The 54,283-nt window shown below is 61.9% G+C and carries 68 protein-coding genes (1 of these 68 running past the window's edge); 55 read left to right on the top strand and 13 right to left on the bottom strand.

What is annotated here, in order from left to right:
- Nucleotides 1–399, bottom strand: the 5' portion of a protein-coding gene (locus tag E2N92_RS04515; RefSeq protein ID WP_220682494.1) for an A24 family peptidase C-terminal domain-containing protein. The gene continues 396 nt to the left of window position 1, outside the view; the window shows 399 of its 795 coding nt (coding positions 1–399); its start codon is at nt 397–399; the stop codon falls past the left edge of the window.
- Nucleotides 400–502: 103 nt separating this feature from the next.
- On the opposite strand from E2N92_RS04515, the gene E2N92_RS04510 reads away from it, so the two are divergent.
- The 12 genes from E2N92_RS04510 (at nt 503) to E2N92_RS04455 (ending at nt 11,226) form a co-directional block, all read left to right on the top strand.
- On the top strand, nt 503–757 hold the full coding sequence (locus tag E2N92_RS04510; protein ID WP_343222875.1) for a 4Fe-4S dicluster domain-containing protein: 255 nt from the start codon (nt 503–505) through the stop codon (nt 755–757).
- Nucleotides 757–1,317: a hydrocarbon binding protein (contains V4R domain) gene (locus tag E2N92_RS04505; protein WP_246589316.1), complete on the top strand. Its 561-nt coding sequence runs from the start codon at nt 757–759 to the stop codon at nt 1,315–1,317. The genes E2N92_RS04510 and E2N92_RS04505 overlap by 1 nt, the downstream gene beginning before the upstream one ends.
- Before the next feature lie 4 nt (nt 1,318–1,321).
- Nucleotides 1,322–2,245 (top strand): NADH-quinone oxidoreductase subunit B family protein, encoded by a 924-nt coding sequence (locus E2N92_RS04500; protein WP_220682493.1) that lies wholly within the window; start codon nt 1,322–1,324, stop codon nt 2,243–2,245.
- Nucleotides 2,242–3,645: a Ni/Fe hydrogenase subunit alpha gene (locus E2N92_RS04495; RefSeq protein ID WP_220682492.1), complete on the top strand. Its 1,404-nt coding sequence runs from the start codon at nt 2,242–2,244 to the stop codon at nt 3,643–3,645. The genes E2N92_RS04500 and E2N92_RS04495 overlap by 4 nt, the downstream gene beginning before the upstream one ends.
- A gap of 8 nt (nt 3,646–3,653) precedes the next feature.
- The gene (locus tag E2N92_RS04490; protein ID WP_220682943.1) at nt 3,654–4,001 is read left to right on the top strand and encodes a roadblock/LC7 domain-containing protein; all 348 of its coding nucleotides are present in this window, start codon (nt 3,654–3,656) and stop codon (nt 3,999–4,001) included.
- 2 nt (nt 4,002–4,003) lie between these two features.
- Complete coding sequence (locus E2N92_RS04485) at nt 4,004–4,714, top strand: roadblock/LC7 domain-containing protein (protein WP_220682491.1); 711 nt, start codon at nt 4,004–4,006, stop codon at nt 4,712–4,714.
- A 131-nt stretch (nt 4,715–4,845) separates the two neighbouring features.
- Nucleotides 4,846–5,313 carry a hypothetical protein gene (locus E2N92_RS04480; RefSeq protein ID WP_220682490.1) on the top strand — a complete coding sequence of 156 codons (468 nt, stop codon included), beginning with the start codon at nt 4,846–4,848 and terminating at the stop codon, nt 5,311–5,313.
- 125 nt (nt 5,314–5,438) lie between these two features.
- Nucleotides 5,439–6,224, top strand: a complete 786-nt coding sequence (gene minD, locus E2N92_RS04475; RefSeq protein ID WP_220682489.1) for a cell division ATPase MinD — start codon at nt 5,439–5,441, stop codon at nt 6,222–6,224.
- A 105-nt stretch (nt 6,225–6,329) separates the two neighbouring features.
- Nucleotides 6,330–6,956 carry a hypothetical protein gene (locus E2N92_RS04470; RefSeq protein ID WP_220682488.1) on the top strand — a complete coding sequence of 209 codons (627 nt, stop codon included), beginning with the start codon at nt 6,330–6,332 and terminating at the stop codon, nt 6,954–6,956.
- 43 nt (nt 6,957–6,999) lie between these two features.
- Nucleotides 7,000–9,267: a type II/IV secretion system ATPase subunit gene (locus E2N92_RS04465; protein ID WP_220682486.1), complete on the top strand. Its 2,268-nt coding sequence runs from the start codon at nt 7,000–7,002 to the stop codon at nt 9,265–9,267.
- Nucleotides 9,264–10,187: a type II secretion system F family protein gene (locus E2N92_RS04460; protein ID WP_220682485.1), complete on the top strand. Its 924-nt coding sequence runs from the start codon at nt 9,264–9,266 to the stop codon at nt 10,185–10,187. The genes E2N92_RS04465 and E2N92_RS04460 overlap by 4 nt, the downstream gene beginning before the upstream one ends.
- Before the next feature lies 1 nt (nt 10,188).
- Nucleotides 10,189–11,226 carry a type II secretion system F family protein gene (locus E2N92_RS04455; protein WP_220682484.1) on the top strand — a complete coding sequence of 346 codons (1,038 nt, stop codon included), beginning with the start codon at nt 10,189–10,191 and terminating at the stop codon, nt 11,224–11,226.
- Between the two features lie 923 nt (nt 11,227–12,149).
- Here E2N92_RS04455 and E2N92_RS04450 read toward each other — a convergent pair.
- On the bottom strand, nt 12,150–13,328 hold the full coding sequence (locus tag E2N92_RS04450; RefSeq protein ID WP_220682483.1) for a nucleotidyltransferase family protein: 1,179 nt from the start codon (nt 13,326–13,328) through the stop codon (nt 12,150–12,152).
- A gap of 81 nt (nt 13,329–13,409) precedes the next feature.
- On the opposite strand from E2N92_RS04450, the gene E2N92_RS04445 reads away from it, so the two are divergent.
- The gene (locus E2N92_RS04445) at nt 13,410–13,907 is read left to right on the top strand and encodes a YkgJ family cysteine cluster protein (protein ID WP_220682482.1); all 498 of its coding nucleotides are present in this window, start codon (nt 13,410–13,412) and stop codon (nt 13,905–13,907) included.
- A gap of 38 nt (nt 13,908–13,945) precedes the next feature.
- Complete coding sequence (locus tag E2N92_RS04440; protein ID WP_246589314.1) at nt 13,946–14,167, top strand: hypothetical protein; 222 nt, start codon at nt 13,946–13,948, stop codon at nt 14,165–14,167.
- On the opposite strand, the gene E2N92_RS04435 is transcribed toward E2N92_RS04440, so the two are convergent.
- Both E2N92_RS04435 and E2N92_RS04430 read right to left on the bottom strand, forming a co-directional pair.
- A complete protein-coding gene (locus tag E2N92_RS04435; protein WP_220682481.1) occupies nt 14,164–14,508 on the bottom strand; it encodes a type II secretion system protein E in 345 nt (114 codons plus the stop codon). The genes E2N92_RS04440 and E2N92_RS04435 overlap by 4 nt on opposite strands.
- A 37-nt stretch (nt 14,509–14,545) precedes the next feature.
- Nucleotides 14,546–16,030: a cobyric acid synthase gene (locus E2N92_RS04430; RefSeq protein WP_220682480.1), complete on the bottom strand. Its 1,485-nt coding sequence runs from the start codon at nt 16,028–16,030 to the stop codon at nt 14,546–14,548.
- Between the two features lie 169 nt (nt 16,031–16,199).
- On the opposite strand from E2N92_RS04430, the gene yciH reads away from it, so the two are divergent.
- Entirely contained in the window at nt 16,200–16,505 is a 306-nt protein-coding gene (gene yciH / locus E2N92_RS04425) for a stress response translation initiation inhibitor YciH (RefSeq protein WP_220682479.1), read from the top strand.
- Nucleotides 16,506–18,039: 1,534 nt separating this feature from the next.
- On the opposite strand, the gene E2N92_RS04420 is transcribed toward yciH, so the two are convergent.
- Complete coding sequence (locus tag E2N92_RS04420) at nt 18,040–18,828, bottom strand: CBS domain-containing ParB/RepB/Spo0J family partition protein (RefSeq protein WP_220682478.1); 789 nt, start codon at nt 18,826–18,828, stop codon at nt 18,040–18,042.
- Nucleotides 18,829–18,924: 96 nt separating this feature from the next.
- On the bottom strand, nt 18,925–19,389 hold the full coding sequence (locus E2N92_RS04415; protein WP_220682477.1) for an Hsp20/alpha crystallin family protein: 465 nt from the start codon (nt 19,387–19,389) through the stop codon (nt 18,925–18,927).
- A 125-nt stretch (nt 19,390–19,514) separates the two neighbouring features.
- On the opposite strand from E2N92_RS04415, the gene E2N92_RS04410 reads away from it, so the two are divergent.
- A complete protein-coding gene (locus tag E2N92_RS04410) occupies nt 19,515–20,216 on the top strand; it encodes a hypothetical protein (RefSeq protein WP_220682476.1) in 702 nt (233 codons plus the stop codon).
- Between the two features lie 40 nt (nt 20,217–20,256).
- Complete coding sequence (locus E2N92_RS04405; protein WP_220682475.1) at nt 20,257–20,529, top strand: thioredoxin family protein; 273 nt, start codon at nt 20,257–20,259, stop codon at nt 20,527–20,529.
- Between the two features lie 519 nt (nt 20,530–21,048).
- Here E2N92_RS04405 and E2N92_RS04400 read toward each other — a convergent pair.
- On the bottom strand, nt 21,049–21,627 hold the full coding sequence (locus E2N92_RS04400; protein WP_220682474.1) for an HVO_0476 family zinc finger protein: 579 nt from the start codon (nt 21,625–21,627) through the stop codon (nt 21,049–21,051).
- 32 nt (nt 21,628–21,659) lie between these two features.
- On the opposite strand from E2N92_RS04400, the gene E2N92_RS04395 reads away from it, so the two are divergent.
- Nucleotides 21,660–22,088, top strand: a complete 429-nt coding sequence (locus E2N92_RS04395) for a DUF371 domain-containing protein (protein WP_220682473.1) — start codon at nt 21,660–21,662, stop codon at nt 22,086–22,088.
- Here the strand turns inward: E2N92_RS04395 and xseB are convergent.
- Together xseB and xseA are read right to left on the bottom strand one after the other, a co-directional pair.
- Nucleotides 22,075–22,260 carry an exodeoxyribonuclease VII small subunit gene (xseB, locus tag E2N92_RS04390; protein ID WP_343222860.1) on the bottom strand — a complete coding sequence of 62 codons (186 nt, stop codon included), beginning with the start codon at nt 22,258–22,260 and terminating at the stop codon, nt 22,075–22,077. The genes E2N92_RS04395 and xseB overlap by 14 nt on opposite strands.
- A complete protein-coding gene (xseA, locus tag E2N92_RS04385; protein ID WP_220682472.1) occupies nt 22,226–23,473 on the bottom strand; it encodes an exodeoxyribonuclease VII large subunit in 1,248 nt (415 codons plus the stop codon). The genes xseB and xseA overlap by 35 nt, the downstream gene beginning before the upstream one ends.
- Nucleotides 23,474–23,508: 35 nt before the next feature.
- On the opposite strand from xseA, the gene E2N92_RS04380 reads away from it, so the two are divergent.
- From E2N92_RS04380 to rsmA, 21 genes are all read left to right on the top strand, one after another.
- Nucleotides 23,509–24,330 (top strand): sugar phosphate isomerase/epimerase family protein, encoded by an 822-nt coding sequence (locus E2N92_RS04380; RefSeq protein ID WP_220682471.1) that lies wholly within the window; start codon nt 23,509–23,511, stop codon nt 24,328–24,330.
- A gap of 99 nt (nt 24,331–24,429) precedes the next feature.
- Entirely contained in the window at nt 24,430–25,698 is a 1,269-nt protein-coding gene (locus E2N92_RS04375; RefSeq protein ID WP_220682470.1) for a hemolysin family protein, read from the top strand.
- A 25-nt stretch (nt 25,699–25,723) separates the two neighbouring features.
- On the top strand, nt 25,724–26,335 hold the full coding sequence (gene purN / locus E2N92_RS04370) for a phosphoribosylglycinamide formyltransferase (RefSeq protein ID WP_220682469.1): 612 nt from the start codon (nt 25,724–25,726) through the stop codon (nt 26,333–26,335).
- Between the two features lie 1,079 nt (nt 26,336–27,414).
- Nucleotides 27,415–27,738 (top strand): ribonuclease P protein component 4, encoded by a 324-nt coding sequence (locus tag E2N92_RS04365; protein WP_220682468.1) that lies wholly within the window; start codon nt 27,415–27,417, stop codon nt 27,736–27,738.
- Nucleotides 27,725–27,973: a YhbY family RNA-binding protein gene (locus tag E2N92_RS04360; RefSeq protein ID WP_220682940.1), complete on the top strand. Its 249-nt coding sequence runs from the start codon at nt 27,725–27,727 to the stop codon at nt 27,971–27,973. The genes E2N92_RS04365 and E2N92_RS04360 overlap by 14 nt, the downstream gene beginning before the upstream one ends.
- Before the next feature lie 137 nt (nt 27,974–28,110).
- Complete coding sequence (locus E2N92_RS04355) at nt 28,111–28,560, top strand: 30S ribosomal protein S19e (RefSeq protein ID WP_220682467.1); 450 nt, start codon at nt 28,111–28,113, stop codon at nt 28,558–28,560.
- A gap of 15 nt (nt 28,561–28,575) precedes the next feature.
- A complete protein-coding gene (locus E2N92_RS04350) occupies nt 28,576–28,905 on the top strand; it encodes a DNA-binding protein (protein ID WP_220682466.1) in 330 nt (109 codons plus the stop codon).
- A complete protein-coding gene (locus E2N92_RS04345) occupies nt 28,906–29,496 on the top strand; it encodes a DUF7411 family protein (RefSeq protein ID WP_220682465.1) in 591 nt (196 codons plus the stop codon).
- Nucleotides 29,497–29,510: 14 nt separating this feature from the next.
- Nucleotides 29,511–29,663, top strand: a complete 153-nt coding sequence (locus E2N92_RS04340) for a 50S ribosomal protein L39e (protein ID WP_220682464.1) — start codon at nt 29,511–29,513, stop codon at nt 29,661–29,663.
- A 4-nt stretch (nt 29,664–29,667) separates the two neighbouring features.
- A complete protein-coding gene (locus E2N92_RS04335) occupies nt 29,668–29,931 on the top strand; it encodes a 50S ribosomal protein L31e (RefSeq protein ID WP_220682463.1) in 264 nt (87 codons plus the stop codon).
- 1 nt (nt 29,932) lies between these two features.
- Nucleotides 29,933–30,598, top strand: coding sequence for a translation initiation factor IF-6 (locus tag E2N92_RS04330; protein ID WP_220682462.1), 666 nt, complete (start codon nt 29,933–29,935; stop codon nt 30,596–30,598).
- A gap of 5 nt (nt 30,599–30,603) precedes the next feature.
- A complete protein-coding gene (gene rpl18a, locus E2N92_RS04325; RefSeq protein ID WP_220682461.1) occupies nt 30,604–30,792 on the top strand; it encodes a 50S ribosomal protein L18Ae in 189 nt (62 codons plus the stop codon).
- Nucleotides 30,785–31,234 (top strand): prefoldin subunit alpha, encoded by a 450-nt coding sequence (gene pfdA, locus E2N92_RS04320; RefSeq protein WP_343222859.1) that lies wholly within the window; start codon nt 30,785–30,787, stop codon nt 31,232–31,234. Before rpl18a ends, pfdA begins: the two co-directional genes overlap by 8 nt.
- A gap of 5 nt (nt 31,235–31,239) precedes the next feature.
- Nucleotides 31,240–32,406 (top strand): signal recognition particle-docking protein FtsY, encoded by a 1,167-nt coding sequence (gene ftsY, locus E2N92_RS04315; RefSeq protein ID WP_220682460.1) that lies wholly within the window; start codon nt 31,240–31,242, stop codon nt 32,404–32,406.
- 9 nt (nt 32,407–32,415) lie between these two features.
- Nucleotides 32,416–33,732: a signal recognition particle protein Srp54 gene (locus E2N92_RS04310; RefSeq protein ID WP_220682938.1), complete on the top strand. Its 1,317-nt coding sequence runs from the start codon at nt 32,416–32,418 to the stop codon at nt 33,730–33,732.
- 1 nt (nt 33,733) lies between these two features.
- Entirely contained in the window at nt 33,734–34,300 is a 567-nt protein-coding gene (gene trmY, locus E2N92_RS04305; RefSeq protein WP_220682459.1) for a tRNA (pseudouridine(54)-N(1))-methyltransferase TrmY, read from the top strand.
- Nucleotides 34,301–35,533, top strand: coding sequence for a tRNA pseudouridine(54/55) synthase Pus10 (locus E2N92_RS04300; protein WP_220682458.1), 1,233 nt, complete (start codon nt 34,301–34,303; stop codon nt 35,531–35,533). It begins immediately after the preceding gene.
- 1 nt (nt 35,534) lies between these two features.
- Entirely contained in the window at nt 35,535–35,828 is a 294-nt protein-coding gene (locus E2N92_RS04295; RefSeq protein ID WP_220682457.1) for a 50S ribosomal protein L21e, read from the top strand.
- A gap of 19 nt (nt 35,829–35,847) precedes the next feature.
- Nucleotides 35,848–36,198, top strand: coding sequence for an RNA polymerase Rpb4 family protein (locus E2N92_RS04290; RefSeq protein WP_220682456.1), 351 nt, complete (start codon nt 35,848–35,850; stop codon nt 36,196–36,198).
- Between the two features lie 9 nt (nt 36,199–36,207).
- A complete protein-coding gene (locus E2N92_RS04285; protein WP_220682455.1) occupies nt 36,208–36,771 on the top strand; it encodes a DUF655 domain-containing protein in 564 nt (187 codons plus the stop codon).
- Complete coding sequence (rsmA, locus tag E2N92_RS04280; RefSeq protein ID WP_220682454.1) at nt 36,768–37,550, top strand: 16S rRNA (adenine(1518)-N(6)/adenine(1519)-N(6))-dimethyltransferase RsmA; 783 nt, start codon at nt 36,768–36,770, stop codon at nt 37,548–37,550. Before E2N92_RS04285 ends, rsmA begins: the two co-directional genes overlap by 4 nt.
- 252 nt (nt 37,551–37,802) lie before the next feature.
- Here rsmA and E2N92_RS04275 read toward each other — a convergent pair whose 3' ends face one another.
- The 3 genes from E2N92_RS04275 to E2N92_RS04265 form a co-directional block, all read right to left on the bottom strand.
- Nucleotides 37,803–38,588 (bottom strand): winged helix-turn-helix transcriptional regulator, encoded by a 786-nt coding sequence (locus E2N92_RS04275; protein WP_220682453.1) that lies wholly within the window; start codon nt 38,586–38,588, stop codon nt 37,803–37,805.
- 743 nt (nt 38,589–39,331) lie between these two features.
- Entirely contained in the window at nt 39,332–40,120 is a 789-nt protein-coding gene (locus E2N92_RS04270; protein ID WP_220682452.1) for a winged helix-turn-helix transcriptional regulator, read from the bottom strand.
- 22 nt (nt 40,121–40,142) lie between these two features.
- Nucleotides 40,143–40,625 carry a hypothetical protein gene (locus E2N92_RS04265; RefSeq protein ID WP_220682451.1) on the bottom strand — a complete coding sequence of 161 codons (483 nt, stop codon included), beginning with the start codon at nt 40,623–40,625 and terminating at the stop codon, nt 40,143–40,145.
- Nucleotides 40,626–40,867: 242 nt separating this feature from the next.
- Here E2N92_RS04265 and E2N92_RS04260 point away from each other — a divergent pair, with 242 nt between their 5' ends.
- The 6 genes from E2N92_RS04260 (at nt 40,868) to E2N92_RS04235 (ending at nt 45,617) form a co-directional block, all read left to right on the top strand.
- Nucleotides 40,868–41,344, top strand: coding sequence for a hypothetical protein (locus E2N92_RS04260; RefSeq protein WP_220682450.1), 477 nt, complete (start codon nt 40,868–40,870; stop codon nt 41,342–41,344).
- Between the two features lie 197 nt (nt 41,345–41,541).
- A complete protein-coding gene (locus tag E2N92_RS04255) occupies nt 41,542–42,063 on the top strand; it encodes a hypothetical protein (RefSeq protein WP_220682449.1) in 522 nt (173 codons plus the stop codon).
- Nucleotides 42,064–42,066: 3 nt separating this feature from the next.
- A complete protein-coding gene (locus E2N92_RS04250; RefSeq protein ID WP_220682448.1) occupies nt 42,067–43,014 on the top strand; it encodes a calcium-dependent protein kinase in 948 nt (315 codons plus the stop codon).
- Nucleotides 43,015–43,053: 39 nt separating this feature from the next.
- Nucleotides 43,054–43,419, top strand: a complete 366-nt coding sequence (locus E2N92_RS04245) for a hypothetical protein (protein ID WP_220682447.1) — start codon at nt 43,054–43,056, stop codon at nt 43,417–43,419.
- Between the two features lie 549 nt (nt 43,420–43,968).
- A complete protein-coding gene (locus E2N92_RS04240; RefSeq protein WP_220682446.1) occupies nt 43,969–45,045 on the top strand; it encodes a DUF4367 domain-containing protein in 1,077 nt (358 codons plus the stop codon).
- Nucleotides 45,046–45,068: 23 nt separating this feature from the next.
- Nucleotides 45,069–45,617, top strand: a complete 549-nt coding sequence (locus E2N92_RS04235; protein ID WP_220682445.1) for a YIP1 family protein — start codon at nt 45,069–45,071, stop codon at nt 45,615–45,617.
- A gap of 9 nt (nt 45,618–45,626) precedes the next feature.
- Here E2N92_RS04235 and E2N92_RS04230 read toward each other — a convergent pair whose 3' ends face one another.
- Nucleotides 45,627–45,851, bottom strand: a complete 225-nt coding sequence (locus tag E2N92_RS04230; protein WP_220682444.1) for a hypothetical protein — start codon at nt 45,849–45,851, stop codon at nt 45,627–45,629.
- Nucleotides 45,852–45,869: 18 nt separating this feature from the next.
- Here E2N92_RS04230 and E2N92_RS04225 point away from each other — a divergent pair, with 18 nt between their 5' ends.
- The 10 genes from E2N92_RS04225 to E2N92_RS04180 are packed head-to-tail and all read left to right on the top strand — an operon-like array spanning nt 45,870 to nt 53,712.
- The gene (locus tag E2N92_RS04225) at nt 45,870–46,208 is read left to right on the top strand and encodes a dihydroneopterin aldolase family protein (RefSeq protein ID WP_220682443.1); all 339 of its coding nucleotides are present in this window, start codon (nt 45,870–45,872) and stop codon (nt 46,206–46,208) included.
- Complete coding sequence (locus E2N92_RS04220; RefSeq protein WP_220682442.1) at nt 46,195–47,022, top strand: TatD family hydrolase; 828 nt, start codon at nt 46,195–46,197, stop codon at nt 47,020–47,022. Before E2N92_RS04225 ends, E2N92_RS04220 begins: the two co-directional genes overlap by 14 nt.
- A 44-nt stretch (nt 47,023–47,066) precedes the next feature.
- On the top strand, nt 47,067–47,357 hold the full coding sequence (locus tag E2N92_RS04215) for a DUF424 domain-containing protein (RefSeq protein ID WP_220682441.1): 291 nt from the start codon (nt 47,067–47,069) through the stop codon (nt 47,355–47,357).
- 2 nt (nt 47,358–47,359) lie between these two features.
- Entirely contained in the window at nt 47,360–48,400 is a 1,041-nt protein-coding gene (locus E2N92_RS04210) for a 60S ribosomal export protein NMD3 (RefSeq protein ID WP_220682440.1), read from the top strand.
- Nucleotides 48,401–48,402: 2 nt separating this feature from the next.
- Nucleotides 48,403–49,272 (top strand): class I SAM-dependent methyltransferase, encoded by an 870-nt coding sequence (locus tag E2N92_RS04205; RefSeq protein WP_220682439.1) that lies wholly within the window; start codon nt 48,403–48,405, stop codon nt 49,270–49,272.
- A complete protein-coding gene (gene coaBC / locus E2N92_RS04200; protein WP_220682438.1) occupies nt 49,269–50,411 on the top strand; it encodes a bifunctional phosphopantothenoylcysteine decarboxylase/phosphopantothenate--cysteine ligase CoaBC in 1,143 nt (380 codons plus the stop codon). Before E2N92_RS04205 ends, coaBC begins: the two co-directional genes overlap by 4 nt.
- Entirely contained in the window at nt 50,393–51,259 is an 867-nt protein-coding gene (locus tag E2N92_RS04195) for a pantoate kinase (RefSeq protein WP_220682437.1), read from the top strand. Before coaBC ends, E2N92_RS04195 begins: the two co-directional genes overlap by 19 nt.
- Nucleotides 51,256–52,002: a 4-phosphopantoate--beta-alanine ligase gene (locus E2N92_RS04190; protein ID WP_220682436.1), complete on the top strand. Its 747-nt coding sequence runs from the start codon at nt 51,256–51,258 to the stop codon at nt 52,000–52,002. Before E2N92_RS04195 ends, E2N92_RS04190 begins: the two co-directional genes overlap by 4 nt.
- Nucleotides 51,989–52,987 (top strand): replication factor C small subunit, encoded by a 999-nt coding sequence (locus E2N92_RS04185; protein ID WP_220682435.1) that lies wholly within the window; start codon nt 51,989–51,991, stop codon nt 52,985–52,987. Before E2N92_RS04190 ends, E2N92_RS04185 begins: the two co-directional genes overlap by 14 nt.
- On the top strand, nt 52,984–53,712 hold the full coding sequence (locus E2N92_RS04180) for a class I SAM-dependent methyltransferase (protein WP_246589308.1): 729 nt from the start codon (nt 52,984–52,986) through the stop codon (nt 53,710–53,712). The genes E2N92_RS04185 and E2N92_RS04180 overlap by 4 nt, the downstream gene beginning before the upstream one ends.
- The last annotated feature ends 571 nt before the right edge of the window (nt 53,713–54,283 follow it).

Raw genomic sequence — 54,283 nt, 5'->3', positions numbered from 1 at the left:
GAGCGGTGCGGCGAGGTTGAGGATGAGGGCGTTGGTCAGGACCGAGAAGGGGAAGAACTCCAGCGGCGGGATCCCGACGATGGGTTCGAGGGGAAAGGCCGGGATGCAGACCGAGAGAAAGATCAGGGCCCAGGCGTCGGCGCCGCCGAAGAGGTGGAGACTCCCGAAGGCATAGAAGACCGCGGAGAAGACGAGAGAGAGCGCGACGAAGTAGACGGCCATCTTCATCTCGCCGCCGAGGAGCAGACCGGCATAAAATACGAGTACCGCCGGGAATGCGACGGCGAGCATAGGATACCAGGTCCTGAAAGGCACCCGGCGGTCGCGGTGGTCGAGGACCGAGGCATAGAGGAGGGTGATCCCGACCGCGGCCGAGGCAATGAGGAGAGAAAGGATCATGGTGCTTAATTCTTATTAATGGCACCGTTTTTAAGCCTAACGATTTTCAATAGCTTTTAATATTGTAGAGTCGGTAAGTTTTATCGTCCTGCAATTATGTTTGGTGGTGTGTGTGATAGAAATCTCTGTTGACCCATCGGCATGCAACGGCTGCGGCCTTTGCGTGAAAGACTGTCCTATGCGGGTCTATGAACTCCGGGGGGATGTCAGTGTCCCGGTCCGCCCTGAAAACTGCATGGGATGCCTCTCGTGTCATGAGATCTGTCCCGCCCAGGCGCTGGAGCACCGGGGGGTCTATCCCTCGAAACGGCATTATGTCGACCTTCGCGTCTGCGAGATGCTCAACCGGGTGATCTGATGGCGGAAAGTATCGACGAGATAAACAAACAATTCAAGACCGGTTCGGTCTTCAAGGCCGAGGACGTCCCCCTCTCCTGCACGCCCTCGGCAAAAGAACTGGAACCGACCCTCCACGGTGTCATGCGGATGAACGGCCTGATCATCAGGTCGCTCCAGGAGATCTCGGGGAGGGGTGCGAACGCCGTCACCTTCAGGGCCGGCAAGAAGTTCGGTCATGAGACGGCGAAGTACTTCAGAAAGATCGACGACATCGAGGAGGCCCTGCGCGAACTCTCGTACATCCTCCATGGTCAGTATACCTTCGAACTTTGGAAACCCGAGGACAAGGAGGACTATGTGGTCACCGAGAACGGGGAGACCTTCATCTTCCTGGTCTTCCACGACTGCATCGTCCGCCAGACCCTCAGGTGCAACGGCATGGAACAGGGCGGCCCTCTCTGCCAGACGCTGTACGGCTACGTCGTCGGGGCGATCGAGGAGATCACCGGTCGGCGTGCGAAACTCGAGATCGTGCACACCGGCCCGAACGCCTGCCTGAAGAAACTGATCCTGAAGTGATGAGATGAGCGTAAAGATTGCAATCGAAGAACTTGCCGGGTGTTCAGGCTGCACAATCTCGGTCCTTGACCTCCACGAGGCCCTCCTCGACCTCGTCGCTCAGGCCGAGATCGTCTACTCGCCGGTGATCATGGACGCCAAGGAACCCCCCGAAGGGATCGACGTCGCCTTCGTCACCGGCGCGGTCAGGAACGAAGAGAACCAGGAACGGCTGAACCTCCTCAGGAAACGTTCGAAGGTTCTCGTCGCCTTCGGCACCTGCGCCTGCTACGGCGGGGTCTCGGGCCTCTCGATGATCGGCAAACAGGAAGACCTCTTCAACTACGTCTACCAGGGCGTGGAGAGCGCGGCCGGCGACAACGTCGTCCCCACCGACGTCCCCTCCTTCCTGTACCGGGCCTTCGCCGTCGGCGACCTGGTGAAGGTGGACTACTACGTCACCGGGTGCCCGCCCAAAGAGCAGTTCCTCAAGACCATCCTCCCGGCCCTCGTCGCTGGGGACAAGACCGAACTCTCGAAGAAGTCGGTCTGCTCCGAGTGCGACCGGAAGATGGGGGAGATCAAGGACTGGCACCTCAAACGCCGGTACGAAGGCGTCCCAGAACCCGGGAAATGTCTCCTCGGCCAGGGCTACCTCTGCCTGGGCCCGGTCACCTTCGGGCGGTGCGGGGCCTCCTGCCCGCGCAACAACGTCCCCTGCCACGGGTGCAACGGCCCGTCCCTGGACATCCTGCGCGAACCCTGCCGCGACATCTACAACATGATGGTCCGCCGGATCGCCGACCTCACCGACCTCCCGGAGAAGGAGGTCGAGAAACAACTCTACGACGTCGCTCATACGATGTACCCCTTCACCATCGGGAGCCTCGTCATGGAAGACAAGGACATCTCCAAGATCCGCGACCTCGTGCGGGGGGGAGCACAGTGACGCAGCTGACCATCTCGCCGGTGACCAGGATCGAGGGGCACGCCCAGGTGCGGATCGAACTCGACGAGGCCGGCGAGGTCGCGGGGGCCCACTTCAACGTGGTCGAACTCCGCGGCTTCGAGAAGTTCCTCCTCGGCGCCGCCGTCGAGGAGGCCCCACGGATCACCCCCAGGATCTGCGGGATCTGCCCGACCTCCCACCACCTGGCCGCGGCGATGGCCTGCGACCGGATCTTCGGGGCCGCGCCCCCGCCGACCGCCACGTTCCTCCGCGACCTCCTCCTGACGGGCCAGTTCATCCACTCGCATGCCCTCCACTTCTTCATGCTCGCCGCGCCCGACTTCCTCCTCGGCGATGCCCCCGCGGCCGAACGCAACGTCATCGGCCTGGCCAGGCGCTCGCCCGAGATCGCGAAGAAGGCGATCGAGGTGAGAAAACTGGGCCAGCGGATCACCGAGGCCGTCGGCGGCAAACCGATCCACCCGAGCAACGCCGTTCCCGGCGGGATGTCCCTGCCCCTCGCGGAGGAGCGCCGGAAGGCCCTGCTGGCCTCGGCACAGGGCGGGCTTGCCATCGCCAGAGAGGGATGGGAGACCGCCCGCGGCCTGATGGACGGGATCGACCCCTCCTTCGGCGGCGTGGAGACGGCGTTTCTGGGGATGGCGCGGGACGGCGTCCATGCCCTCAGCGGCGGCGAGGTGAAGGTCATCGGCCCCGACGGCCGGGAGATCGGTTCCTTTGCCGGCGCCGACTACCTCGACCACATCGAGGAGTACTCAGAGGGCTGGTCGTACCTCAAGTTCTGCCGCCTTGCCGGCGGCGACGCCTACCGCGTCGGCCCCCTGGCCAGACTGAACATCGCCGAATCGATGGGCACGCCCGAGGCCGACGCCGCCCTTGCCGAGTACAGGGGCGTATTCGGCCGGGTGGTGCAGGCCCCGCTCGCCTACAACATCGCACGGTACATCGAATTTCTCTCGGCCTGCGAACAGGCCGTCGCCCTCCTCGAAGACCCCGGGATCACCGGGACCGAGGTCAGGACGCCGGTCACCGGCGTCGCCGCCAACCGGGGCATCGGGATCATCGAAGCCCCGCGCGGCACCCTCATTCACGACTATACCGTCGACGGCGACGGGATGATCGAGCGGTGCAACCTGATCGTGGCCACCTGCCAGAACAACTATGCCATGGACCGTGGCGTCGAGGATGTTGCCCGCAAGGTCATAAAAGATGGAGAACTTACCGAAGAGGGATCAAACAAGATCGAAATGGTCATCCGTGCCTATGATCCATGCATCTCATGTGCAACTCACGCCATCGGCAGGATGCCGATGCGCATCGAGGTGGTCAGGCGTACGGGCACCGGGTGTGAGGTGCTCGACGTCACCGAGGTGAACTGAATATGGAAATCCTGAAACAGATCCTGATGGAGTTTCTACGACTGGACGGAGTGACCGCAGCGGTCGTCGTCGGCAGGGACGGGTTCGTGATCGAGGACGCCGTCGCCGCCGAGATCGACACCGACGCCCTTGGCGCCATGGCCTCGACCGGCATGGGTACCTCCGAGGCGATGGGTGCCGAACTCGGCAAGGGCGACCTGAACCAGATGCTCGTGGAATTGCAGAACGGCCCGATCCTCCTCTCGCCCCTCTCGGAAGACGAACTGATCGCGATCGTCGCAAACGACGGCGTCAATATCGGCAGGATCAGGTATGAACTGAAGAAGAACAGAGACCGGATAACTGCAGCACTGTAAGTATGACACTGCCAGATGGACGGAGTTTTGGCAGCATGACCGCCCCGCTGGAGGAGGTGCTCCCCTTCACCAGCGCCTTCCGGGCGGTCGTGCGCATCCGCTCCGAGGACAGGGAGGGCTTTGTCCTCTCTGACGAGGGGAAACCGGTGGCCGCAGGGTATCAGGACGCTTCCCGGAACCTGAAGGGAAATGCCGCCCTGGAGTACCTTTCTGCCGAACCGTCGCTCTCCTATGAACTCAGTCGGTACAGCGATGAAGAATACACCCTGGCCCTGGCATGGTGCGAGAGGATGGGCTGCCTGACCGGCGGCGAGGTCGAGGAGTTCGAGCCTGAACCGGAGGCGTTCTCAGAACCGGAAGGCCTCACTGCTTCTGCTCAGGTTCCTGAACTGGACAACGAATCTCTCAACCTTGTCCTCTCACAACCGGGCGTGGTGGCGGTCTCCGCCTTTTATGAAGGCTTTGCCGTTCACTCCGCCGGTGCCGCCGACTTCGAACGGATCGCGGCGATCTCCGAGGATCTCCTCAGGTCGAGTTCCCGGATCGCCGGCGATATGGAGATGGGCCCGCTCGACCAGATCATCCTTGAGACGCCGGGCGGGAAACTGATCATCGCCCCCTTCGGCGACCTCTCCATCTGCGTGCTTGCCAGGGCGAACGCGAACCTGGGCCTGGTCAGGCTCGCGCTCCGCAGCCTCGTCTGGAGGGGGTAGGTACGCACCTGCCGCGTCCTGGGAATCAGGGGGGCCTCCTCGTCCTTCCTCTTGGCGAGATCGTCGCCGAGTGCAGGAAGCGGTCGTTCACCGGAGCCCTGGCACTCTCTGTCGGAGCGTCGAGGGGCACCGTGCTCTTCAGGTGCGGGAAACCGGTCTGTGCCAGGTACGGGGGGCTTGCCGGTACGGCGGCCCTCGGGAGGATCGAGGCCGGCGATGAGGTCGCACGGGGGGAATATTATCCCTGTTCTCTCTCCGACCTGGACGCCGTCCTCCCCTCCAACGTCGCATGGTTGACCGGCCCCCTCACAGCGGGCCGCGAGGCGAGCACGACCGTCAGGGCGGTGCGGGTGGGGGGGAGAACGACCGCCGCCAGGGTGCGGACGGTGCGGACGTACGACGCCGGCGAGGAGGCGGCCCGGCGGCCCGAGCGAGAAAACCCCGATCCGTCGTCCCATACGAGAAAAGAGGTTCTGAACCCTGCGGCGATTCAAGCGCTCAGGCATATTGAGGACGATTTCCAGAAAGATGTCTCTGTGCTCCTTAAAGGGATGAATATGGAACACCTCCTTATTGGAGAGGAAAAGGAACCTCAGTAACCCGCTCAATCCTTTTTTTCATATTAATGTGCTTAAATGAGTGTTTAGGCGCCCCTATGGGTCCGATACAATTTCAGAATATTTAAATACCATCTCTCACTATCATTGGAGTAGAAGGTGTCGTATTGATCAGGGCATTCACGATCGCATCCGGGAAAGGGGGAACCGGGAAAACGACGGTCACCGTAAACCTCGGTGCCACCCTCGCCCAACTTGGCAAAGAAACCTACATCCTCGATGCTGACATCGGGATGGCGAACCTGGGACTCGTGCTCGGACTGGAGGAGGCTCCGATAACCCTCCATGAGGTCCTTGCCGGTCAGGCAAAGATCGACGACGCAATCTACGAGGGACCCAACGGTGTCAAGGTCGTACCGAGCGGGATCTCCCTCCAGGGATTTCAGAACGCCGATCCCGATCGCCTGCGAGACGTCATGCGCTCCCTTGTGGACCGGTGTGACTACCTCCTCGTCGACGCCGCCGCCGGGATCAGCAAGGACGGGGTTGTCGCTCTCGCCATATCCGACGAAGTCATCCTCGTCGTCAACCCCGAACTCTCCTCCATGGCCGACGCGTTGAAGACGAAGATCCTCACCGAGATGGTCGGCGGTCAGGTCTATGGGGCCATCATCAACCGATCGGGGATGGAAAACACTGAAATTCGGAGAAATTCCGTCGAAGACGTCCTGGGCGTGCGGGTCGTCGACATGATCCCCGAAGACCCCAATGTTCGGAGGTCTGCGGCCTACAAGACCCCCATCGTCATCAAGTACCCGACATCGGAGGCCTCCAGGGCCTTCAGACGGATTGCGGCCGATATCACCGGTATGGAGTATGAAGAGGAGACCGAGGAGAGAAAACAGAACTTCGTCGACAGACTTGCGCACACCCTCTTTGGAGGGAGTCGCTGATTGATCAGGCCTGGGGCGGTCTATTCTCTCCTTATCTCCGATCTATCCCATTTCAGCAGGAGGTCTCGGCCTGAAACCCTTGTAAGAGGGCCAGGGAGATAGGCAATGGATATAATGGACGTTATCAATGAGATCCTTGGCCGGTCGCGCTATCTCGGACTATTCGCCTATTTTGAGATGGCCCGGGAGGCAAAGGACGAACAGGGTGCGATTGGTGTATTCGTCGATGGAAAGAGAACTTCAACCATCCTGTTTTCCGGCGGAGAACCCCGGGGTGCGATCTATCTCGACGAGAAAGGGGCACTGTACGGCGATCCGGCCGTCCTGAAGATCCAGGAATCCGACGGGTACGATCTCTATGCCGTCGACCGGCAGGTGGTCGACCTCGTCGTGGCACGATGCCGGGTCTTTCACCGGAGTTATTTTCCCAGGCACCTCTCCTCAGACCTCCCCGAGATCGGGGGCGTGCGGAAGATGCCCGGCGTGCTCGCCCTCCTCATTCTCAGGGACGACGTTGCGCAGGAAGGTGCCAGGGTCTCGATCAGAAAGGGACGACATGTCCTTGCAAGCGATGCGACGACAGGCGACGGCCAGGTCTCGTTCAGGTTGTTTAACGGTACCTACGACATCATGGTCGTCGACAGCAGAGGCGAGGTCGCCACATTTATGGTGGACTTCAAAGGCGAACGGAGTGAACTAGTCATTGAAATGGGTGGTGTGACGGGTGTCTGAGAAACAGCGACCCCACAATCGTCTTCATGATATCCTTGAACGGATGAAAGGCCCTGAAAGTAAAAACGAACGCCAGAAGGGCCCCGATGAAACCGGCGGTCTCAGGGCCCTCATCGGGAAGAAGGAGGGGCTCGACCTTGGAGCCCTTGTCCGGGATCCCCGCAGTTATGGACTGGGCGAGAAGCGAGCGGCAGAACTCCCGGAGACCGGGGAACCGGCCGCCCCCCCTGACCCGGTGCCGCCCCCGCCCTGCGACCCTCCAGCGGAAGCATTCGACGACCAGACGATCCTGGAACTGAAATCGGCAGTCGACGCGGTTATGAGCAGCCGGGAAGACGAGACCCCGGTGCCGCCCCCGCTCGCCGAGGAGGAGGTTCTCTCTCCCCCTCCGGCGGTCAGGCCCACTTCCAGACCGAGCCGATGGTCAGCCGTCACCGGGGACGAGGACGGGGACGCGGGCGCCGCCGTCACCGACGTCGACGACCTCAGCATGTACTCCGACCTCATCCTCCCGAAGGCCGCGACCTTCGACATCGAGGAGTTCACCCTCCAGCGTCCCAGATCCCATGAGACCTTCAGCGTCAACAACTTCTCCTCCGAGGTCAACGACCTCTGGACCGACACCCTCCCGTCGATCGCGGACGAGGCGAGAAGCGTTGTGATCGGCCGGGAGGAGGGAGAGAAATCCGGGCTTCTCGGCAAGATCGGAGCACTCGGGAAGATCGGCGCCCTCGACCGCACCCGCCAGAAGTCCGGGGTCGAGGAGTATGACCCGACGGTCCACGGGCCGCTCGTCGACCTCGCCTTCGTCCCGCCCGCCGGTGTCGAAGAGGTCGAACTCTACCCGGTCAACGAACCTTTTGCCTATGTGCGGATCTCGTACGACAACGCCTCTCACGAGTACAGCTACGAAGTGCTCGAACCCGTCCTCACCGCCGCCGAGACCGAACTCCTCGGCGAGATCAAGGACCGCCTCTTCGAGCGGCTCGACGTCAGCACCAAGGACCTCTCGCGGGCCGGGGCGCGCCAGATCCTCCGCGACCTCTCCGACGAGATCGTCGCCGACTACGGGATCCGCCTCACCCCCCTCTCCAGGGAGAAGATCTACTACACGATCGAACGCGACTTCCTCGGCGACGGGCTGATCGATGCGATCATGCACGACACGTACATCGAGGACATCTCCTGCGACGGCCTGGACAATCCGATCTTCATCTTCCACTCGGGCTATGAATCGATCAAGACGAACCTGATGTACACCAGCGCCATCGAACTCGACTCATTTGTCACCAAACTCGCCCAGCGGGCCGGGAAATACATCTCCATCGCCGACCCGATCCTGGACGCCACGATGTCGGACGGTTCCCGTATCCAGATGACCCTGGGCAAGGAGGTGACTGCGCACGGTTCGACCTTCACCATCAGGAAGTTCAAGGACGAACCGATCACCCCGACCGACCTCATCGGTTGGGGCACCTTCTCCCCCCTCTCCATCGCCTTCCTCTGGCTCGCGGTCGAGGCCGGGAACTCGGCGATCTTTGCGGGCGGCACGGCTTCGGGCAAGACCACCGCCCTCAACGCCATCTCGCTCTTCATCCCGCCGCAGGCGAAGATCGTCTCCCTCGAAGATACCAGGGAACTGAAACTCCCGCACGCGAACTGGATCCCCTCGGTGACCAGGGACTCCTTCGACACCGAAGGCAAGGGCGCGATCGACATGTACGAACTCCTCCGTGCGGCCCTGCGACAGCGGCCCGAGTACATGTGTGTGGGCGAAGTGAGGGGTGCGGAGGCCCAGACCCTCTTCCAGGCGATGTCGACCGGCCACGTCACCTATGCGACGATGCACGCCGACTCGGTCGCGAGCGTCGTCCACCGTCTCGAGAACCCGCCGCTGGACGTGCCGCGCAACATGCTCAACGCCCTCGACCTCATCTGCATCCAGGTCCAGTCCAGGATCGGCGGGCAGCGGATCCGGCGGAACAAACAGATCGTCGAGATCCTGGACATCGACCCCAGGACCAACGAACTGATCACCAACGAGGTCTTCTCCTGGCACCAGGCCACCGACGATATCCGGTACTCGGGCAAGTCGTACATCCTCGAGTCGATCATGGAGACGAAGGGATGGAGCGAGGCCAGGATGCGTGAGGAACTGAAGAGGCGCCAGGAGATGCTGGAGTGGATGCGGGTCAAGAACATCCGCCACTACCAGGACGTCTCCAAGATGCTCATCTCCTACTTCCGCGACGCCGATGCGGTGATCGGGGTGGTGCGCGAAGAACTCTATCGAGAGGGTGATCAGAAATGAATGGTTTTGAACGGTTCAGTTTCAACCTGCTGGGACAGCGGGCGAAGGCGAAAAGAAACGATTTCGTCGAGTTGAGGAGCGACCTCGTGCAGGCGCGGATGAAAACGCCTTTCGAGGCCTACCTTGCGACCGCCTACGTCTCTTCGGTCCTTGCCGGTCTGGTCATGGCCGTTCTCATCGGGGGCTTCACCTTTCTCCTCAACATCCCCTCGATGATCACCTACAAAGGGTCGCTGCCCGCGTTCTTCCTCGACCTCTCCGACTACCGCCTCTTCATCGGGACGACCATCGCGGTCCTTCTCTCCCTGCTCATCTTCGGCGGGGTGACCTACTTCTCGTTCCTCATGTATCCCAAGGTGGTCGCCGGGAACAGGCGGCGAAACATCGACGCCACTCTCCCGTACGCCATCAACTACGTAACCGCGATGTCGACGGCCGGGATCACGCCGGCCGAGATCTTCCGGCTCCTCGGGCAGAGTCCGATCTACGGGGAGACCGCCGTCGAGGCGCGCTACATCTCGCGCGAGATCGATATGTTCGGCAAGGACCTCATCGAGGCGATGCGGATCGCGTCGACCTTCACCCCGAGTCCCAGGATGAAAGAGTTTCTCCAGGGCGCCATGGCGACCATCTCCTCGGGGGCGAACCTCACCGACTATTTCCGGAACAAGGCGGTCCAGTACAGCAACGAGAACCAGCAGCAGCAGAAGACGTTTCTCGAGACCCTGGGACTCATTGCCGAGTCCTATGTGACGGCGATGGTGGCCGGTACCCTCTTCCTGATCATCCTCCAGTCGATCATGTCGATTATGGGCGGGGAATCGAACCCGATCTTTCTGATCATCATCATCTATCTGATCGTCCCCTTCGGGAGCGTGATGTTCATCATCCTGATCAGTTCGATGACCCCGGAGGTGTGAGATGGGATTCAAGACACTCTTCGACGATTTCCTTAACCGCGACGGTACCGGCACCGCGCCGGTGGCGTCAGGAGAACTCGACCGCTACGAGCGGCAGGAACAGGAGATCATCAGCAAGATCGAGCACCAGCGCAAGATGCAGGTGGGCCTCGGTCGGTTCCTCAAACACCCCCTCGCGGTGCTCACCGAGACGCCGACCAACAGTCTCATCGCCACGGTGCCGATCTCGTTCCTCTTCTTCATCGTGGGGGTCTCCCTGATCATCGTGAACTACGGGTGGCAGGCGGTCATGAACTCCACCCTCGTCGACGACGTCATCGTCTTCTCGGTCCTCATCCCGGTGGTGCCGCTCGCGCTTCTGGACTTCAGGGAAGGGAGACGGGAGAAAAATCTTGAAAACGCCCTCCCGAACTTCTTCAGGGACGTCGCCGGGATGAACGACTCGGGGATGACACTCCCCAACGCCATCCACATCGTCTCTGAGGGCGAGTACGGCACGCTCACGCCGTACATCCGCAAACTCGACGTCGACATGTCCTGGAACGTCCCCTTCGTCGAGGCGATCACGAACTTCGGGCGGCGGATCGGCACCCCGCTCGCCGAGCGGTCGGTCGACCTCATCGCGAAGGCGAGCACCGCCGGTGGCGACGTCTCCGAGGTGCTGCGGGCCGCGGCACGGGACAGCTACGAGTTCATCAACCTCAAGAGCGAGCGGGCGAGCAACATGCTCATCTATGAGGTGATCATCGTCGCCGCCTTCTTCGTCTTCCTCTTCGTCATCGCGATTCTGGAGTCCACCTTCCTCTCCACGATGGCCGAGGCCGGGGCGCAGGCGGCGGCCTCTGGGGCAGGCGGCCAGTTCATCGGCGACGTGAACATGGACCTGTACAAACGGCTCTTCTCCCACTCCGCGATGATCATGGGGTTCTTCTCGGGACTGGTCGCAGGGCAGATGGGCGAGGGCCGGGCGGCCGCCGGGCTCAAGTTCTCGGCAGTGATGCTCTTCATCGCCTGGGTGCTCTTCAGGTTCGCGATCTAGAACGGAAAGGAAGAGATCCTCTCTTCACCGGCGCTGTTGCCGACGGGCGGGGGGTGGAACCCCCCGCCAGGATGGTGACGGGGTGTGAGTCTCGGAACGATTTTTTTTTTGGGTTGTGGAGAGATCTTTCGGCTCTGTAGGAAACATCCTCTTCTCATCACCTCAAACTCCCTGTGACCTTCATCCATCGCCTTCCCTCCTGTTCACGCCGGGGGCAGCGCCCCCGGTGGGAGGATGGGGGAAGGCGAGATGATCAGGCGTGCCGCCCCCCTATCGCACGATCGTTCCTGCCATCTCGCGAGAAGAGAGGGCGGGGCGGCGATGGATTGAGGTCTCCACCGACTCTCCTGTCTTAAAATGAGAGAGAGCAAGTGACGAGAAATTTTTATCCCGTATGTTTGAACGTCGGGTTCATGCCCAATTACCATGAAAATGATCCAGAAGATCCTCTCTTCAGGTTTGCATGAGGGTTTGAACTCGTCATATCACGTTTAAGCCGATACGCAGAGGATAGAAAATTCTTCTGATGGATCGGCCGCCCCCATCGTCGCAGATTTCCCTGCCATCTCGCGCCGGGAGGCCGTGCCCCCCGGACCCCCCACGACGAAGATAGCCGAGGGGCGGCGATGAAACCAGATCTTCCAAAGGTTCTGTCGCGAAGATTGGGATCCCGCCCACACGCCGTAGCGCAGCTCAGAAAATTTTCATCCCGTATGCTTGAGCCCAAGGTTCATGCCCGGTTCTACAGAGCCGATCGTTCAGAAATCTTGAGAAGGGATATGCGAGATCAGACGGGCCGCCCCCCTCACAGAATCATTCGCCGGCTATCCTCCTCAGGATCCCCGGCGCAGGGGTATGGCGGGGCGCACGATCAGAGACTCCCCACAAAAAAGTATGAAGGGTTCGCCAGAACCCGGAAGGATCTACGACCCCTCGCACCTGAGGTCGTACTTCTCGTTGAGCACATGCTCCTTCACCACCGAACCGTCCGGGACGATCACCTCGGGCCAGAGCCGGGTTCCCGAGTGGATGGTGACGCCGTTCTGGAGGACGGCCCCGGGGCCGATGACGGTGTCGTTCTCGACCGAACCGTCGTCACCGATGATGGTGTCGTTGTCGATGATCGCTCCCGAGACGGTGGTCCTGTTGCCGATGACGACCTGGTTGTAGATGGAGGAGGAGAAGATCTTCGCGTTGCTCTTGATGACGCAGTCCTCCCCGATGCTCGTATAGGGGCCGATGAGAACGTTGCTCTCGATGGTGGTCCCGCGGCCGATGGAGACCGGCCCGATGATCTGCGAGTTGGTGCCCAGCGAGATCGAACTCCCCAGCGAGACCGGGCCGACGATCTTCGCCCCCTTCACATGGAGGTCGCCGGTGATGTTGGTCGTCGTGATCTCCTGGAGTTTCCAGCGCTCGGCCTGACGGAGCGAACGTGGGCTGCCCACGTCGGTCCAGTTCCCGCGTGCAAGCCAGGCCTTGACCTTCCGTCCCTCCTGCATGAGGGCGGGGAAGACGTTGCGGGCAAAGTCGACCTTCTCGCCCTCGGGGATATAGTCGAAGATCTCGGGGTCGCAGACGTACATCCCGGTCGATGCCAGGTTCGAGAAGATCTCGCCGGGCCCGGGCTTCTCCTTGAATCGCTTGATGTCATAGTTCACATCGATCTCCGCGATCCCGTACTCAGAGGGGTCATCGATGGAGATGAGCCCGATGGTGGCGATGCCGTCGTTTTTCAGGTGCTCACGGTAGAACTCAAGGAGGTTGAGGTCTGCCACATGGTCGCCTCCGACGACGAGGAAGGGTGAGCCGTCCAGAAATTGCTGGGCGTTCTTGACGCTCCCGGCCGTGCCGAGTTTGATCTCTTCGTGGACATAGGTGATCTCGGCACCGAAGAGCGATCCGTCGCCGAGGGCCTCCTCGATGTCGGTGCCCTTGTACCCCAGAGTGACGACCATCTCAGTGAAACCGAGGTCCGCGAGGTGCGTGACCAGATGGGTGATCGAGGGCCTATTCACGATCGGAATGCATGGTTTGGGGCGCCCAAAGGTGAGCGGCCGCAGGCGGGTGCCCTCACCGCCGCACATGATGCAGACCTTCATAAAGATAGTGTGGCGCGAAAAAGCATTTGAACCTTGGCCCGTAAGAGAAAGGCTATGCTCCGTGGGGGACAGTACCAACACATGAGAGAAGAGCCCTTCACCTGCACCCTCTGCGGCAAGTGCTGCATGGGCTTCGGGCGCTACATCACCATCATCAAACGGACCGGACCACAGGAGTATCGGTGCCAGGAGACGATCACCAGGCAGGAGTTCACGGCCAGGGTCGAGGCCGAATATCTTCCCTTCTTCAGGCGGCCGTCGGTCCAGTGGTCCCGGCCCACGGCGTGCCCGTTTCTCAGGGAGGACAGCGGGCGATATATCTGCACCATCCATGCCTACCGTCCCGAGTTCTGCAGGGAGTACATCTGCTCCAGGATGCGGGTGCTCAAGGGTGGCGAGATCGCAGGTGAACTGAAGGGCAGGCGGACGCTCAAGACCGGGGACAAAAAACTGCAGCGGATCTGGGACGACGAGATCGAGCCCCTTTCCCTGCCGGATTTTGACTGGGAGACGGAGACCAACCGGATCCTCACCGGCGCGGGCTACGAGACGGTCTGGTACCGGCAGCAGGAGGACTGAACACGGGCGTCCGGGTTCTGGAGGTAAAAAGGGGGCGCGTGCCCTGCCCTGAGGGCAGGGACCGCCCTCTGGACAACTGCCGGTTCTGTGTCCATTCCAGGCGCTTTCGTCTGGGCGACCGGTGGGTGCCCTCGCCGGCCCGCGCCTACTGCACGCTCCAGCGGGCGACCGAAGAGGTCGATCTCACGGCGGTGAACGCCGTCGAGTGCGACGACGACCGAAACGAAGGGTTTCGGAGCATCATGACGGTGATCAGTTAGTCCCGTCTCTTCATATAGTCCCAGAGACTCCGCCGCTGGTAGGGGACGCCACGCGCCTCCTTGCAGTAGTCCGACTCGATGGTATGGTGGACGAGCCGCAACTCGTCGCGCATATTCTGGACGAGGCCCTTCATCTCCTCGACATCTCTTCTGATCGTGGCGTACTCCTCAAATGAACGCTGTTTCTTGATCTCAAACTCTTTTCCGGCCTCAAGGCTGGCAAATCCTGCCTCGATCAACTCAAGGATAGCCTCGTTCCGCCCGATCGAACCCTTCTTGGCGAAGGCGTCGATGGCTTCGAGGAGCTCGGGATCGAGGGTGAAGGAACACCGCATCACCATAAGTCTTCACTCCGCGACAGTCGTCTGGACGCAGTAATCACGGTTGGTCACGCCCCTCGTAAAGGTAACCCTCGCGCTCCCCTCCGCAAGCGAGGGCGGTGACCAGGCCCATGTCGAGGTGCGCCTCGAAGAGCGACGCAAGACGGTCGTACGGGTCGCCGTCGTCCTCTGCTGGCCGGTACTCGATCCCCCTGCGGTCCGCCAGAGACCCGAGAAGGGCGTCGACGGCGTCGGGGTCGGAGAAGAGCCCGTGCAGGTACGTCCCGATGACCAGACCGTCCTCGCTCACCGCGCCGTCATCGCCGAAGGCCGGGCCGTCGGCACCCCGCTCGGTCGTGCCCATATGGATCTCGTAGCCACTCACCTCTCCCATCCGCGAGAGGAAGGGGGGGACGTCGACCGCCCGGTGGTGCACCTGTCTGGTGGTCTTGGTGTAGGCCGAGAAGGTAGTCGTGACGTCGAGGAGCCCGAGCCCCTCGGCCTCGGCCGGGCCGTCGCCTTCGTACCCGAGGTCGACGAGGCGCCGGCCCAGCATCTGGAAGCCCCCGCAGATCCCGATGACCGGGACGCCGGCGGCACGGGCCCGGCAGATCTCGTCGGCGGCCCCCGAGGACCGGAGGAGGCGGAGGTCGTCGATGGTGTTCTTGGTGCCCGGGATGACGACGCAGTCGTAGCCCGCAAGCGGGTCGCCGGGCCTGACATAGGTGACCGCGGCCCGGCGTTCCAGGAGTTCGAAGTCGGTGAAGTTGGCGATGTGCGGGAGCCTGACGACGGCGATCCTGACCCCTTCGCTCCGGGCCGATTTGTCGCCGATGGAAAGAGAGTCTTCTGAGGGGAGGTCGATCCCGGTATACGGGAGGACGCCGAGGACCGGGACCCCGCAGATCTCCTGGAGGGCGTCGACGCCGGAGGCGAAGAGTGTGGGGTCGCCCCTGAACTTGTTGACGATAATCCCGACGACCAGGGGACGGATGTCCTCGGGAAGAAGGGCGATCGTCCCGTAGGCCTGGGCGAAGACCCCGCCCCGCTCGATGTCGGCGACCAGGAGGATGGGCAGGCCGAGGGCGCGGGCGAGCCTGATATTGGCGATGTCGCGGTCGTAGAGGTTGAGTTCGGCGGCGCCGCCGGCACCTTCGACGACGACCGTCCCGTGCTCCTCCTCGAGGTGGGTAAAGGCCCTGACCGCGGTCTCGAGGAGTTCGTCGGTCTCGCGATAGTACTCGCCGATCCTGACGTCCTTATAGGGCCGGCCCAGGAGGACGACCTGCGAGACCATCTCCCCCTTTGGCTTGAGGAGGACCGGGTTCATCTCGGCCGTGGGTTCGACGCCGGCGGCCCGGGCCTGCACCGCCTGGGCGATCCCGATCTCGGCCCCGTCGGCGGTCACCCAGGAGTTGAGGCTCATGTTCTGCGACTTGAAGGGGGCGTTCCCGATGCCCCGGTTCTTCAGGGCCCGGCAGATCCCGGCGACGACCGTGCTCTTGCCGACATGGGAGGCGGTCCCGAGGACCATCAGTGACATCGACATTGTGGTTGATCGCCTGAGGGGATATGTGGTGCGGTAGGTGGGCCGGGTCGCTCCTCTCTTCAAGGAACCGAAGGCCGATATGGGACCTAAAGAGTCATATCTAGAAAGTTGGAAGTGATATTCATGCCAAGAAATATATAACGAGAACTTGAAGGTATAACCAATGAACGGTGGTATATGTCCAAAATGTGGACTACCCAAAGAACTGTGTATCTGTGAGGAGGTAGCGAAGGAACAACAGAGGATCCAGGTAAAGGTCAACCGGCGCCGTTACGGGAAAGAAGTCACCGTCATCGAAGGGCTCGACCCGTACGAGATTGACCTCAACGACCTCACAAAATTCCTGAAGGCAAAACTCGCCTGCGGTGGAACGGTCAAGGACACGTCCATCGAGCTGCAGGGCAACCATAAAGAACGGGTTAAGGACCTGCTCGCACAAAAGGGGTATAAATTGGAGCAGATCAGTTAACCCCAGGATCTCTATTTTCAACCATATTTTTTCCAGAAATACCGTCAACCGAGAGCGGCACAAACCGGCCGCGCCGGGATCCCACGCCCCCTGCCCGGCATAAACTTCTGTTTTTAAGGCTCTGTAGAATTCAGCATGAGGCGAGCGCCCCGCCTCAAGCATACGCAATGAAAATATCAGATCAGATCTGGATCGGTTCTTGACCCTCATCCGTGTGTTCGAGGAGCGAATCGGAGTCGAGCATCGTGCCGCCCCCTGGCTATCTTCGTCGTGGGGGGTCCGGGGGGTGAAACCCCCCGGCGCGAGATGGCAGGGAAATCTCGACGACGGGGGCGGCCGATTCCATCAGAGGAATTATCTATCCGCTGCGTATCGACTTCAACGTGATATGGCAAGTTCAAACTCTTATGCAAACCTGAAGAGAGGATCGTCAGGATCATTTTCATGGTAATTCGGCATGAGCCCTGGGTTCAAGCATACGGGATGAACATTTCTCGTCGCTTGATCGCTCTTTTTCAAGACAGGAGAGGTGGTGAAGGCCGTGTTTCATCGCCGCCCCCACCTATCTTCTGTCCGAGGGGGGTCAGGGAGGTGCAACCCCCTGGCGCGAGATGGCAGTGAAGGGTCTGCGGGGCGGCACGTCTGATCGTCACACCACCCTCTCATCGTGACTCTGAGGATAGAACCAGGACGAGAGATAACTGATCTTTTTTCAGCGGGGATCACACCAACCCTTGCCTTCCCCTGCTCTATCTTCACGCGAGACGGCAGAAATGATAAGGTGACGGGGGACGGCACGTTAGATCATCATCCCGCCGCCCCGTTGTTATGGCCCCGAAGATAGAACCTGGACGGAAGAGAGTTGATCAATTTTCGGAGGGAAGACGCGTGATGCCGTCCCCCGCCCTATCCTCTCGCGAGATGGCAGAAAAGATCCTGCAAGGGGGACGGCACATTGATCACCACACCTGCCCCGTCGTCGTGACCCCGAGGATAGAACCCGGTCGGGAGAGGGACGATCTCTTTTCAGAGGGATCGCGCACCCTGCCATCCCCCGTTTATCTTTGTCAGGGAGCATATCCCAAAAAGATCCTGGTCTCGATCAATCCTCGGGATCGAAACTCTTCCCGGCCATTCCTCTTTCTCCCGCACTTCAATCACCATCCCAGGGATTTCGGGCTCGGTGACCCCGGTGCGAATGACGGAGAAAGGCAGGCCGATCCGACGTGCCGCCCACAGAGAGAAGAAAGAATGGTTCCTTGCTCTCTCCTGCTGGGGGGAGACCCCCCGGGCCCCCCCACGACGAAGATAGGGGTGGGGCGGCAGCACGCTCTTGAACGAAACCGTACTTCAGAACCTTCATTCCCCTCACCTGTCAGGGCCGGGGGAGTTTCGGGATGACCTCGGGGAGAAGATCTTCATTTTCGAGGTCCGGGAGTGAAACCTCCGCACGAAGATGCGAGACGACCTTTGAATCGTACTCAAATCTGAAAAAAATGAGGCTCTCTACAGAGATGAAAAATGAGTGTGATTTCTAACTCTGCCGCACCAGGCGGTGAGTGACGGCGACGAGTGGGTGACGGGCATAGTCCATGACCTTGATGTCGTCGAGCGTCTTGAGGTTCTGCGCCTGCGCCGTCCGCTCCATGCCGAGCTCGATCTTCTCCGTGACATTGATGATATAGGCGTCGAGCGTCTTGTACCCCAGGCGCTTTGCGGCGATCGCCCGGTGGTGACCGTCGACCAGGATGAACCGTCCCGGACGCCTGACCACGATCAGGGGCTCGGCAAGCCCTTTCTTGATCTCGTACATCCGCCCCTCCAGTTCGTCCTCGTAGATCCGCGGCTGGGTCGGGAGGAGATTGTTGATCGGGACATAACCTCGCTCCAGGCTCGGTTCGATATTGTAGAGCCTCCGGAGGGTGTCCATAAAATTGTAGACTTTTTCAGGAGAGACGTGCTCGATCTGCGACCTGATCACGTCGGCGTTGGAGATGATCCCGATGAGCCGGTTCTCCTCGTCCACGACCGGGAGCTTCTGGATCCCGGACCGGAAGATCACCCTGGCGGCATCGTTGACGCTCATCTCCGGGTCGGCGACGATGAGGTGGCGGCTCATGATCCGATCGACCGGCGTCTCCGGATGGACGGTCAGCAGGTCTCTGGCTGAGATATAGCCAAGGACTCTCTTCTGGTCGTTGATGACCGGAAACCCGTCATGCCGCGTCTTCTGAATATAGTCGATGACATCACGGGCGGTCTCGTTGACGTTGACAGTGACGACGTCATAGGTCATGTAGTCCTTGACCCGTTTTTTGTCCATTATCATCTCTTGTTACCAGGGCTACATCAAGGGTTCGGTGATTCATAAATCTTTTCGGTCCCGGGAAAGGAGGGGAGGGAGGGGGCCGCCACCCGTTTATTCGATCGGGATGGCGGTTCCCTTCTCTTCTTCAACCTTCTTGAGGTGGACTTCGAGGACGCCGTTCTTGAAGGTGGCGCTGGCGTCCTCCTCCCTCACCTCCTCCGGCAACTCGACGGCCCGCCGCACGGTCCCGTAGTAGCGTTCGCGCATGTAGTACCCGGCCTCTTCGGCCTCCTGCTCCTGCGCCTGGACTGCGGAGATCTCAAGGAGTCTGGGGTTGATAAGCTGCAGGGAGATGTTCTCCTTCTCGACGCCGGGGAGATCGGCGACGACCATCACCTCGCCCTCGTGGGCGCAGACGTCCACCCGCAGATCCTCGCCCCTGACCGTCGGGAGGTACTTCCCTGCGCCGGTCTCGGTGAGGAGGGACTGGACGCGGCTCTCCATATCCCCCCGCATCTCGTTCATCATCTCGTCGAAATCTCTCCAGAACGAGTAAAAACCTCTTCTCCGTACCATATACGCTCATCTCCTTGCATTCCCGAAGGAGTGCTAACCTTTCGTTAGTGATTATCATATTTGTTGATTCCGCTCATGCCGCGGACCATAGTGATTTATGAGCACAGCACACCATTGAATATTTAATGGTTGCCAAACCTGCGAAGCGCAGTCCCAAAAAGAAGGACTCTGAAGAGAGAAACTGGACGCAGATCGGCATGGTCGTCTTCGGCGTCCTCTTCGCCTTCCTTATGGTGGCCTCCTATGGTATTCCGGCAATGAGCGCCTTCAGGAGCGTCGACCCCGGCGATTCGGCCCTGGTCGAGTACACCATCCTGGATAATGACGGCAAACCGGTTATCACCACCAGCCAGAAGGTTCTGGAGAAGACCATCAAGCAGGGCGATCTTGCCTTCCTGACGACCCCGTTTTCGCTGACGGGCGGGGCGAACGCTTCCTCCTATGTCGAAGCGGTTCCTGCGTTCGTCGGTGAGATGCAGGGTGAGTTTGCCCTCCTCAGTCCTGAGATCGAGGCCCTGAACAATGGCATCGTCGGGATGCACGAGCGCGAGACCAAACGGATCTCGATCAAAGACCTCCCCATCATCCAGACCTTCGATGCCGAGAGCACCGAGAAACTGGGGATGAACTTCTCCACGATCCGGGTCGGTGACCGCTTCCCCATCCAGATGACGATCGCCGACGAACCGACGGTCTTCACCGATCCGAACAGTTCGATCTCGTACCTCCGTCTTGGCACGGTCACCGAGAAGAACAACGAGAACATGACCGTCAACTTCGACTATGCCGATGCCGAAGTGACGGTCCTGCAGATCACCAAGATCTGAAATCGGTGGGTATTTATACCCTCTAATCTTCTTTTCCCCCATGCCGGTGCAGGTGCTCTACTATTTTCAGGACGGGTGCATGGGGTGCATGGAGCAGGAAGCGATCAACCGTGAGGTGACGGCCCTGCTCGGGATCGAGATCGAGGCCCGCAACGCCGTCGAACGCCAGGAAGAGATCCGGACCTTCGGGTTGAAGGTGACTCCCACCCTTCTGATCGTGGTGGACGGCGAGGTGAGGGAGCGGTTCGAAGGGGTCGTGCATGCCGAAGCACTGGAAGCGGCGATCAAAAAATATCCGGATCGCGAGGGATGAGGGCGGCACGCCTGATCATCTCGCCTTCCCCCATCCTCCCGCCGTGAGCGCTGCCTCCTGCCCCCCGAGAGGAAGGAGGTCCGGGAAGGCCCAATCAATAACTATGAAGAGCGTATTGCCGTCCGCCGCCTATCTTCGCACGGAAGGTTCGGGGGACGACCAGCCTCCAATCGAAGAGAGCCGTCACGATGATTTTTTCAAAGCCGAATTCACTGACTCCTTCAAGAGTGATACACCGCTTCCAGATACATCTCCTGAATGATCGGCCGCCCTCATCGCAGACTCTTCACCGTCATCTCGCGCCGGGGGGCTTTGCCCCCCGGACCCTCCACGGACGAAGATAGCCGAGGGGCGGCAATGAAGCAGTGTTTTCCTATGGTGTCTCTGAAGGGGCAACACCGATCCAAACACGCCGGAGACCACCAAGAATGTTCAATCACGTATGCTTGAGCCCGGGGTTCATGCCCGTTTCAACACAGGCAAAAAAGATAAAATGACGTCCCGCCTTTCCGGGACGCTTCACATCTTGTTGCCGTAGATCCGCTTGATCTTTTTTGCAACCGTCTTCCAGCCGTCCTTTCTGAGGACCTGGCCGGTGCGCATCTTGATGTGCGAGATCCTGAACTTGACATTGTCGAAGGTATAGACCTCGTCCACGACGAAGGACTCTTCTCCGTCGCACAGGTGGTACAGCGGTATCGTCTTTGCCTTGTGGTGGACCGAGGCCTTGACGACGACCTCCTCGATCACCCGCGTCCAGAGGGCCGAGACCTCCGAGGCCTTTGCCCGCTTCACCCGGCGTTCGCCGACCTCGATGGAGGTGACCTCTACCGAGATCACCTCGTCGTCCCCGCAATCCGCGAGGAGGTTGTCCCCGACCGAGACGAGGTCGTCCTCCAGGAGTTCGACGCTGCCGACCAGCGACTCCTTCTCCATGCTCACGATCGTCTTCACGTCGATGAGCCGCTCCTTGGGGACCGGGATATGATAGATGGTTCCGCAGACGGTACAACGCACCAGGAGGTCGGCCGGTGCCTCCTTGAGGACCTCATGGTCGGTCTCGTCCTCGCACTGCGGACAGACTACGGTGATGTACATTCAATAGCATGGGAGTTCCATGATTATTAATAATGAAGGCACGGGACGTCATCCACTGTCGCGGGCACCCGAATGTCAGGGCGCTCCACCCCACCACCTTTGAGGTGACCACAGCGCCGGACCTCAGTCCGGCAGGCGACTGCATCATCGGCGTCGCGGCCGACAAAGGGGCCGCCGACCTGGACCCCGCGCTCAAGCGCATCCTCGCCGACGACCGTGCCGAAGTGACCGTCAGGCTGCGGGCCGGCGAGGTCGAGGTCGTCGTCCGTGCGCAGGGGAGCGCCGGGCTCGCCCTCGATCATCCTTCCGACCTGGTCTGGCGGAGAAGTTCCTTTGTCTGCGGTCGGACCGCCGCCGTCGGCGCGGACACCGTCGCCAGGACCATCGACCGCCGTCTGGTCGCGCTCCTCCAGGAAGGCGCCGACCTCGTCGTCGAGATCGAGGCCTCTATTCCTGAGTGAGGGTGGTGACCCGCACCTCGGCCTCGTCGAGGAGGCGCTCGCACTCCTTCACCAGTTCTTCCCCCTTCTCGTAGAGGGCGATGCTCTCCTCGAGCCCGGTCGAATCGTCCTCGATCTTTTTGATCGTCTCTTTTAGTTCACGGATCAGGTCTTCGTACGTCTTCGTCATCATGCACACTCTCCACCACGACCCCGGCCCGCCCGTCGGCGAGGAGGAGGTCGAGCCGATCGCCGGGACCGAGGGCGCCGGCCGACCGCACCACCTCGCCGTCCCTGAGAGCGAGGGCGTACCCTCTCCTGAGGGGAGCATACGGGTTCTTCCCATCGAGCGTGGCCTTCAGCCCTGTCAGAACCAGCCGTTCGTTCTTTATCTTCATGCTCGCGGCCCGGAAAAGCCGCTCTTCGAGGTCGGCGGTCTGTTGCCTCACCTCGGCCACCCGGCGCAGCGGCCGTGCGGGCCTGAGCCTCAGCCGCAGATCTTCAAGCCCGGTCCGCCGCCGGTCGAGCGCCGCGACGATTCCATCCCTCATCCGCCGCCGGTCGGCCTCAAGATCTTCCCGGAGCCGCTGCCGGTCTGGCACCGCACATTCGGCCGCTGCCGAGGGTGTCGGGGCCCGCAGGTCTGCCGCCAGGTCGGCAAGGGTGACGTCCACCTCGTGCCCGACCGCGCTGATCACCGGCGTCTCGCAGGCAGCGATCGCCCGCACCACCTCGGGACGGTTGAAGGGGAAGAGATCTTCAAAACTCCCGCCGCCCCGCCCGACGATCAGCACGTCGGCCAGGCCGTCGGCCCGCCTGATCGCCCCGGCGATCTCGAGGTGGGCCGTCTCTCCCTGGACGGCCGTCGGCGAGAGGAGGACCTCGAGGGGGTACCGGCGCGAGAGGACGTTGGTGATGTCGTGGAGGACGGCGCCGGTCGGCGAGGTGACGACCGCCACCCGCCGCGGGAACGCGGGGATCCCTCTCTTCCGTGACGTCTCGAAACACCCCTCGGCCGCAAGCTCACGTCTCCACCGCTCGACCAGGAGATGCTTCTCGCCCTCCCCGGCCAGGCGCATATCCTCGACATAAAATTGATACTTCCCCTGCGGCCCGTACACCCCCACGCGTCCATAGGCGAGGACGTCCATCCCCTCGGCCGGTTCGAAGGAGAGGGCGCGTGCGCTCCCCCTGAACATCACGGCATTGATGAGCGCCTGATCTCTGCCCCGGCCCTCCCCAAGGGAAAAGTAGCGGTGGCCTGAACGATGGTGCGTGTAGTTGGTGACCTCGCCCCGCACCCAGAGCCCTGCAAGCTCGGGGAGGTCCAGGGCGTCCCTGATGATCCCGGTGACCTCGGCGACCCCGAGGACCGCCGGACCGTCGGGCCCTTCTGCCGGACCCATCACGTTTATCTTGGGCAGGAGGTCTATATCAACCAATGCTCCGTCTCGCCGTCTCCAGCATGTTCTTTCACGAATACCCGGTCGACGAGATCTTCTCCTCCATCGAGGAGGCCGGGCTCACCGGGGTGGAGTTCTGGGTCGAGACCCCGCACTACTGGCTGCGGGGCCGGCCCCTCCCCGAACTCGAGGCGGCGGTGCGGGCCCATCCGGCCCTTGCCCCGCTCACCATCCATGCGCCGGTCCTCGACCTCAACCCCTGCTCCATCAACCCCAGGGTCGCCGCCGCCTCCAGGCAGTACGCCGTCGAGGCGGTCGAACTGGCCGGTGCGGTGGGGGCTGACGTGGTCACCGTCCACCCGGGCCGGAGGACGGCCAGACGCCCGCCGAGCCGGTACGACTACGAGCACTTCGAGACCTACCTCGCGCGCCTGCGGCAGGCGGCCGGGGGCACCGGGGTGAAGGTCGCGATCGAGAACATGGAGCCGAAGGTGAACTCGCTCCTCTGCACGCCCGAGGGGATGCGCGAGGTGCTCGACGCCAACCCCTGGCTCTGGTTCACCCTCGACGTCGCTCACGCCATGGCCGTCTCGAACGATGAAGTCTTCCGGTACCTCGATCTCTGCGGGGACCGGCTCGCCAATGTTCACCTGAGCATGGCAGCGGACCGGCAGCGGCACCTGCCGGTCGCCGGGAGCCCGCAGGCATGTGCGGTCGTCCGCGCCCTGGAAGAGAGAGGCTACCGCGGCCCGCTCACCTTGGAGATCGAGGACCAGAGTTTTTCGCACCCCCTCTCTCTGGAGGAGAAGGTCACGGTCCTCAGGGACGAACATCGATATGTGGCCTGGTGCCTCTCCTGAAACGCTGGGTTTAAGTCTCTTCAGTACATACCAGAAAATCGACCTACAGTTTATGAACGATAGTTGGATTGCGTTATGCCGTAGATCGGCGAGGCAGCAATGACCCCCGATGAGATTGTTTTAATCGGGCTTTTTGTCGTCTGTCTCGTTCTGTCTGGTTTTTTTTCCAGTGCCGAAGTGGCGCTGATCTCGATCACAAGAGCAAAGGTCCGGACCCTCGTCAACGAGGGGAGGGACGGTGCCGAGGCCCTTGCGCAGCTGAAAGAATATCCCGACCACATCCTCATCACCATCCTGATCGGGAACAACGTCGTCAACGTGGCGGCCGCCTCGCTGGCGACGGCCGTCGCCATCGCACGCTTCGGTGACGCCGGTGTCGGGATCGCCACCGGGGTCGTCGTCATCCTGATGCTGATCTTCGGCGAGATCGGGCCCAAGACCTATGCCGCCAGGTACACCGACCGGCTTGCCCTCTTTGCCGCCCCCTGGATCCTGATGATGGCGAAGGTGCTGTACCCCATTCTCTGGGGCTACGACCGGTTCAGCGCCCACTTCTCCCTGATGCAGGGAGGAGAACCCTCGATTACCGAGGAAGAGATCAAGGAATGGATCGACGTCGGCGAGGAGGAAGGGACGATCGAGGAGGAAGAGCGCGAGATGCTCTACTCGGTCTTCAAGTTCGGGGAGACGACCGCTCGCGAGATCATGACGCCGCGGGTGGACGTCGTGATGATCGAGGACACCAACTCGATGGACGGTTCCATCAACCTCTTCAACGAGACCGGGCTCTCCCGTCTGCCGGTCTACCACGGCCAGATCGACAACGTGGTGGGTGTCCTCAATGTCAAGGACGTCTTCTCGGCCGAGTTCTCGAAACAAGAGGCTTCGATCAGCGAGATGATGTACGACGCCTTCTTCGTCCCCGAGTCGAAGATGATCGACGACCTCCTCAAGGAGATGCAGATCCGCAAGGTCCACATGGCCATCGTCCTCGACGAATACGGCGGGTTCGCCGGGGTGGTGACGGTGGAGGACATCCTGGAGGAACTGGTCGGCGAGATCCTGGACGAGTTCGACGAGGAGGAACCGGCGGTCCAGAAACTCGGCGGCGGCGTCTATATGGTCGACGCCCAGGTCTGGGTCGAGCACCTCAACGAGGACCTGGACGTTGCGCTCCCGATCGGTGAGTCGTACGAGACGATCGGCGGCCTCATCTTCAACATGCTCGGCCACCTCCCGCTCAGGGGCGAGGTGGTCAAACTCCAGGACGGGACCTCGCTCGCGGTGATGCAGATGCGGGGCCGGCGGATCACCAAGGTCAAACTCATCCTCCCGCCGCCCCCGGCCGAGGAGGGTGAGAACCGTTAATACCCTCTCGCGCCGACGTGTGAGCATGAAGCGCATCGCAGTGCTGGCATCAGGAAGGGGCTCGAACTTCCAGGCCGTCCTCGACGCCCTGGGCGCGGGCACGATCCGGGCCGAGTGTGTCGGGTTGATCACCGACAATCCCGGGGCCTATGCGATCACCCGCGCCCGCGAGGCAGGGATCGAGGCGACGGTCCTCGACTATCGCGCGTATCCCTCGAAGGAGGCCTACGAGGCCGACCTCCTGGCGGCGATGCAGGCGTGCCGGGCCGACCTCTTCGTGCTTGCCGGCTACATGCGGATCGTGGGTACGGCGATCGTGGAGGCCTTTGCCGGCAGGATGATCAACATCCACCCGGCCCTCCTCCCGAGTTTCGCCGGCCTCCACGCGCAGCGGCAGGCGGTCGAGTATGGGGTGAAGGTGGCCGGATGCACCGTCCATTTCGTCGATACTGGCATGGACAGCGGCCCGATCATCATCCAGCGCTGCGTGCCGGTGCTCGAGGACGACGACGAGGATAGCCTTGCCGACCGGATCATCGAGGAGGAGCACCGCGCCCTCCCCGAGGCGGTGGCCCTCTTCTGCGAGGACCGCATTCAGGTCGAAGGCCGGCGCGTCCGGATCCTCCCCCCGGCCTGAATCTTTTTTTCTTCGAGCATATCCCAAAAGTAGCCAGAGTTCGATCAATCTCCGGATCAAGACTCTTTTCGGCCGTTCATCTGCCTTCCCTGCTTCAATTGCCATCCGGAGGTTTCCAGAGGCAACGCCCCCCGTGTGAGTGACGGAGGAAGGCAGACCGATCAGACGTGCCGCCCACAGAGAGCATAAAGAATGGTTCCTTGCTCTCTCCTGCCGGGGGGAGACCCCCCGGACCCCCCCCACGACGAAGATCGGAACGGGGCGGCAATAATCTCTTGAACGACACCGTGCTTCAGAAACTTCTTCTCCTCACCTATCAAGGCCAGAGAAGTTTTGGGATGACCTCTTCGGTTGTGTGACCGTTCGGCGGGGTGGAACCCCGCTTCATTGTCGCCGCGCCGTCCTGTCGTCGTGACCCTGGAGATAGAATCGGACGGAGAAGAGGCGATCATTCTTCAGTGGGATCACGCGTGATGCCGTCCCCTGTCCAATCCTCTCGCGAAATGGCAGGACAGATCCGGTGACAGGGGACGGCACATCCGATCGCCGCGCTGTTCTGTCGTGGTGACCACGAAGATAGAACCCGGACGGAAGAGCACCGATCTGTTCTCGGCGGAATCACGCGTGATGCCGTCCCATGCTCAATCTTCTCGCGATACGGCAGGAAAGATCTCGCGATGGGGGGACGGCACGTTTTGATCATCGCGCGGTCCCGCTGTCATGACCCCGAAGATTGGAGTAGGACGAGAACGGGCCGTCGTCGTTCAGCGGGATCACGCGTGATGCCGCCCCTGCCTTATCCTCTCGTGAAATGACAGAAAAGATCCGGTGATTGGGGGGCGGCATATTTGATCCCGACACAGTCACACCCTCGCGACGCCGGAGATAGGGCCGGGAAGGCCATGACAGGGGTTCCGTTCATTCCTCTCGCAACAAAAGAACAGATGAGGAACCCCTCCTCTCACCGCCGCAGCCTATCCTCTGTTCGTGGGTGCGAATGCTCTCAACAAATCCGGCCGGCCCCGATGCACTGCTATAATTATCTTCCTGCATAACGTATCAGGAGTACTGAGGCACCCATGCGGCGGAGACCCAAGGACCAGAACGCAAAAAAGATCGCGCACGAACGGATCGCGCTCCTCTTCGAACGGGCGGCCGAGTTCTACCCTGCGGATCCCGACCTGAGCAACCGGTGCGTTGCCCTCGCCCGACGGATCGCGATGCGCCAGCGGGCCCGGATCCCGAAAGGCCTGGGGCTGCGGTTCTGCAGGCGGTGCTCGTCATATCTCGTCCCCGGCTCCAATGCCCGCGTCCGGGTGCAGCACGGGAAGGTGATCGTCACCTGTCGTGTCTGCGGTCACCAGAAACGCTATCCGGTGGTGAAAAAACATCGAAAAAAATGAACTCTTCCAGGAACTGAAGCCGACCGTGTGGATCGGCAAACAGGGGTGCTCGGATACCCTCATCGAGGAGATCCGGCTCCAGATCAAGCAGCGCAAGGCTATCAAGATCAAATGGCTCCGCAGCACCGAGGTGGACGCCGACGATATCGCACGCCGGGCAGGCGCCGAACTCGTCGGCGTGCGGGGCCGGACCATGGTCCTTGCCGAGAAGCGGAAAGGGAGCAGGCCGGCCTGATCCGATCCCTCTTTTCTCCGGGCATTCTGGGTCAGATTGCCGGAAAAAGCCCGGGTTTTGCTGCTCGAAATATATAAAAACATCCATGGCAAATAGATAAAGACTGGTAACATCGATCGTTACAGTGAGGTTAACCAATGACAACTGTATATGACATCCCGGCTGAGATGCTCATCCCGCAGGTGGCCCGTGAGTTAAAGGAGCTTCCTGCCATTGAGCCTCCTGAATGGGCGGCTTTTGCCAAGACCGGGATCCACAAGGAAATGCCTCCTGAGGACCCCGACTGGTGGTATGTCAGGGCGGCGGCCGTCCTCCGTCGGATCTACATCGACGGCCCGGTCGGCGTGGAGAGACTGAGGACCGCATACGGCGGAGCCCGGAACCGCGGTGCCAACCCGAACCGGTTCAAGAAGGGGAGCGGCTCGATCCTGAGAAAGGCGCTCCAGCAGCTCGAGGCCGAAGGCCTCGTCGAGAAGGTGCGCGACGGCCGGCAGGTCTCTGCGAAGGGCCGCGCATTCCTGGACAATGCTGCGAACAGCCAGAAGGCAGCGGCTTCAGAGGCCGTGCCCGACCTTGCGCACTACTAAGTTTGAGGGATACTGATGGGTGACGACGAACTCTCTGAGATCAGGCGCAGGAGACTGGAACAACTCCAGCACCAGGCTGTAGACCAGCAAGAAGAACTGGAACGGCAGAAACGTGCTGAGTCAGAGATGCAGCTCGCGCTCATGCAGATCCTTGAACCCGAGGCGCGTGAACGGCTGAATACGATCAAACTCGCCAAACCCGAGTTTGCACGGGCGATCGAACAGCAGTTGATAATGCTTGCGCAGAGCGGCCGGATCCGGCAGAAGATCTCTGACGAGCAGTTGAAGGCGCTGCTGGTGCAGATCACCCCGAAGAAGAAAGAGTTTCGGATCACGCGGAAGTAGATGAAAGCCGGTCTGCTCTTCAGTGGAGGAAAAGACAGCGCCCTTGCTGCGGTGCTCCTCTCCCGCGACTACGAGGTCGAACTCAATACCTTTGTCTTCGACCCCGACCGGGAGGTGCCGTCGGTCGAGGCTGCGGCCAGGGCACTCGGGTTCCCGTGGCAGAAACGGTCGCTGGGTCTTGAGTGTCTGACGGCGGCGGCCGGGCAGGTGGTCAGAGACGGCCACCCCTGCACCGCCATCACGGCGGTCCACCGTCGGGCGGTCCGTCTTCTCGCGCAAGAGTATGAAGTGGTCGCGGACGGCACCCGGATGAACGACCGGGTGCCGATGCTGACCCGGGGCGATGCGATGAGCCTCGCCGACCGGTACGGCTGCTCCTATGTCCGCCCGCTCCTCGGCTACGGAAAGGTCGAGGTGCAGCGGCTCGCCGCACGGCACCTCAGTGTCGCCTACGGCGAGACCGGCACCATCGAAAACGGTGATTATGAGTACGAGATCAGGGCTGCGGTCGGGCGTATGGGCCACCGGTGTGCGGAGCTCTTTCCTGCACGCCACGAGCAGTCCCTGGTCACGGGTGCGACCGGCACCTGATGACGGTGATAACTATGAGCAAAATTACCAAGGGCCGCAAGGTCCGGCTGGCAAAGGCATCCATGCAGAACCGCCGCGTTCCTGCGTGGGTGATGATTCGGACGAAGCGCCAGGTGGTCTCCCACCCCAAGAGGCGCATGTGGAGAAGAAGCACGCTGAAGGTGTAGAGACATGGTAGAAGCACTCAAAGAGCAGATCTATATTGTTCCTCTCCGCAACAGCAGGCGCGCTCCGAGCCGGAGGCGCTGTAATGCTGCGATTAAAGATATCAGGGCATATCTTGTCCGGCACATGAAGAGCGAGAATATCAAACTGGACAGCAGCATCAACGAGAAGGTCTGGGAGCGCGGGGCCGAGAAGCCGCCGGCATCGATCAGGATCCGTGCCATGAAGTTCGAGGACGGGCAGGTCCAGGCCGAACTCGCTGAGGAGTGAAATGGAGAGAACGATCGACTTTGCCGCCGATCCGCATATCGGCGTCTTCGCGCGGGCCTTCGAGGAGTTCGCCGTCGTTCCCCCCATGGCAACCGAGGAGTTTGCAGAGAGAGTAGCCGAGGCGCTTGATGTCGAGGTCGTCAGGACGACGATCCAGGGCTCATCGATCATCGGTTCGCTCCTCGCCGGCAACTCGAACGGGATGGTGGTGAGCGGGCTTGCATCCGAGGATGAACTCGCCGTGCTCAGGGAATATGGGGAGGTGATGACTCTCGGGACGTCGATGAACGCCGCCGGGAACGTGATCCTTGCCAACGATATCTTTGCTGCGGTACACCCTGAGATGCCGATAGAGGAGGCAGAGGAGATCGGGACGTTCCTCGGAGTGCCGGTGCGCAGACTGACCTTCGCCGGTGTGAGGACCGTCGGGATGGCTGCGGTCGCCACCAACAAGGGTGTCCTTGTCCATGCGCGGAGCACCGAGGCCGAGATCGCCGACCTCGCCGGATGTGCGGACGAGCTCGTGATCGGAACGGGCACGGTGAATATGGGCAGTGGCCTCGTCGGGACCGGGGTTCTTGCGAACAGCAAGGGATATGTCGCCGGGTTCGAGACCACCGGTTTTGAACTCGGGCGGATTGAGGAAGTGTTTGGCTTTCTGGAGTGAGCAGAATGGAGATGCAGAAGTTTGAAATTACGGGCGCCTGCCAGATGGGTGGGACCAGGCAGTCCTTCACCAAGGTCGTCGAGGCCCCGAACGAGAAGGTTGCAAAGGAACACATTTACGCCGATATCGGCAGTAAACACAACCTGAAGAGAAGGTATATCTCAATCGATGGCGTTACCGTAGTAGGTGACTGAGTCCATGGAACAGGCCGACCCGAGGGAGCTGCAGTCGCTCCAGTATTATCTCAACGAGTACGGACAGCAGGCAGAGGTCTTTGCCAGGCAGCTGGAGATGATGGACCAGCAGAGGGTGGAGGCCTTCGCGGCGATCGAAACCCTCCGGTCCCTTGGCGAGGCGCAGGACGGGACAGTCCTTCTCCCGCTCGGCGGCGGCGTGAGTGTCAGGGCAACGGTCCCTGACCCTGAAAAAGTGCTGGTCGCCATCGGGGCGGATGTCACCGTCGAACGCAGCAACGAGGACGCAATCTCGTTCCTCGAGGGGCGGGCACGCGAGCTCGAGGCCTCGGAGAAGAAGGTCGCCGAGACGATCGAGAATCTGAAAGGCCAGATGAACGAGATCGCGGCCCGTCTTGATGCTGCCTACCGTCAACAGCAGCAGATAGCTCCGGGCAGGTAATCCCCATGTTTGAGGGCCTGAAGAACAAACTGCAGAATATCAAAGAGAAGTTCGGCCACTCCATCAAGGACGCCGCCGGTGAGGCGGTCCGTGAGGAGGTCAGGGCCGAGATCCCGGCCCCTGCTCAGGCAGAGGTCGTTGCACCTGTTTTCGAGCCGGAAGAACCGGCGGTTGAACCTTCACCTGAACCCGCGCCCGAACCTGAACCCGCGCCCCGCGCCCCCGCACCAACGGCGCCTGTTGCGCCTGCAAAGCGGCCGGCAGAGGAGCGCACGCGGTTTGGCGGGCTGGTCTCCAGGGTCAAGACGCTGGTGCTCGAGCGCGAATTGGTGATCTCTGAGAAAGACATCGAAGAGCCTCTTTTCGAACTCGAGATGGTCCTCCTGGAGAACGACGTCGCCCTCGAGGTGACCGACGCGATCATCGGCTATATGCGCGAGGATCTCGTCGGGAGCCACCGCAAGATCGGCGCGCCGGTCGACGATATCGTGATGTCGGCGCTCAGGGGCGCCCTTCTGAAGGTTCTCGGAGATGGCTTCGATCTCCTGGAGTACATCAGGGTCCACGAACGTCCGGTGAAGATCCTGATCACCGGCGTGAACGGCACCGGGAAGACGACCTCCATTGCGAAGATGGCCCATTACCTCGAGGCGAACGGCTACTCGGTCGTGCTCGGGGCCGGGGACACCTTCAGGGCCGGGGCGATCGACCAGATCGCCGAACACGGCCGAAGGCTTGACATCAAGGTGATCAAGCACCAGGAGGGTTCCGACCCGGCGGCGGTCCTGTACGACACCGTCGAGTACGCGAAAGGACACGGGATCGACGTGGTCCTTGCCGACACGGCCGGCCGGTTCCACAACCGCAAGAACCTGATGAACCAGCTCGAGAAGATCCGGCGCGTGATGAAGCCCGACCTCGTCGTCTATGTCGACGAGGCGGTCGCGGGCAACGACGCCGTGGTGCGGGCCAAGGATTTCAACGATCTGGTCGGGACCGATGCCGTTATGCTCACCAAGGCCGACATGGACTCGAAGGGCGGTGCGGCGATCTCGATCGCCCAGACGATCGGCAAACCGATCCTCTTCCTGGGGACCGGGCAGGCCTACAGCGACATCGTGCCCTTCAAGCCCGACGCCGTGGTCGGCGAACTTCTCGGTGCGGAGGAATAGATACACATGGTGCTCGACTCGCTCAGTTCGTCTCTGAAAGACGCGGTCAAGAAACTCGCAGGCAAGACGGTCGTCGACCGGGCGGCAGTGGAGGAGCTGGTGCGCAGCCTCCAGCGCGCCCTTCTCCAGGCCGACGTCAACGTCAAGCTCGTCATGCAGCTCTCCCAGTCGATCAAACAGCGGGCCCTGGAGGAGGAACCCCCGCGCGGGATGAGTGTCCGCGAGCATGTGCTGCGGATCGTCTACCAGGAACTGGTCGGGCTGATGGGCGGCGCGGGCAAGGTCGACCTCGCCCCGCAGACGATCCTGATGGCCGGGCTGCAGGGGAGCGGCAAGACCACCACGACCGGGAAGCTCGCGCGCTACTTCAAGCGCAAGGGGCTGAAGGTCGGGGTGATCTGCGCCGACACCTTCAGGCCGGGCGCCTACCAGCAGCTCGCCACCCTCTGTGCGAAGGTGGACGTCCCGATCGTCGGCAGTCCCGACGAGCACGACGCCCTCAAGATCGTGCGCGAGGGGATGAAACACTTCGAGGAGACCGAGGTCGTCATCATCGATACCCAGGGGCGCCACGCCCTTGAGGACGAACTGATCGAGGAGATCATCAACATCAACGAGATCGCCCGTCCCGACCACCGGTGGCTCGTCATCGACGCGGCGCTCGGCCAGCAGGCCAAAGAGCAGGCGCGGCGGTTCAACGAGGCCATCGGGATCGACGGCGTGCTGATCACCAAGATGGACGGCACGGCCAAGGGCGGCGGCGCCCTCTCCGCGGTCTCGGAGACGAAGAGCGGGATCGTCTTCATCGGTGCCGGGGAAACCCCCGACGACCTGGAGCGGTTCGACCCCGACGGGTTCATCTCCAGGCTGCTCGGGATGGGCGACCTGAAGGCCCTGGTTGAGCGGGCCGAGGAGGTCATCTCCGAGGACGAGATGGACGTCAACGCCATCCTCAGGGGCAAGTTCACCCTCCGGGACATGTACAAACAGCTCGAGGCGGTGAACAAGATGGGGCCGCTCAAGCAGGTGATGTCCATGCTCCCGATGGGCGGGATGCAGATCCCGGACGACGCCTACGACGTCACCTCGACGAAGATGGACCGCTACAAGGTGATCATGGACTCGATGACCCCGGCCGAACTCGACGACCCCCAGATCATCTCAGGTCCCAGGGTCCAGCGGATCTCGCAGGGGTCGGGCGTGCCGCCCGAGGACGTGCGCGAACTGCTCAAATATTATCGGGTCATGCAGCGTGCGCTGAAGGGGATGCGGGGGAGCAAGTTCTCCATGCAGCGCATGATGAAACGGTTCGGGAAGATGCAGTAGGATGAGACGTTTTGTCGTGGTCGGGCACCGGGGGAGCACTGACCCCGGTTTTTCGCTGAACGATCTCCCTGGTGCCGGCCGGATGGACGAACTCTGCCGGTGCGTGGCGGCCTCCCTCTGTCTCTCCCATGGGATGAGGCGGGACGCCGAGTGCTGGCTCGTCCTGCTGGGCGAGCCGAAGGGTCCCAAGACGATCGGTTTTTCCGGGGCGAAGGTACGAAACCTCAGCCCCGACGAGCGCAACATTGCAGGCCTGATCAAGAAGGCCCTGGCCCTCCCCTGCGGGACGACCTTCAGGGAGGCGAGTCCGGGCGTGATGGTGCGGAAAGGAGGGCTCGATGCGGTGCTCGCGGAGTGCCCGTGTGGAGTTCTGGACGAAGGGGGCGAGGACGTGCGCGAGGCGTCGTCTCTTCCCGAGACGGTCCTCCTCTCCGACCACCTCAACTTCACCGAAGAGGAGGAAGAACTGACCGGCGGGCTTCCGGCCTACTCCCTGGGGCCGCGAGTCCTCCATGCGGATCAGGCGATCGTGGTGTTGCACAACGAACGTGACAGGAGAGAGAGCTGAATGGATCTGATCGAGACGGTCGGGGCGGTCCTGGAATACGGCCCGATCTGCGACCACTGTCTCGGGCGCTTCTTCGGGAAGCGCTCGTTCGGGCTGTCGAACGACGAACGCGGTCTGGCCCTGCGGACCGCCCATGCCCTGGCGAAGAACGAACCCTTCACCGGAGAGCCGGAGGAGTGTTGGGTCTGCGACCGGGCCTTCGACCAGATCGCCGGGTGGGCGGCCCGCGTCGTCGAGGCCCTGGAGGGGACCGAGTATGCGACCTTCCTGGTCGGGACGCGGGTGCCCCCGCTCATCGCCGAGAGCGAGGAGATGGTCTGGTCCGACCTCTCCCTCACCGACCCCGAGCCGATCAAGTCGGAGCTGAACCGCGAGGTCGGCAAGGCGGTCTCGGCCCTGACCGGCAAGACGGTAGAGTTCAAGCGGCCCGACGTGGTCGCGATCCTCAACCTGGCCGAGGACCGGGTGGAGGTCGAGGTCAACCCGGTTTATTTCAGGGGCCGGTACTGCAAGTACGAGCGCGGGATCCCGCAGACCCACTGGGACTGCCGGGTCTGCCGCGGTAAAGGGTGCGAGCGGTGCAACTTCACCGGCAAGATGTACGCCGATTCGGTGGAAGAGCTCATCGGCCGCCCGGCGGCCGAGGTCTTCGAGGCCGAAGCGGCGATCCTCCATGGCTCGGGCAGAGAAGACATCGATGCCAGGATGCTCGGGAGCGGCCGGCCCTTCGTGATGGAACTCTTCAACCCGAAGCGTCGGGAGGTCGATCTTGCCGCCCTGGAGGCGCTGATCAACGAGCGTGCGGACGGCCGCGTTGCGGTCGAATTGACTGGATGGAGTTCTCACGCTGAGGTGGAAACCCTTAAATCGAACAAAGCGCATAAAAAATACAGGATTCTCGTAGAGATCGATGAAGATATTTCCCTGGACGAACTCAGATCCGCACTGGACCGGTTGAACGGTGTTACGATTCACCAGCGCACCCCGAAACGGGTGGCGCACCGCCGGGCCGACAAGATCCGAGAGCGCGGGGTTATAAATATTCAATCTCCGGGGATGCAGGACGGGAAGTTCGTCATCGAGGTCGTCGGCGAGGCCGGTCTTTATATTAAGGAACTGGTCTCCGGCGACGGCGGGAGAACGAACCCCAGTCTTGCTGGGCTCCTGGGCAAAGAAGCTCGAGTCACCAGCCTCGATGTAGTGCTGGTGGAAGAACCAGAGAGTGGTGAATGAGATGGCTCATCATAACGGTCCGAGGAAGAAGACGCGGTATAAGCTGAAGAAAGATCTCAGGCGCCGGGGCATTGTCCCGCCGACTGCGGTTATCCAGAAGTTCGAGATGGGACAGAAGGTCCACATCGTCTGTGAACCGAGCATCCAGAAGGGGATGCCCAATCGGAGGTTCCACGGGAGGACCGGAACGGTCGTCGGTCAGCGTGGCCGCGCCTGGCTCGTCGAGGTTCCCGATGGGAACAGTATGAAGATTGTAATTTCCAGACCACAACATCTAAAGCCTCAGAAAGTATAATGTCCACCGAGTGATTGGCATGAAGGTTAAAGGAGTAATTAGCGAGGAGCGGATCACCCTTCCGGAGATGAAGGGCCAGCTCGCACAGGTCGAAGCGCGGCGTCTCGATGCCGGGCAGGAGATGTCCTATGAGCTCCGTCAGAGCATTGAGCATGCCAATCACCTTTCCAAGGCTTCAGCCGAGCATTCACGCGACCTCGTGGACAAACTCCTCACTCTTGAAAAGATGAAACCTGACATCGCGTTCAGGATCGCCAATATCATGCCCAGATCACGGGATGAACTGAGAGCGATCTACGCCAAGGAGCGCTACACGCTCACCGGCGAGGAACTCGATGCTATTCTGGAGATGGTAATCACTCATCTCTGAGGGGTTGCTATGAAGGCTGAGAAAAAGGAGATCTACGCGGTAGTTGTGGATGTACTTCTTCAGGGTCGTATTGATGATCAGCGACGCGGCTTCAAGCGCGAACCTGTCGTGCAGGCGGTGGGGACCGGGCAGTTCAAACTGCTCGAACTGATCCCGAAGAAGGGCGCCGATATCCAGATCCATGATTCGGTCTATATCGGTGATAGCGAGCGGGACAAGGTCGAGCGGGTGAAGCGTCGGATCAGCTATACCGACCTGACGAACACGGCGAAGGTCGAACTCCCCTTCGCGATCGAGTCGATCGTGAAGGAGGACGAGGCGCGCTTTGTTGAGTTCTTCAACAAGGCGGTTCCGATCACGCCGAAGCTCCATATGTTCCATCTTCTCCCCGGTATCGGGAAGAAACTCATGTGGGAACTGGTCGAGGAGCGGAACAAGAAGCCGTACGAGAGTTTCGCGGATATCGCTCAGCGGATCAAGTCCATCCCGAACCCGACCAAATTGATCGTCGGGCGGGTCATGGAAGAGCTCGAGGATCCCGAGGTCAAGTATCGTCTCTTTACGGCACGATGAAAGCACGGCATGATCAACATTTTCTGATTGACCCGCGGGCGGTCGGCCGGATCGTTGATCTGGCAGGCGACCTTGCGGACCGACGGGTTCTGGAGATAGGCCCAGGGAGAGGTGTGCTGACCGCTGCCCTCCTTGAGGCCGGTGCCAGGGTGGTCGCCGTCGAACTCGACGGTTCCCTGGTGGAGGAACTCTCGTTCACGTTTGCCGACGAGATCGAGGCAGGACGTCTTGAGATCGTCCATGGCGACGCGACCAGGGTTGCGTTCCCGCCGTTCGAGATCGTCGTCGCAAATCTTCCCTATTCTGCCTCCTCACCCATCACCTTCCGTCTCCTCGAGGCCGGGTTCGAGCGGGCGGTGCTGATGTACCAGCGGGAGTTTGCGGAGCGGATGGCGGCGAGGGTCGGGACGTCGGCCTGCGGCCGTCTCTCGGTGATGGTGCAGACCTACGCCGACGTGGAACTCTGCTTCAATCTCGGTCCTGGCTCCTTCTCCCCGCCGCCGGAGGTCGCCTCGACGGTGGTGCGCCTCACCCCCCACGAACCGCCGTATTTCATTGCCGATCGGAAGGTGTATGCCGATGTGGTGCGCGAACTCTTCTCTCACCGGAGGAAGACGGTGAAGAACGGGCTGCGGGGGGCGAAGGGGGTCTTCGGGAAGGATGAACTGGAGCGGGCGTTTGCAGAACTCCCCGACGAGTTGCTTTCCCTGCGTCCCGAAGAACTCTCGATGATGACCTTTGCGATGGTCGCCAACCTCCTGGCGCCGCAGGAAGAGTGAGCGGCCGCTGCATGATTTTCTTTTTCTAGGGAAAGGTGATTTTTTCTTTTTTGGGCTCTGTTGGATCGTTCATGAAGCGAGAGCACGCCTCGGGCATACCTCCTGAGATTAATTTCATCGAGGTCATCCCAAAACTTCTCAGGGCTTGATAGGTGAGTGGAAGACGTTTCTGAAGCACGGTGTCGTTCGAGAGATTGGTGCCGCCCCGCCCCTATCTTCGTCGTGGGGGGTTCCGGGGCCGCTCGCCTCTATTCAGGCCGTTGCAGGCCCTTTATCCATCAGACCCTCTTCTGTTCTTCCTTTCCTTATCTTCCCGAGCACTTCCCCGGCTTCATCGGTGAGACGGTAGCGCACCGTCCGTCCGTCTCTCCTGTACTCGACGAGCCCGTCTCTGATGAGTCGCTCCATATGCCAGGCGATCGTCGGTCTCGATACCTCGATCGCCTCGGCGGCCTCAGACTGGGAGACACACGGTGCCTCAATCAGAAGAGAGATCAGACTTTTTTTGGTCTGGTTTTTGAGGTGCATGAGGAGGTGCTCTTCTGTGGCGTCGAGGCTGTCGGAGTATGCAAAATAACCGAAGGTATTTCCCTGCCCCTTTCTGTGAACAAGGCCCTTCCTTTGCAGACGGAAGAGGTGATAGTTCACCGTGCCGCGGCTGAAATCGGTTGCATCGGCGATCTCGGGCACGGTGATGCCCGGGTTCTCTTTGATGCACGCACATATCTGTAGGCGGCTCGGGTTGTCGGAGGGACGTTGGCGCGAGGCACGCCGGTAGCCGAGGAATGCCAGGATGCCGGATGAATAGAGGAGGCAGACCGGCACGGCGAGGGCGGGGCAGTGGATGAGGGTATAGTAGGTGAGCAGCCGCATCGGCGAAACAGTCCAGATCGGCACGAACTCCTCGTCGTCGATGAAAGTTACATTGGCGGGCAGTTCCGCGGGTGCGGGTTCGACGACGATCTTCGCCGCCGCCGGGCTCCAGAGGAGGAGCAGGGTCATGATGAGGACAGATATGGCGGCGGGGTTTTGATGCATAATTTCAACTCATGATCTTCGGGGCCGGGGGCGGGAAGGGGTCTGGATACTGTCGGCATACTGTGAATTGATATATTGATCCTTAAATTTTGTGTGTTGATCCTCTCCATGCTCTTTGATTGTCATATAGGTCGCCTATGAAAAATATGGGGTTTGGAAAATATCTGGTGTGAGTGTTAGGAGGCTGGTGTTTCACCGAATGGCCCTGTAGAATTGAGCATGAATCCTGGGTTCAAGCATACGCGATGAAAATTCTCGTTGGTCTCCGGTGCGGATCCTTGCTCCCTCTTCAGAGCAGGACACCAGATGGGACTGCCACTTCATTGCCGCCCCGCCCCTATCTTCGTCATGGGGTCCGGGGGTCTCCCCCCGGCACGAGATTACAGGGAAGATTTTACGATGAGGGCGGCACGCCTGATCACCACGCCTTCCACATCAATCGCGCCGGGGGGGCAGCCAGTCCCCCGGCGAAGAGAACTATCAAGAAGATTTCTACAGAGCCGTTATTTCACCATATTTCTTTCTGCCTTCAGGCTCTAATCTTCATCCTGGAATCAAGGGGCGGGGTTCATGGCTTGAAATTAAAGAAGACGGCAGACTCCTCTTCGACAGGGATGATCGGCGATAGAACGTATGGTGGTTCCTGAACATTGAATGAACCGACAAAACCAGAATAGCGTTTTCATTCTCAGATATATTTTCACACCCGATATCATTTCTGGAGATCATTCCGAGTATTTTCTTCAGGCCGCCGCCGGCCTGGAATCTGTAGTATCGTCTTTGGTCCCCCCACTCCTCCTCTCCTTCTCAAGCATCTCCCAGGCATCGTGGGTGAGCCGGTACCGCACCCTCCCCTCTATTTTCTTTGACTCAACCACCCCGTCTTTGATGAGTCGCTCCATATGCCAGCAGACCGTCGGCCTCGATACTTCGATCGCCTCGGCGACCTCAGACTGGGAGAGTCCTGGTGTCTCCAGCAGAAGAGAGAGGAGACTCTTTTTGGTCTTGTTTTTGAGGTGCATGAGGATGTGCTCTTCGGTGACGTCGAAGTCGTTGGTATATGCGAAGTAGCCGATAGAATTTCCCTCGATGTTTTTGTGGATAATGTTCCTCTTTTGCAGATGGGCGAGATGGTAATGCACCGTGCCGCGGCTGACCCCGGTGGCGGCGACGACCTCGGCTACGGAGATGCCTGGGTTTTCCCTGATGCATGTGAAGATCTGCCACCGGTTTGGGTTGTCGAAGGGGCGTTGACGCGAGGCGCGACGGTAGCCGAGGTAGGTCCAGATGCCGAGCGAGTAGAAGAGTTCGACCGGGCAGGCGAGGAGGGGGCAATAGATGAGGAGGAAGCATGTGAGTAATCGCATGGGGGAGGAGTGCCAGATCGGCACAATCTCTTCGTCGTCAAGACTGATCCTGTCTGGGTGAATCTCCGCAGGTATGGGCTCGACGACGATCTTTGCCGTTGCCTGATACCCCGGACTGAAGAGAAGAAGTGTGAATATCAAAAAAAGAACGAATTTTGGTTGCATGTCCTGCTCCGGTGATGTGGGTTTAGTATACGACATTCAGGGTGTACGAGATCCCACTGGCCGGCACGTCGTCACCAAAGACATAGAACTGCCAGGTGCCGCTCGGGAGGCCGGACGAGTCCGAGAAGGACAGGGTGATCTTTTCATCGCTCCTTCCATCGGCACTGTCATAATACGGGCCGAAGTGGCCGTTGTTTCCTGGGGGGTAGATGGTCAGGGCGACAGAGTAGGGGCCACCGCTGTGCCCGCTCCAGTCGAGATACACTTCTATGGTCTCGACATTAGAGGGGATGTACTTGTTGATGAGATCCCACTCGCTTGGATAGATGGTACCACCGACCGAACGAATGCCAATTTTGAATTTGTCCAGATCGATCAGCCCGTCCGGGATGGATGAGACGGTGATCTGGTCGGCGGTCTCCGCCCTCAGGTCGTGGGCGGCCGCAGCAGGCACAAGCAGTGCTGCGGCGATGATAAGAATCAGAATAGTTTTTTCAGGCTGCATGGTATCGCCATATCCTGAATCGAGATCTGTAATCTTAAACTTTGTGAGCTGATCCTCTAATTCCCTCCTGATATGTATAGGGGGTGCTCAGAGAGATTATATATTTTTAAAAATATACTGTGCGCTGTGGATGCCAGACGCGGTGTCCAGAAGGGGCAGGACGCTCTGGTCTGCTGGAATAAGACTTCCACGGCAAACCGGGCGATCATTCCTGCGAGAAGAGCGGGAAAATAGGTGCTTACATGAGAGAAATATGGTGTGCTCTTCTGATCGTCGGCGTCATGGCATCTGTGGCCGGGTGCACGACTCCGGTCGACAACACGACGCTCGAGACGACGCCGGTCCCGCAGACAGAGATGCCGGCCCTTAAGGAAACCCCGGCACCGCTCACCCTCCGCCCCGCCGTATCCGCCGACCTTCCTGACTTCGATTACGCAAACGTCCTGGTCATCTCTCCGGGCGGTACCGACTGGATGGAGACAAACGCCTCACATGTCGCTCGTGTCGCGCTCAGGGACAGGGCGGCGAGAGAGATGTATCTCGGTGGAGGGGAGGTCGAAGGAGTGTTCCTCTCCTGTCACTCGACACCCTTCCCCTCTTCTGGGAGAGGGTGCGCCCCGGCCCTCAGGATCACGAACAAGACCGCGAGCGTCGACTTCCTGGTCGACGAGGGGGAAGGGCGGGTGGTCACGACCGTGACCGAGATCAGAGGGGCATGAGATCGTAACTCTTGTCGTGGGAGTGCGGCCCGACGCGATACGCGATGACGGCGTGATGAAAGATCATCCCCTCTCCGCCCTCTTCCGCCCCCGGTGGCGCCCCGATGTTCTGATCTGTAGAGAAACGGCATAGAAATCATATATACTCATTCATAGTATAATGACAATCAGATATCCCGGATATCTGGAGTCTTATGATGCTGTTCGACGTCCCTCTCATCATCTTATTCCTTCTCCTCTACCCCGCCCTCCTCTATACCGGCATCGAGAGGATCCCGCATCCGTCCCTCCGTTCCATCGCCCCGCCTGCTCTGGCCGGACTCCTTGCCCTTGTCATGCCGTTTCTCATCCCGTTCGAGGCCATGGGGCCGCAAACGCCGGCGGCGACCTTTGTCATCCTGACCGTGCAGGTGCTGGCGACGATGACACCGTTCGTGCTCATCCCTCTCAGGACGAGGGGGACGTGGAAGTGGATCTACATCTGCTGCATCCCCTTTTTCTCCCAGATCATTGCGATGCTCATCGGCTTTGCGAGCGGCGAGGTCTTCCCTGATTACGACGCGATAGAGCGCACTCTCGGGATGATCGGGCCGCTGTATTTCACGATGGAGATGCTGGAGTCGTTTCTCAGGATGCTCCTCATCTCGACGGCTCTCTGTATTCCTCTCTTCCTGATCGATCTCGGGAAAGGGGGAGAAGAGATTGGAGAAGGAGAGTGAACCATGAAAAAGATCATCCTCATCGCCGGCGTTCTCGCCCTCATCCTCGTACTTGCCATATTCTCACTCTTCCCCGGGGATGACGGAGAGGGCGGACCGTTGCCGGCAGACCTGAAGGGTGCCGGAACTGCGTTCGAGGTGTCGACAGCGTTTCCGGAGTTGACCAATGCATCGTACCCTCTGTACCGCACCGATGTGCCGACGGTGACGACGCAGTCGGTGGAGGAGGTCGCGGCACGGTTCGGGATGACCGGAAAGGCGGAGGTGTGCAACCAGAGGACCGGAGAGATCCGGGTGGTCGACGACTCGAAGGACGGTCCCGTACGCCTCTCGATGTATCCCGCCTCCGGGGCGGTTCTCTATGAAGTCCCTGACCGCATGTTCCCCGATGCCGTCACCGAACCGCCCGCCCTCCCTTCCAGAGATGAAGCGATAGCGATCGCCGACGCCTTCCTGGAGGAGCGGGGACTGCTGCCGGCCGGTGCGGAGGTGAGCGCCGTCGAGGTGGACCAGCGGCACGAGGTCTGGCAGGCGGGGAGCAGCGAACCCGAAGAGATCTACGATGTGACGCTCGCCGTCAGGTACGCGAGGACACTCGACGGCGTCCCGGTCTACGGCGACGAGATGGCGGTGACCATCGGCGACGGCGGCGATGTCGTCGGGATGGTGAGGTGCTGGCGTGAGGTCGAGGCTGCAGGGGAGACACCGGTCATCTCCGCAGAGGAGGCATATGATCACCTGAAGGCCGGAAAGACCGTTCGCCCCTGTGAGATGAGCGGGTACGACCGGGTATCGATCGAGGAGATCTCGGTCGGGTACTGGATGGAACCGAGGATCTCCGAACAGAACACCGTCGCGCCGGTCTGGGTCTTCTCGGGGATCGCCTATCATGACGGTGCCGAAGAACCGTACCGGGAGTACGTGGCGGCGGTTGAGGGAGAGATGGAATGATCCCGATTTTTCTGTCTCTGCCCGGCGGAGGAGCAGGCCATGTTCTTTGAATCGATCTATCTGATCCCGATTGTGACGGTTTTTTTTGCCGTCTGGTTCTTCTATCCCTCCTTCACGGGCAAAAGAGAGGAAAAAATATCGCCGAACGAGTATGCCTGGTTTCTTCTCTCCTTTGTGTGTATTCCGGTCTTCGGGTTGGGTCTTTCTATCACGATTCTATTTCTGGACCAGTGGTACAGCAATCCCATGGCACTCGATATCAGATTCGTGCTATTCATCTGCACGCCCTGGGTTGTGATATCAGGGGCGGTCGCCGTCTATGGCGTCCGGGCGCTCTGGCGGTTGAGGGGTGCTCAGCATGCCGTCGAGGAGAGAGAAGGCACGGTGAAACTTTATCCCCGGTAAAGTGAAATGCAAGGCACAACCCCGAAGACGCCGACCCCTCTCTTCGATAAAATGTTCTTCTTCCCACCATTCTTCCTCTGGATGTGCATAGAATCGGCACACAATCAATATATAACCAGAAAAATATACTCGTAACCGTGGATGCCGGAACCGGGTGCCTGTCTCCGGCCGAGGGCTGATGACACCGGACTTCCCTTCCTGTGCCTGCATCTGACCCTTCAGGAGGGCGTTTTGCCCCACCTGGAGGGGCACCCCCCATCTCTCTTGAGGGCCGGCATCCCGGGAGGCGAACCGCAGGACGAATCTCTAATCCTGCACCTTTTCGGTCCCGGCCTTTGCGGCAGGTATGGTCCGGCCGCTCCCTGCCGCATGAACCGGCATCGGTCTTTCTTCGGAGGGAGGGAGAAGACGGACAGTCGGAAAGGACCAAGCCCCTGCAATCACTGGAAGATGGACCGAAAAGATTCCTGTTATCAGACAGATGGAGAAACCCGAAACCGGGCCATGCCTACCGGAGAACCGGTAAGGAAAGTGATTCCCTGGCAGGCGATGTTCATCGTCCTACTCGTCGCCGCGGTGCTTGCCGCCGGGTGCAACGCCCCCTCTGCAGCGGAGGTGCAGACGCAGGTCGCCCGGGTTCATGACGGGACCGCCGGCTTCTCGGCCCTTGTTGATCTGGCCGCCCAGGACTGGAACACCACGGCCAGGATCTCTTCTGAAGACGGGGAGCGCTACCGTTTCGAGTATCTCGAAGGCGAGTACGCCGGGACCCTCGTCGTCAACGACGGCAGGAGGGTCTGGATCTATGACCCGACCGCGGGCAACGCCGCGGTGATCCCGGCAGCATATGCCAGCTCTCTCTTCGCCGACACCGTCAGGCAGGCGCAGACCGGACGGGAGGTGTACCAGGCGGCGGTGGCCGCCGTCGTGGAGGGCCCTCTCTCCTCCGTTGCAGAGGGGAAGTGCGATGGCCGTCCGGTCTATGAGGTGGAGGTAAGAGGCGACGGTCCGATCGGGACGGCGCCGATCGGCGGGCGCGACGAGGTCTATGGCGTGCGGGCGGTGATCGATGCCGGGGCCTGGACCCTGGTCGAGGCGTCTCTCCTGGATGGAGGGGGGCGCGAGGTGATCGCCGCGCAGTATGCGGAGGTCGATCTGGACCCGGCATTCCCTGCGGAGACCTTCGTCTTCGAACCGCCGCCCGGGACGAACGTCACCCTGGCACGGACCTTTGCTCTCACCCCGATCTTGGTGGAGAGCCTTGACGAACTGGAGACATTCGCAGGCCCCGGCATCCCGGCGCCGTCCTGGATCCCTGAGGGGTACGCGTTCGTCGAGGCCCATCACATCCCTGCTCTCTCCACCACCGTGATCTATGCGCGGGAGGACGACGCCGACCAGATCAGGCTCACGGTCCGGCCTGCCGACCTCCCGGTCCCGCCCGTCCCCGAAGACGCCGAAGAGGTGATGGTCGACGGGGTGGAGGCCCGGTATTTCAGGGAAGACGGTGCCGCCATCTTCGTCTGGTCGGACGGCACGACGGCTTACCGGCTTGGGGGGCCGGAGCGGAGAGAGGTGATGGTGCGGATCGCCACCTCGGTCGGCCCCCTGGAGGGGAGGACGTGACCTCATCGTATGGAGAGAAACTCATGCACCTGAAGAATGCTCTGCAAAAATATCCTCGTCTGATCGTTCGAGCCCTCGTTCATCCCACCGGGATCTTCCAGCAGATCCGGCAGGAGCGTGCAGGGACGGTCCTGGCGTACGGCCTCGTGATCGTCCTCTTCAACCTCATCATGACCGTCCTTGCCGCAGTGAGCGGGCTCACCCCCGAACTCATGCTCCCGATGGCGATCGCATCGGTCCTGACCGTCTGTATCGGTATTTTCTGGCTCCATCTCTTCGTCTATGGACTCGGCGGACGCAACGGCGTCGGCACCACCTGCAGGGTGGCCGTCGTCGGACTGACGCCGACGGCGCTCCTGGGGTGGATTCCCGGCGTCGCCCTTGTCGGGTTCCTCTGGTCTGTTCTTCTGCTCTATCTCGGGCTGCAGGAACTCCAGGACCTTTCGAAGGCGAGGGCGGTGCTGGCACTGGTGCTGGTCTTCGGTCTCCCACTCCTCCTCCTGGCCCTGCTTGCGGCGGCCCCGGGCTTCTCGGTCGCCTGGGCGTCGCCGGGACGGGTCACCTGGGTGTAGCGGACGGTCTCACGACCGCCTGACCCCCATCGTCTCGTCCGGTTCGCCGGCCACCTCAAGGAGGTCGTCGAAGATCCGGTCGGCGTCTTTTCTCATCTCCTCGACGGCGGCGGTCAGGCTCCCGGCGCGCGAGAGGGGGATAGCATTTTTTTCTCCTGCTGGTGAGGCGGCCTTCCCACTCTCAGTGCCGTGTGCGTCGCCCCCCGTTCCTCCTCGCCACCCTATAAATCCCATCACCGCCCATGATCCTCCATGAGCAGTGACCGTGAACAGGCGGCCTTCGAGGCCGGGATCAAACTCGGCGCCCTGTACCACCAGTGGGTCGGGACGCCGATCTCCCGTGCGACGGCCGCAAGCGTGGAGACCGCGATCGAGCAGGCCGTCGGGCTCCAGCCGTACGTCGAGGAGATCCATGTCACTCTGGACCGCGAGATGATGACCGCCAACCCCTTCGGCTACTCCGAACTGGCCGGGGCGATGTTCTCGGTGGAGATCACCACGCAGGTCGGGACGGCACGGTGCGTCGCCGACCTCCGTTTCACCGGCGAGTATCCTCTCATGAGCATCAGGTCTATCGATGAAACTGCCTGAGACCCCGATCACCGACGACCACATCCACTTCGACCCGGTCCACGGCCGCGGGGTGGAGGCGGCGAAAGACTTCAAGCGTGCCGGCGGGACGCACGTCTTCATGGTCGCCCTCCCGGCCTACACCGTCGGCGTCTGCCCGCGGCGAGGGGAGGACTACCGGACGGCCTTCGACGAGACCCTGCGGGTCGCCGGGATGGTCCGCGAGGTGGGCGTCACGGTCTTTCCCATCCTCGGCGTCCACCCCATCGAAGTCCTGAAATATGCCGACCGGATCGGGCTTGCCGCCGCCGCCGACCTTGCCTGCGCCGGACTCGACGTGGCGGCCGAGTATGTCGAGGAGGGGAAGGCCGTCGCCCTCAAGAGCGGTCGCCCCCACTTCCCGGTGGAGCCCGACGTCGCCGCCGCCTCCGAGCAGGTGCTCGTCCACGCCCTCGAACTCGGCGCCGACCTCGGGTGTGCGGTGCAACTCCATGCCGAGAGCGGACCATGCGCCGACATCGTCGACCTCGCGAGACGGGCCGGGATGGACCCCGGCCGCGTCGTCAAACACTACGCCACTCCCGACACTCCCCTGATGCCCTCCTTCCTCGCCAAACAGGAAGGGCTTGCCGAAATGGCGCGTGCCGGGCGGCGGTTCACGATGGAGACCGACTACATGGACGACAACACCCGGCCCGGCGCGGTGCTCGGCCCCAAATCGGTCCCGAGAGTCACCCGCACGATGCTCGAGTCGGGTGCGATCACCGCGGACCAGGCCTGGCAGATCCACGCTCACACGCCGTCTGCGGTCTATGGCGTCGAAATTTCTCTCTGAACGATCCACCTCTTTTTTACCATCGCCGTACAACGTACGTACTGATGTACCTCAAGGTCCACCATACCAGGGAGGGTGCCGTGGTGGCGGTCTGCGACGAAGACCTGCTCAACACCACCCTCTGCCACGGTGATGTCGAGATCGCCGTCACCGAGGCCTTTTACGGCTCGACGCCCGCGACCGAAGAGGAAGTGCGGGCCGCCCTCCGCGGTGCCTCCAACGCCAACCTCATCGGCGAAGAGGCGGTCGGGGTCGCGGTCGCGATGGGACTGATCACCAGGGAGGGCTGCATGACGATCGGCAACGTCCCGCACGCCCTCATCTTCTCCCTCTGACCATGGAGATCCTCAGGAGCGTCTGCCCGCGCTGCGGCAAACCCTCGGCCGGGCTCTGCAACGAGTGCCGGGCGGCGGAGACCGAGTGGCTGAAGTGCGAGCCCAGGGTGGAGAGTATCTTCTGTCCGGTCTGCGGTTCCCAGAAGCACGGCAGGACCTGGACCGACACCACCGTCGACCACGAGACCCTGGTCAACGAGATCGCCCTCGCGGCCCTCATCCTCCACCCCGATCTCCGGGGTGCCGAGACGACGCTGACCTATACCGACCCGACGCCGAACCGGACCTTCGTCGACCTGACGGTCTCGGGAAGACTGTACGGCGTCGAGGTCTCAGGGACCTGCAAGGTCAAGATCGTCTGGATAAAAGAGCAGTGTGACCGGTGCAACCGGATCAGCGGCGGGTATTACGAGGGGATCATCCAGCTCAGGGCTACCGGCCGGAAACCCTCGGGCCGCGAGATGGACCGGGCGATGAGAATCGCGGAGGAGACCGAGGACGGGCTCCAGGAGGCCGGAGAACGTCTCTCGTTTGTCTCGAGTATCGACGAGACGAAGGACGGCATCGACATCGTCGTCGGTTCCCAGCACATCGGGCAGATCATCTCCTCCCAGCTCTGCTCCGTCCTCGGCGGGAAGATGACCACTCACCCCAAACTCGTCGGCGAGAGGGACGGCAAGCGTCTGTACCGCGTCACCTATCTCGTCCGCCTCCCCAGGTTCCAGACCGGCGACGTCGTCGTCGTCCGCAAGGGGTATATGGAGGTGCGGGGCGCGGGCCACGGCCGCCTTCAGGTCTACGACCTCAAAGAAGGCACGGCGCGTTTTATTGCCGAGGACGAGATCGAACGGCTTGTCGGCAATGTGGGCGACGCCGAGAACGCCCTGGTCACCTACCATGACGGCGACGTCATCGGGCTCCTCGACCCCGGGACCCAGGCGCCGGTCGAGTGCCGGGCGGTTCCCTGGCTCCAGGTCGAGGACGGGGGGACGATCCGGATCCTCAGGGACGAGGAGACCGAACGGCTCGTCCTTGTCGGGTGAGCATGCGGGTGCGCACGGTCTCCAGGGCCGGCCTCGCGGCGGCGATGCGGGAGGTGTGGGCCGACCCGTCCCGCCGCCCCTATGTCGAGGAAGGTCTGGCCTATGTCCCGGTGCGGGACGGGTATGAGGCCGACCTCGACCTGCCGGAGCGCCGGCCGTACGAGGGCCGCTCATTCCAGATGGTGGGGGACACCGCCGTCCTCCACGGTCCCCGCCCCACCGACGAGGAGGTGGCGGCGATCCTGGCATGGCGCTCTCCGGCCTGCGTGCTGTACCTCGGCGGGATCGACGGGGTCCGCCGTCTCCCCAGCACCGAGGTGCTGTACGGCGAGCCCCACCCGGTCTGTCACCACGAGAACGGGTTTCGCTACTGGCTCAACCCGGCTGAGGTGATGTTCGCCCAGGGCAACCTGGAGGAGCGGCGGTTGATGGGCCGGGTCGTCGCGCCCGGCGAGCGGGTGGCCGATATGTTCGCCGGGATCGGGTATTTCACGGTCCCGATGGCGTCTGCGGGGGCGAAGGTGCACGCGATGGAGATCAACCCCGTCTCTTTTGGGTACCTCCAGAGAAATGTTCACGAGAACCGACTTGAAGAGCGGGTGCGACCCGAGAACGACGACTGCCGCGACCTCCTCGACGGCGTCTACGACCGGGTGGTGATGGGCCACTTCGACGCCCCCGATTTCTTCCCCGCGGCCCTCGCCCATGCAGAGGCCGGGACGGTCATCCATCTCCACGCCCTGGGGGACGCCACAGCGGCGGCCAGGGCGGCGGCAGAGGGCGCCGGGTTTGCGGCGGAGGTTACAACCCGCAAAGTAAAGAAATATGGGCCGCATATATGGCATGTCGTACACGATGTGGTGCTCTCATGAGTGATGGCGGAAGGCTGAACGGAAAGACGGTGGTCCTTGCGGTCACCGGGAGCATCGCCGCCGTCGAGACGGTGAAACTCGCCCACGAACTCCGGCGCCGCGGGGCGACGGTGCAGGCGGTGATGAGCGGGGCGGCGTGCGGGATCGTTCATCCTGACGCCCTCACCTACGCCACCGGACGGGAGGCGATCACCCGGTGCACCGGGATGGTGGAGCATGTGCTCTACTGCGGCGAAGGGGGGTGTGCCGACCTCCTCCTCGTCGCGCCCTGCACCGCGAATACGATCGGCAAGATCGCCGTCGGGATCGACGATACCCCGGTGACCACCTTCGCGACGACGGCCCTGGGCCGCGGGATGCCGGTGGTGGTCGTGCCGGCGATGCACGAGAGCATGTACCGCCACCCCGGCGTGGTGGAGAACCTGGAGAAGCTCCGCAGGTGGGGGATCGACGTGGTCCCGCCCAGGATCGAGGAAGAGAAGGCGAAGATCGCCGGCATCGAAGAGATCGTCCTCCATGTCGAGCGCGCCCTCTCGGGCCGACCGCTCGCGGGCAGACGGGTGGTCGTCACCAGCGGCGCCTGTGCCGAACCGGTCGACGACGTGCGGGTGCTCACCTCCAGGTCGACCGGGAGGATGGGCCGGGCGCTGGCCCTGGAGGCCTTCAGGCTCGGGGCGGACGTGACGATCGTCCACGCAGGGCCCGCGGTGCCGTGCGTGAAGAATATACCGGTGGATACGGCGGCCGAGATGATGGAGGCCGCCCTCTCGGCGGTGCGTGCGGGCGCCGACTATTATATCTCGGCGGCGGCGATCTCGGACTTCGCCCCGGTGCGGGCGCGCGGAAAGATCCCGAGCGGGACGCCGGTGGACCTCGCCCTCCGTCCCCTCCCGAAGGTGCTCGACGCCGTGATCGAGGGGTTCGAGGGGACGGCGGTCGCCTTCAAACTCGGGTGGGCCGAGGAAGCACGGGCACGGGCAATGATCGAGAAGACTGGAGTGAGCATGGTGGTGATGAATACGCCGCCCGCGATGGGGGCGACGGGCGGAGCATTTGAGATCCTGACGGCCGAAGGGAAGACCCCGGTCTCAGGGACCAAAGAGGAGGTTGCAGAGGCGATATGGTCCGCACTGCTGTAGCCTTCTGTCCGGGGCACATCTCCGGATATTTCAAGAAGGTGGCCGGCGAGACGCCGGAGACGACCGGGAGCCTCGGCGCCGGGATCGTCGTCGACGAGGGTGTCAGGGTCACGGCGTCCGCGGCCGACCGTCCCTGCGTGGTGATCAGGCAGGTCGACGGCCGCGGCCGAACGCTCTCTGAGTCGACGGGTGCGCCGCCGGTCGAGTACCTGATGACCGAACTCGGGGTCGCCGCCAGGGTGGAGACGACCTGCCATCTCCCGATCGGCTCGGGCTTCGGGCTCTCGGCGGCGGCGCTCCTTGCCTCGGCCACGGCCCTCGATGCCCTCTTCGACCTGGGCCTCGGCCGGGAGGGGGTCGCGGCCCTCGCCCACCGGGCCGAGGTGGTGCACAACACGGGACTTGGCGATGTGGCGGCCTGCCAGGGCGGCGGCGTCGTCTGCCGGGAAGGCCCGGGGACTGCCGGTGCCAGGATCACGCGGGTGATGACCGACGAGACGGTCCACGCCCTCTCCTTCGGGCCGCTGCCCACCCCCGAGGTGATCGGTTCTCCCGAACAACTCGCGCGGGTGGCCGCAGCCTTCCCGCCCGAATGTCCCCGCGACTTCGCCGAGTTCTTCTCTTTCTCGCGTGCGTTCGCCGAGAAGAGCGGGCTGGTGAGGCCAGAGGTGCGTGCGGCCCTCGACGCCTGCGACGAGGCCGGGGTGCCGGCGAGCATGACGATGCTCGGGCTCGGCGTCTTTGCCGCGGGCGAGGGTGCTGGCGAGGTGCTCGCAGGGTTCGGCGACGTCTACCCGCTCAGCGTGGCGGAGGAAGGGTTCAGACTGGTGGAGGTGCGTGAATCATGACCGAGATCCCGAAAGACCACCCGCGCTATGCGGCGTTGATGGTCCGCGACCGTTTGACAGAGGCGATGTGGGCGAAACTCGTCGCCCCCGAGGGCTTGATCGCCCAGGGCCGGGGCGAGGCCTTCGACTATCTCCTGGGCGAGCAGACGACCGAAAGCGCCGCGCGGGCCGAACTGGCCGCGGCGGCGATGCTCCTCTCGGCCGAGCGCCCGGTCATCTCGGTGAACGGGAACACGGCGGCCCTCTGCGCCCATCAGCTCGCCGCCCTCCAGGAGGCGAGCGGGGCGGCGGTGGAGGTGAACCTCTTCCACCGGACCGAGGAGCGGATGGCAAAGATCACCGCCCTCCTGGAGGAGCACGGTGTTGCGGTGCTCACCGGCACCTCGGAACGGCTGATCCCGCTCTCCCATGACCGGGCTCTCTGCCTCCCCGAGGGGATCGGCGGGGCCGACCTGGTCCTGGTCCCGCTGGAGGACGGCGACCGGTGCGAGGCCCTGCGCCGGATGGGGAAGAAGGTCATCACCATCGACCTCAACCCGCTCTCCAGGACGGCCCAAACCGCGACGCTGGCGGTCATCGACGAGGTGACGCGGGCGGTCCCGGCGATCACCACGGCCTGCCGCACGCTCTCTGACGATGAGGTGCGGGCGCTGGCGGCCGACGTGGACAACCGCGTCTTCCTGGAGGAGGCGCTCAGGACGATGGCCCGGCGCCTGGAGGAGGTGGCCGATGCTCTGGAGTGAGAAGTACCGGCCGACCGAGTTTTCGGAGATCCTGGGGCAGGACGAGGTGGTGCGGGTCCTCTCCTCCTTTGCCGCGAGCAAGAACGTCCCGCACCTCCTGGTCGTCGGCGCCCCGGGCACCGGCAAGAGCGTGGCCGTCGAGGCGCTGGCGCGGGCGCTGTACGGCACGCACTGGCAGGAGAATACCACCGTCCTCCCGACGGCCGACCTCTTCGAGGGGGGGAAGAAGTATTTCGAGGCCGAGGAACGGTTTGCGCATATCTACCGGAAAGACGAGAGTGTCATCTCGAACTTCAAGAACGTGGTGCGGTGGTACGCCTCGATCCGTCCGCTGGACGCCGAGTTCAGGCTCCTGGTCTTCGAGGGCGCCGGCGCCCTCACCCGCGATGCGCAGCAGGCGCTCCGCCGGACGATGGAGCGCTACTCGCGGACGTGCCGGTTCGTCTTCCTCACTTCCAACCAGAGTGCGATCATCCCGGCGATCGCCTCGCGCTGTCTCCCGCTCACCTTCGTCCCCCTCCCTGACCGGGTGGTGAGACGGAGGCTCGAGGAGGTGATGGCGGCCGAGGGCGTCGGCGCCGACCAGGTCGGGCCGGCCGACCTCGACCTCATCGTCCCGGCGGCAGGCGGCGACCTCCGCCGGGCGATCCTCCTCCTTCAACTCTATGCCGGGTCCGGGGGAGAGGTCGACCTTGCGGCGACGGCAACGTCGGAGACCGAAACAATGGCCACCTCGATCTTCGAGGCCCTGGCAAAGAAGGATATTCAGGGCGCACGGCAGCGGGCCGAGTCGATGCTCATCGATTACGGGCTGACCGGCCACGAGGTGATCAGGGAACTGGCGCGGGCGGCCGACCGGGCCTATGCCGACCCGCGGACCGCGGTCGCCCTGGCCGATGCAGAACTCGGGATCCTGAGGGGTGGGAACGAATACGTCCAGATCAATGCCCTGCTGGCCAGGATCAGCAGGGAGGTGTTTTTTTGAAAGAGAACCTGGAGAAGGTGCAGGAGCACTACGACCACGTCGCGGAGGTCTATGACTCGCGGTATGGGGGCGATGTCGGCGAGCGGTATCACGGGCATATCAGGGAGCAGGTGATGTGCTGTCTCCCGAAGGGCGGCGACCTCCTTGATATCGGATGCGGGACCGGGCTGTTCATGAATTATTATCTCTCCCACGGCGGCGGCCGGGCGGTCGGGCTCGATCTCTCCCCGGCGATGCTGCGGGAGGGGCGGTCCAGGAACCGGCTCGACCACCTGATTACCGGCACGGCCGACTACCTCCCCTTCAGGGACAATTCCTTCGACGCGGTCTCGAGTATCCTGGCGTTCAGTTATGTCCAGGACCCGGCGGCGATGCTCGACGAGGTCTACCGGGTGCTGCGTCCGGGCGGCCGGGTCGCGATCTGCACGCTCGGCCACAACCTCTTCACCGCGGCCCTCCCGGCGGTCTACAAGATCGGGGAGAAAGTGCACTGGGGCCGGGTGGGGGTCGGCGACTTCGACGAGCATTATTATTCGGACGAGGAGATCTGTGCGCTCTTCACGGCGGCCGGGTTCACCGGGGTCGAGACCCGCCGCTGTTCCTTCGCGCATGTGAACCTGGCGAAACCGATCTTCGAATTCACCCGGCGGTTCGAGCCCTTTGTGGAACGCCGGGTGCCGTACCTCGCCTTCAACCTCTGTGCGAGCGGGAAAAAAGAGGAATAATCGGCTTCGTGGAAATGCTCGGGATACCTATCTCTGCGGGGGGCTGGCCCCCCCCGGCGGGGTGGTGTGGAAGGCGTGATGATCTTTGCAGCGTGCCGCCCTCATCGTAGACTCTTTCCCGCCGACCCCCCGGAATCCTCCACGATGGAGATAGGCGGGGGCGGCACTGGAACATGGGCTCCACCGATTCTCTTGCCTTGATGAGAGAGAGCAACCGATGAGATATTTTTGGCTTTGTAGAATTGCTCATGAAGCGGAAGCACGCCTCAAACATGCGGGATGATAATTTCTCGTCGCTTGCTCTCTCTTTTCAAGACCGGAGAATTGGTGGAGACCTCAATCCATCGCCGTCCTCATCGCAGGATCTTTCCCGCTGTCTCGCGCCGGGGGGCGGCAAGGAGGTGGTGGCCCGAGGGCGGGTTCTGCTCCGACGAAGGAGCATGGATCCACACGCCCTCGAGACCAACGAGAATTTTCATCCCGTATGCTTGAACCCGGGGTTCATGCCGAATTCTCCAGAGCCAAATTATCATCAGGCATGCTTGGGGCGTGTTCTCGCTTCATGCCAGAT

The sequence above is a fragment of the Methanofollis formosanus genome, from assembly GCF_019633745.1.
Taxonomy (GTDB): domain Archaea; phylum Halobacteriota; class Methanomicrobia; order Methanomicrobiales; family Methanofollaceae; genus Methanofollis; species Methanofollis formosanus.
This window is presented reverse-complemented; position numbering and strand designations above follow the sequence as displayed.

Coding starts and splice junctions, on each gene's coding strand:
- E2N92_RS04270 (WP_220682452.1), bottom strand. CDS start 40,120: ATGCAACCAAAATTCGTTCTTTTTTTGATATTCACACTTCTTCTCTTC.
- E2N92_RS04195 (WP_220682437.1), top strand. CDS start 50,393: ATGGTCCGCACTGCTGTAGCCTTCTGTCCGGGGCACATCTCCGGATAT.
- E2N92_RS04395 (WP_220682473.1), top strand. CDS start 21,660: ATGAAGGCACGGGACGTCATCCACTGTCGCGGGCACCCGAATGTCAGG.
- E2N92_RS04255 (WP_220682449.1), top strand. CDS start 41,542: ATGCTGTTCGACGTCCCTCTCATCATCTTATTCCTTCTCCTCTACCCC.
- E2N92_RS04220 (WP_220682442.1), top strand. CDS start 46,195: ATGAAACTGCCTGAGACCCCGATCACCGACGACCACATCCACTTCGAC.
- yciH (WP_220682479.1), top strand. CDS start 16,200: ATGAACGGTGGTATATGTCCAAAATGTGGACTACCCAAAGAACTGTGT.
- E2N92_RS04430 (WP_220682480.1), bottom strand. CDS start 16,030: ATGTCACTGATGGTCCTCGGGACCGCCTCCCATGTCGGCAAGAGCACG.
- coaBC (WP_220682438.1), top strand. CDS start 49,269: ATGAGTGATGGCGGAAGGCTGAACGGAAAGACGGTGGTCCTTGCGGTC.
- xseA (WP_220682472.1), bottom strand. CDS start 23,473: ATGGGTCCGGCAGAAGGGCCCGACGGTCCGGCGGTCCTCGGGGTCGCC.
- E2N92_RS04250 (WP_220682448.1), top strand. CDS start 42,067: ATGAAAAAGATCATCCTCATCGCCGGCGTTCTCGCCCTCATCCTCGTA.
- E2N92_RS04340 (WP_220682464.1), top strand. CDS start 29,511: ATGAGCAAAATTACCAAGGGCCGCAAGGTCCGGCTGGCAAAGGCATCC.
- E2N92_RS04420 (WP_220682478.1), bottom strand. CDS start 18,828: ATGGACAAAAAACGGGTCAAGGACTACATGACCTATGACGTCGTCACT.
- E2N92_RS04345 (WP_220682465.1), top strand. CDS start 28,906: ATGAAAGCCGGTCTGCTCTTCAGTGGAGGAAAAGACAGCGCCCTTGCT.
- E2N92_RS04215 (WP_220682441.1), top strand. CDS start 47,067: ATGTACCTCAAGGTCCACCATACCAGGGAGGGTGCCGTGGTGGCGGTC.
- ftsY (WP_220682460.1), top strand. CDS start 31,240: ATGTTTGAGGGCCTGAAGAACAAACTGCAGAATATCAAAGAGAAGTTC.
- E2N92_RS04455 (WP_220682484.1), top strand. CDS start 10,189: ATGGGATTCAAGACACTCTTCGACGATTTCCTTAACCGCGACGGTACC.
- E2N92_RS04365 (WP_220682468.1), top strand. CDS start 27,415: ATGCGGCGGAGACCCAAGGACCAGAACGCAAAAAAGATCGCGCACGAA.
- E2N92_RS04470 (WP_220682488.1), top strand. CDS start 6,330: ATGGATATAATGGACGTTATCAATGAGATCCTTGGCCGGTCGCGCTAT.
- E2N92_RS04290 (WP_220682456.1), top strand. CDS start 35,848: ATGAAGGTTAAAGGAGTAATTAGCGAGGAGCGGATCACCCTTCCGGAG.
- E2N92_RS04300 (WP_220682458.1), top strand. CDS start 34,301: ATGGATCTGATCGAGACGGTCGGGGCGGTCCTGGAATACGGCCCGATC.
- E2N92_RS04285 (WP_220682455.1), top strand. CDS start 36,208: ATGAAGGCTGAGAAAAAGGAGATCTACGCGGTAGTTGTGGATGTACTT.
- E2N92_RS04400 (WP_220682474.1), bottom strand. CDS start 21,627: ATGTACATCACCGTAGTCTGTCCGCAGTGCGAGGACGAGACCGACCAT.
- E2N92_RS04185 (WP_220682435.1), top strand. CDS start 51,989: ATGCTCTGGAGTGAGAAGTACCGGCCGACCGAGTTTTCGGAGATCCTG.
- E2N92_RS04245 (WP_220682447.1), top strand. CDS start 43,054: ATGTTCTTTGAATCGATCTATCTGATCCCGATTGTGACGGTTTTTTTT.
- xseB (WP_343222860.1), bottom strand. CDS start 22,260: ATGATGACGAAGACGTACGAAGACCTGATCCGTGAACTAAAAGAGACG.
- E2N92_RS04275 (WP_220682453.1), bottom strand. CDS start 38,588: ATGCATCAAAACCCCGCCGCCATATCTGTCCTCATCATGACCCTGCTC.
- E2N92_RS04230 (WP_220682444.1), bottom strand. CDS start 45,851: ATGGGATTTATAGGGTGGCGAGGAGGAACGGGGGGCGACGCACACGGC.
- E2N92_RS04190 (WP_220682436.1), top strand. CDS start 51,256: ATGACCGAGATCCCGAAAGACCACCCGCGCTATGCGGCGTTGATGGTC.
- E2N92_RS04295 (WP_220682457.1), top strand. CDS start 35,535: ATGGCTCATCATAACGGTCCGAGGAAGAAGACGCGGTATAAGCTGAAG.
- E2N92_RS04465 (WP_220682486.1), top strand. CDS start 7,000: ATGAAAGGCCCTGAAAGTAAAAACGAACGCCAGAAGGGCCCCGATGAA.
- E2N92_RS04435 (WP_220682481.1), bottom strand. CDS start 14,508: ATGGTGATGCGGTGTTCCTTCACCCTCGATCCCGAGCTCCTCGAAGCC.
- E2N92_RS04375 (WP_220682470.1), top strand. CDS start 24,430: ATGACCCCCGATGAGATTGTTTTAATCGGGCTTTTTGTCGTCTGTCTC.
- E2N92_RS04450 (WP_220682483.1), bottom strand. CDS start 13,328: ATGAAGGTCTGCATCATGTGCGGCGGTGAGGGCACCCGCCTGCGGCCG.
- E2N92_RS04405 (WP_220682475.1), top strand. CDS start 20,257: ATGCCGGTGCAGGTGCTCTACTATTTTCAGGACGGGTGCATGGGGTGC.
- E2N92_RS04410 (WP_220682476.1), top strand. CDS start 19,515: ATGGTTGCCAAACCTGCGAAGCGCAGTCCCAAAAAGAAGGACTCTGAA.
- rpl18a (WP_220682461.1), top strand. CDS start 30,604: ATGGAGATGCAGAAGTTTGAAATTACGGGCGCCTGCCAGATGGGTGGG.
- E2N92_RS04335 (WP_220682463.1), top strand. CDS start 29,668: ATGGTAGAAGCACTCAAAGAGCAGATCTATATTGTTCCTCTCCGCAAC.
- E2N92_RS04225 (WP_220682443.1), top strand. CDS start 45,870: ATGAGCAGTGACCGTGAACAGGCGGCCTTCGAGGCCGGGATCAAACTC.
- E2N92_RS04240 (WP_220682446.1), top strand. CDS start 43,969: ATGTTCATCGTCCTACTCGTCGCCGCGGTGCTTGCCGCCGGGTGCAAC.
- E2N92_RS04505 (WP_246589316.1), top strand. CDS start 757: ATGGCGGAAAGTATCGACGAGATAAACAAACAATTCAAGACCGGTTCG.
- E2N92_RS04500 (WP_220682493.1), top strand. CDS start 1,322: ATGAGCGTAAAGATTGCAATCGAAGAACTTGCCGGGTGTTCAGGCTGC.
- E2N92_RS04260 (WP_220682450.1), top strand. CDS start 40,868: ATGAGAGAAATATGGTGTGCTCTTCTGATCGTCGGCGTCATGGCATCT.
- E2N92_RS04355 (WP_220682467.1), top strand. CDS start 28,111: ATGACAACTGTATATGACATCCCGGCTGAGATGCTCATCCCGCAGGTG.
- E2N92_RS04445 (WP_220682482.1), top strand. CDS start 13,410: ATGAGAGAAGAGCCCTTCACCTGCACCCTCTGCGGCAAGTGCTGCATG.
- E2N92_RS04210 (WP_220682440.1), top strand. CDS start 47,360: ATGGAGATCCTCAGGAGCGTCTGCCCGCGCTGCGGCAAACCCTCGGCC.
- E2N92_RS04235 (WP_220682445.1), top strand. CDS start 45,069: ATGCACCTGAAGAATGCTCTGCAAAAATATCCTCGTCTGATCGTTCGA.
- E2N92_RS04380 (WP_220682471.1), top strand. CDS start 23,509: ATGCTCCGTCTCGCCGTCTCCAGCATGTTCTTTCACGAATACCCGGTC.
- purN (WP_220682469.1), top strand. CDS start 25,724: ATGAAGCGCATCGCAGTGCTGGCATCAGGAAGGGGCTCGAACTTCCAG.
- E2N92_RS04415 (WP_220682477.1), bottom strand. CDS start 19,389: ATGGTACGGAGAAGAGGTTTTTACTCGTTCTGGAGAGATTTCGACGAG.
- E2N92_RS04330 (WP_220682462.1), top strand. CDS start 29,933: ATGGAGAGAACGATCGACTTTGCCGCCGATCCGCATATCGGCGTCTTC.
- E2N92_RS04460 (WP_220682485.1), top strand. CDS start 9,264: ATGAATGGTTTTGAACGGTTCAGTTTCAACCTGCTGGGACAGCGGGCG.
- E2N92_RS04485 (WP_220682491.1), top strand. CDS start 4,004: ATGACACTGCCAGATGGACGGAGTTTTGGCAGCATGACCGCCCCGCTG.
- E2N92_RS04205 (WP_220682439.1), top strand. CDS start 48,403: ATGCGGGTGCGCACGGTCTCCAGGGCCGGCCTCGCGGCGGCGATGCGG.
- E2N92_RS04265 (WP_220682451.1), bottom strand. CDS start 40,625: ATGCAGCCTGAAAAAACTATTCTGATTCTTATCATCGCCGCAGCACTG.
- trmY (WP_220682459.1), top strand. CDS start 33,734: ATGAGACGTTTTGTCGTGGTCGGGCACCGGGGGAGCACTGACCCCGGT.
- E2N92_RS04350 (WP_220682466.1), top strand. CDS start 28,576: ATGGGTGACGACGAACTCTCTGAGATCAGGCGCAGGAGACTGGAACAA.
- rsmA (WP_220682454.1), top strand. CDS start 36,768: ATGAAAGCACGGCATGATCAACATTTTCTGATTGACCCGCGGGCGGTC.